Source organism: Azospirillum brasilense (assembly GCF_003349955.1).
Lineage (GTDB): Bacteria > Pseudomonadota > Alphaproteobacteria > Azospirillales > Azospirillaceae > Azospirillum > Azospirillum brasilense_B.
Genome location: NZ_QLKQ01000028.1, coordinates 1 through 55,562 on the forward strand (window position 1 = coordinate 1; position 55,562 = coordinate 55,562).

General features: G+C 68.4%; 56 protein-coding genes (1 of these 56 running past the window's edge). 17 read left to right on the forward strand and 39 right to left on the reverse strand.

Annotated features, from left to right (window positions below; translation table 11 throughout):
- Positions 1–500: 500 nt before the first annotated feature.
- The 4 genes from DXK32_RS14110 to DXK32_RS14125 all read left to right on the forward strand — a co-directional run bounded on the left by DXK32_RS14110 (position 501) and on the right by DXK32_RS14125 (position 7,473).
- Positions 501–4,460: a Pls/PosA family non-ribosomal peptide synthetase gene (locus DXK32_RS14110; RefSeq protein ID WP_247877143.1), complete on the forward strand. Its 3,960-nt coding sequence runs from the start codon at positions 501–503 to the stop codon at positions 4,458–4,460.
- 238 nt (positions 4,461–4,698) lie between these two features.
- Entirely contained in the window at positions 4,699–6,333 is a 1,635-nt protein-coding gene (locus tag DXK32_RS14115; RefSeq protein ID WP_114859089.1) for a fumarate hydratase, read from the forward strand.
- A gap of 77 nt (positions 6,334–6,410) precedes the next feature.
- Positions 6,411–6,761 carry a hypothetical protein gene (locus DXK32_RS14120; protein ID WP_114859090.1) on the forward strand — a complete coding sequence of 117 codons (351 nt, stop codon included), beginning with the start codon at positions 6,411–6,413 and terminating at the stop codon, positions 6,759–6,761.
- A 22-nt stretch (positions 6,762–6,783) separates the two neighbouring features.
- Positions 6,784–7,473 (forward strand): RluA family pseudouridine synthase, encoded by a 690-nt coding sequence (locus DXK32_RS14125; RefSeq protein ID WP_114859091.1) that lies wholly within the window; start codon positions 6,784–6,786, stop codon positions 7,471–7,473.
- Between the two features lie 10 nt (positions 7,474–7,483).
- Here the strand turns inward: DXK32_RS14125 and DXK32_RS14130 are convergent, their stop codons facing one another.
- Both DXK32_RS14130 and DXK32_RS32165 read right to left on the reverse strand, forming a co-directional pair.
- Positions 7,484–7,924 (reverse strand): DUF4383 domain-containing protein, encoded by a 441-nt coding sequence (locus DXK32_RS14130; RefSeq protein WP_114859092.1) that lies wholly within the window; start codon positions 7,922–7,924, stop codon positions 7,484–7,486.
- Positions 7,925–8,009: 85 nt separating this feature from the next.
- A complete protein-coding gene (locus DXK32_RS32165; protein ID WP_162801182.1) occupies positions 8,010–8,294 on the reverse strand; it encodes a 4Fe-4S dicluster domain-containing protein in 285 nt (94 codons plus the stop codon).
- 157 nt (positions 8,295–8,451) lie between these two features.
- Between DXK32_RS32165 and DXK32_RS14140 the strand changes: the two genes are divergently transcribed.
- A complete protein-coding gene (locus tag DXK32_RS14140) occupies positions 8,452–9,915 on the forward strand; it encodes an ATP-binding protein (protein ID WP_114859094.1) in 1,464 nt (487 codons plus the stop codon).
- Here DXK32_RS14140 and DXK32_RS14145 read toward each other — a convergent pair.
- From DXK32_RS14145 to DXK32_RS14155, 3 genes are all read right to left on the reverse strand, one after another.
- The gene (locus DXK32_RS14145; RefSeq protein ID WP_114859095.1) at positions 9,892–10,536 is read right to left on the reverse strand and encodes a response regulator transcription factor; all 645 of its coding nucleotides are present in this window, start codon (positions 10,534–10,536) and stop codon (positions 9,892–9,894) included. The two genes, DXK32_RS14140 and DXK32_RS14145, sit on opposite strands and share 24 nt — an antisense overlap.
- 273 nt (positions 10,537–10,809) lie before the next feature.
- Positions 10,810–11,850 carry an OmpA family protein gene (locus DXK32_RS14150; RefSeq protein ID WP_114859096.1) on the reverse strand — a complete coding sequence of 347 codons (1,041 nt, stop codon included), beginning with the start codon at positions 11,848–11,850 and terminating at the stop codon, positions 10,810–10,812.
- 436 nt (positions 11,851–12,286) lie between these two features.
- Positions 12,287–12,502 carry a hypothetical protein gene (locus DXK32_RS14155; protein WP_205215717.1) on the reverse strand — a complete coding sequence of 72 codons (216 nt, stop codon included), beginning with the start codon at positions 12,500–12,502 and terminating at the stop codon, positions 12,287–12,289.
- A 132-nt stretch (positions 12,503–12,634) separates the two neighbouring features.
- On the opposite strand from DXK32_RS14155, the gene DXK32_RS14160 reads away from it, so the two are divergent.
- Positions 12,635–12,964, forward strand: a complete 330-nt coding sequence (locus DXK32_RS14160; RefSeq protein ID WP_247877144.1) for a hypothetical protein — start codon at positions 12,635–12,637, stop codon at positions 12,962–12,964.
- 100 nt (positions 12,965–13,064) lie between these two features.
- Here DXK32_RS14160 and DXK32_RS14165 read toward each other — a convergent pair whose 3' ends face one another.
- The 7 genes from DXK32_RS14165 to DXK32_RS14195 all read right to left on the reverse strand — a co-directional run bounded on the left by DXK32_RS14165 (position 13,065) and on the right by DXK32_RS14195 (position 19,930).
- The gene (locus DXK32_RS14165) at positions 13,065–14,165 is read right to left on the reverse strand and encodes a branched-chain amino acid ABC transporter substrate-binding protein (RefSeq protein WP_114859098.1); all 1,101 of its coding nucleotides are present in this window, start codon (positions 14,163–14,165) and stop codon (positions 13,065–13,067) included.
- Between the two features lie 173 nt (positions 14,166–14,338).
- The gene (locus DXK32_RS14170) at positions 14,339–14,698 is read right to left on the reverse strand and encodes a DUF6867 family protein (RefSeq protein ID WP_114859099.1); all 360 of its coding nucleotides are present in this window, start codon (positions 14,696–14,698) and stop codon (positions 14,339–14,341) included.
- Positions 14,698–15,408, reverse strand: coding sequence for an ABC transporter ATP-binding protein (locus tag DXK32_RS14175; RefSeq protein WP_014240352.1), 711 nt, complete (start codon positions 15,406–15,408; stop codon positions 14,698–14,700). The genes DXK32_RS14170 and DXK32_RS14175 overlap by 1 nt, the downstream gene beginning before the upstream one ends.
- Positions 15,409–15,411: 3 nt before the next feature.
- Entirely contained in the window at positions 15,412–16,281 is an 870-nt protein-coding gene (locus DXK32_RS14180; protein ID WP_114859100.1) for an ABC transporter ATP-binding protein, read from the reverse strand.
- A 29-nt stretch (positions 16,282–16,310) separates the two neighbouring features.
- Positions 16,311–17,828, reverse strand: a complete 1,518-nt coding sequence (livM, locus tag DXK32_RS14185) for a high-affinity branched-chain amino acid ABC transporter permease LivM (RefSeq protein WP_114859101.1) — start codon at positions 17,826–17,828, stop codon at positions 16,311–16,313.
- A 4-nt stretch (positions 17,829–17,832) separates the two neighbouring features.
- Positions 17,833–18,738 (reverse strand): branched-chain amino acid ABC transporter permease, encoded by a 906-nt coding sequence (locus DXK32_RS14190; RefSeq protein ID WP_109068303.1) that lies wholly within the window; start codon positions 18,736–18,738, stop codon positions 17,833–17,835.
- Between the two features lie 400 nt (positions 18,739–19,138).
- The gene (locus DXK32_RS14195) at positions 19,139–19,930 is read right to left on the reverse strand and encodes a hypothetical protein (RefSeq protein WP_114859102.1); all 792 of its coding nucleotides are present in this window, start codon (positions 19,928–19,930) and stop codon (positions 19,139–19,141) included.
- Positions 19,931–20,185: 255 nt separating this feature from the next.
- Between DXK32_RS14195 and DXK32_RS14200 the strand changes: the two genes are divergently transcribed.
- A complete protein-coding gene (locus DXK32_RS14200) occupies positions 20,186–21,154 on the forward strand; it encodes an ROK family protein (protein WP_114859103.1) in 969 nt (322 codons plus the stop codon).
- On the opposite strand, the gene DXK32_RS14205 is transcribed toward DXK32_RS14200, so the two are convergent.
- The 5 genes from DXK32_RS14205 to DXK32_RS14225 all read right to left on the reverse strand — a co-directional run bounded on the left by DXK32_RS14205 (position 21,126) and on the right by DXK32_RS14225 (position 26,096).
- Complete coding sequence (locus DXK32_RS14205) at positions 21,126–21,509, reverse strand: hypothetical protein (protein ID WP_114859104.1); 384 nt, start codon at positions 21,507–21,509, stop codon at positions 21,126–21,128. The two genes, DXK32_RS14200 and DXK32_RS14205, sit on opposite strands and share 29 nt — an antisense overlap.
- A gap of 155 nt (positions 21,510–21,664) precedes the next feature.
- Positions 21,665–23,350, reverse strand: a complete 1,686-nt coding sequence (locus tag DXK32_RS14210; protein ID WP_114859105.1) for an ArnT family glycosyltransferase — start codon at positions 23,348–23,350, stop codon at positions 21,665–21,667.
- On the reverse strand, positions 23,347–23,670 hold the full coding sequence (locus DXK32_RS14215; protein WP_114859106.1) for a lipid-A-disaccharide synthase N-terminal domain-containing protein: 324 nt from the start codon (positions 23,668–23,670) through the stop codon (positions 23,347–23,349). The genes DXK32_RS14210 and DXK32_RS14215 overlap by 4 nt, the downstream gene beginning before the upstream one ends.
- 30 nt (positions 23,671–23,700) lie before the next feature.
- Positions 23,701–24,459 (reverse strand): glycosyltransferase family 2 protein, encoded by a 759-nt coding sequence (locus DXK32_RS14220; protein WP_114859107.1) that lies wholly within the window; start codon positions 24,457–24,459, stop codon positions 23,701–23,703.
- Positions 24,460–24,563: 104 nt separating this feature from the next.
- Positions 24,564–26,096: a Do family serine endopeptidase gene (locus DXK32_RS14225; protein ID WP_247877145.1), complete on the reverse strand. Its 1,533-nt coding sequence runs from the start codon at positions 26,094–26,096 to the stop codon at positions 24,564–24,566.
- A 1-nt stretch (position 26,097) separates the two neighbouring features.
- Between DXK32_RS14225 and DXK32_RS32170 the strand changes: the two genes are divergently transcribed.
- From DXK32_RS32170 to DXK32_RS14235, 3 genes are all read left to right on the forward strand, one after another.
- Positions 26,098–26,358, forward strand: a complete 261-nt coding sequence (locus DXK32_RS32170) for a hypothetical protein (protein WP_162801181.1) — start codon at positions 26,098–26,100, stop codon at positions 26,356–26,358.
- 300 nt (positions 26,359–26,658) lie between these two features.
- Positions 26,659–27,501, forward strand: a complete 843-nt coding sequence (locus DXK32_RS14230) for a helix-turn-helix domain-containing protein (RefSeq protein ID WP_114859109.1) — start codon at positions 26,659–26,661, stop codon at positions 27,499–27,501.
- 256 nt (positions 27,502–27,757) lie between these two features.
- Complete coding sequence (locus DXK32_RS14235) at positions 27,758–27,982, forward strand: ChaB family protein (RefSeq protein WP_114859110.1); 225 nt, start codon at positions 27,758–27,760, stop codon at positions 27,980–27,982.
- 34 nt (positions 27,983–28,016) lie between these two features.
- On the opposite strand, the gene DXK32_RS32175 is transcribed toward DXK32_RS14235, so the two are convergent.
- Positions 28,017–28,163 (reverse strand): hypothetical protein, encoded by a 147-nt coding sequence (locus DXK32_RS32175; protein WP_162801183.1) that lies wholly within the window; start codon positions 28,161–28,163, stop codon positions 28,017–28,019.
- A 285-nt stretch (positions 28,164–28,448) separates the two neighbouring features.
- Between DXK32_RS32175 and DXK32_RS14240 the strand changes: the two genes are divergently transcribed.
- A complete protein-coding gene (locus DXK32_RS14240) occupies positions 28,449–29,759 on the forward strand; it encodes a pentapeptide repeat-containing protein (RefSeq protein WP_114859111.1) in 1,311 nt (436 codons plus the stop codon).
- A 39-nt stretch (positions 29,760–29,798) separates the two neighbouring features.
- Here the strand turns inward: DXK32_RS14240 and DXK32_RS14245 are convergent, their stop codons facing one another.
- Positions 29,799–30,293: a MarR family winged helix-turn-helix transcriptional regulator gene (locus DXK32_RS14245; protein WP_247877146.1), complete on the reverse strand. Its 495-nt coding sequence runs from the start codon at positions 30,291–30,293 to the stop codon at positions 29,799–29,801.
- A 393-nt stretch (positions 30,294–30,686) separates the two neighbouring features.
- Between DXK32_RS14245 and aguB the strand changes: the two genes are divergently transcribed.
- Positions 30,687–31,583, forward strand: a complete 897-nt coding sequence (aguB, locus tag DXK32_RS14250; RefSeq protein ID WP_114859113.1) for an N-carbamoylputrescine amidase — start codon at positions 30,687–30,689, stop codon at positions 31,581–31,583.
- A gap of 24 nt (positions 31,584–31,607) precedes the next feature.
- On the opposite strand, the gene DXK32_RS14255 is transcribed toward aguB, so the two are convergent.
- Positions 31,608–32,261 carry a putative metalloprotease CJM1_0395 family protein gene (locus DXK32_RS14255; RefSeq protein ID WP_114859114.1) on the reverse strand — a complete coding sequence of 218 codons (654 nt, stop codon included), beginning with the start codon at positions 32,259–32,261 and terminating at the stop codon, positions 31,608–31,610.
- Between the two features lie 182 nt (positions 32,262–32,443).
- Between DXK32_RS14255 and DXK32_RS14260 the strand changes: the two genes are divergently transcribed.
- From DXK32_RS14260 to DXK32_RS14270, 3 genes are all read left to right on the forward strand, one after another.
- Positions 32,444–35,497, forward strand: a complete 3,054-nt coding sequence (locus DXK32_RS14260) for an SLBB domain-containing protein (RefSeq protein WP_247877147.1) — start codon at positions 32,444–32,446, stop codon at positions 35,495–35,497.
- Positions 35,494–36,312 (forward strand): colanic acid biosynthesis glycosyl transferase, encoded by an 819-nt coding sequence (locus tag DXK32_RS14265; protein ID WP_114859116.1) that lies wholly within the window; start codon positions 35,494–35,496, stop codon positions 36,310–36,312. The genes DXK32_RS14260 and DXK32_RS14265 overlap by 4 nt, the downstream gene beginning before the upstream one ends.
- 120 nt (positions 36,313–36,432) lie before the next feature.
- Positions 36,433–36,900 (forward strand): helix-turn-helix domain-containing protein, encoded by a 468-nt coding sequence (locus DXK32_RS14270; RefSeq protein ID WP_114859117.1) that lies wholly within the window; start codon positions 36,433–36,435, stop codon positions 36,898–36,900.
- Between the two features lie 23 nt (positions 36,901–36,923).
- On the opposite strand, the gene DXK32_RS14275 is transcribed toward DXK32_RS14270, so the two are convergent.
- From DXK32_RS14275 to DXK32_RS14295, 5 genes are all read right to left on the reverse strand, one after another.
- Positions 36,924–37,775, reverse strand: a complete 852-nt coding sequence (locus DXK32_RS14275) for a glycosyltransferase family 2 protein (protein WP_114859118.1) — start codon at positions 37,773–37,775, stop codon at positions 36,924–36,926.
- Positions 37,772–38,743, reverse strand: coding sequence for a hypothetical protein (locus DXK32_RS14280; RefSeq protein ID WP_247877148.1), 972 nt, complete (start codon positions 38,741–38,743; stop codon positions 37,772–37,774). Before DXK32_RS14280 ends, DXK32_RS14275 begins: the two co-directional genes overlap by 4 nt.
- Entirely contained in the window at positions 38,736–39,983 is a 1,248-nt protein-coding gene (locus DXK32_RS14285; protein ID WP_247877149.1) for a glycosyltransferase family 4 protein, read from the reverse strand. Before DXK32_RS14285 ends, DXK32_RS14280 begins: the two co-directional genes overlap by 8 nt.
- 49 nt (positions 39,984–40,032) lie before the next feature.
- Positions 40,033–41,235 (reverse strand): hypothetical protein, encoded by a 1,203-nt coding sequence (locus tag DXK32_RS14290; RefSeq protein WP_114859121.1) that lies wholly within the window; start codon positions 41,233–41,235, stop codon positions 40,033–40,035.
- A 101-nt stretch (positions 41,236–41,336) separates the two neighbouring features.
- Positions 41,337–41,807 (reverse strand): DUF3299 domain-containing protein, encoded by a 471-nt coding sequence (locus DXK32_RS14295; RefSeq protein WP_114859122.1) that lies wholly within the window; start codon positions 41,805–41,807, stop codon positions 41,337–41,339.
- Between the two features lie 304 nt (positions 41,808–42,111).
- Between DXK32_RS14295 and DXK32_RS14300 the strand changes: the two genes are divergently transcribed.
- Together DXK32_RS14300 and hutG are read left to right on the forward strand one after the other, a co-directional pair.
- Positions 42,112–42,462 (forward strand): ArsR/SmtB family transcription factor, encoded by a 351-nt coding sequence (locus DXK32_RS14300; protein ID WP_014240322.1) that lies wholly within the window; start codon positions 42,112–42,114, stop codon positions 42,460–42,462.
- Positions 42,463–42,636: 174 nt separating this feature from the next.
- On the forward strand, positions 42,637–43,455 hold the full coding sequence (gene hutG, locus DXK32_RS14305) for an N-formylglutamate deformylase (RefSeq protein WP_114859123.1): 819 nt from the start codon (positions 42,637–42,639) through the stop codon (positions 43,453–43,455).
- 10 nt (positions 43,456–43,465) lie between these two features.
- On the opposite strand, the gene DXK32_RS14310 is transcribed toward hutG, so the two are convergent.
- From DXK32_RS14310 to xdhA, 14 genes are all read right to left on the reverse strand, one after another.
- Positions 43,466–43,876 carry a bacteriohemerythrin gene (locus DXK32_RS14310; RefSeq protein WP_114859124.1) on the reverse strand — a complete coding sequence of 137 codons (411 nt, stop codon included), beginning with the start codon at positions 43,874–43,876 and terminating at the stop codon, positions 43,466–43,468.
- A gap of 361 nt (positions 43,877–44,237) precedes the next feature.
- Complete coding sequence (gene fabI / locus DXK32_RS14315) at positions 44,238–45,023, reverse strand: enoyl-ACP reductase FabI (protein WP_014240318.1); 786 nt, start codon at positions 45,021–45,023, stop codon at positions 44,238–44,240.
- Between the two features lie 287 nt (positions 45,024–45,310).
- Positions 45,311–45,730 (reverse strand): YgaP-like transmembrane domain, encoded by a 420-nt coding sequence (locus DXK32_RS14320; protein WP_114859125.1) that lies wholly within the window; start codon positions 45,728–45,730, stop codon positions 45,311–45,313.
- Positions 45,731–45,758: 28 nt separating this feature from the next.
- On the reverse strand, positions 45,759–46,649 hold the full coding sequence (locus tag DXK32_RS14325; RefSeq protein ID WP_114859126.1) for a PRC-barrel domain-containing protein: 891 nt from the start codon (positions 46,647–46,649) through the stop codon (positions 45,759–45,761).
- A gap of 100 nt (positions 46,650–46,749) precedes the next feature.
- Positions 46,750–47,388 carry an urease accessory protein UreG gene (gene ureG / locus DXK32_RS14330; RefSeq protein WP_014240314.1) on the reverse strand — a complete coding sequence of 213 codons (639 nt, stop codon included), beginning with the start codon at positions 47,386–47,388 and terminating at the stop codon, positions 46,750–46,752.
- Positions 47,385–48,131 (reverse strand): urease accessory protein UreF, encoded by a 747-nt coding sequence (locus DXK32_RS14335; RefSeq protein WP_348981594.1) that lies wholly within the window; start codon positions 48,129–48,131, stop codon positions 47,385–47,387. The genes ureG and DXK32_RS14335 overlap by 4 nt, the downstream gene beginning before the upstream one ends.
- Before the next feature lie 49 nt (positions 48,132–48,180).
- Positions 48,181–48,756 (reverse strand): urease accessory protein UreE, encoded by a 576-nt coding sequence (locus DXK32_RS14340; protein ID WP_114859128.1) that lies wholly within the window; start codon positions 48,754–48,756, stop codon positions 48,181–48,183.
- Positions 48,753–49,604, reverse strand: coding sequence for a glutamate racemase (gene murI / locus DXK32_RS14345; protein WP_114859150.1), 852 nt, complete (start codon positions 49,602–49,604; stop codon positions 48,753–48,755). Before murI ends, DXK32_RS14340 begins: the two co-directional genes overlap by 4 nt.
- 18 nt (positions 49,605–49,622) lie before the next feature.
- The gene (gene ureC / locus DXK32_RS14350; RefSeq protein ID WP_094306278.1) at positions 49,623–51,332 is read right to left on the reverse strand and encodes an urease subunit alpha; all 1,710 of its coding nucleotides are present in this window, start codon (positions 51,330–51,332) and stop codon (positions 49,623–49,625) included.
- 27 nt (positions 51,333–51,359) lie between these two features.
- Complete coding sequence (locus DXK32_RS14355) at positions 51,360–51,665, reverse strand: urease subunit beta (RefSeq protein WP_114859129.1); 306 nt, start codon at positions 51,663–51,665, stop codon at positions 51,360–51,362.
- Between the two features lie 11 nt (positions 51,666–51,676).
- A complete protein-coding gene (locus tag DXK32_RS14360; RefSeq protein WP_014240308.1) occupies positions 51,677–51,979 on the reverse strand; it encodes an urease subunit gamma in 303 nt (100 codons plus the stop codon).
- Between the two features lie 100 nt (positions 51,980–52,079).
- Positions 52,080–52,922: an urease accessory protein UreD gene (locus DXK32_RS14365; protein ID WP_247877150.1), complete on the reverse strand. Its 843-nt coding sequence runs from the start codon at positions 52,920–52,922 to the stop codon at positions 52,080–52,082.
- Complete coding sequence (xdhB, locus tag DXK32_RS14370) at positions 52,915–55,254, reverse strand: xanthine dehydrogenase molybdopterin binding subunit (protein ID WP_114859131.1); 2,340 nt, start codon at positions 55,252–55,254, stop codon at positions 52,915–52,917. The genes DXK32_RS14365 and xdhB overlap by 8 nt, the downstream gene beginning before the upstream one ends.
- On the reverse strand, positions 55,247–55,562 hold the final stretch of the coding sequence (gene xdhA, locus DXK32_RS14375) for a xanthine dehydrogenase small subunit (protein WP_114859132.1). Its footprint extends 1,151 nt past the window's final position; 316 of the gene's 1,467 nt are visible here — the last part of the coding sequence; the start codon falls outside the window, past its right edge — the gene reads right to left on this strand; its stop codon occupies positions 55,247–55,249. Before xdhA ends, xdhB begins: the two co-directional genes overlap by 8 nt.

Genomic DNA, 55,562 nt, shown 5'->3' on the forward strand with positions numbered 1-55,562 from the left:
CCCGTCGGCGCCTCGTTGGCGGCCACCGCGTCGGGAGGCGCTTTATATGCGGGGTGCCCCGAGGGTGGCAAGCACTTTTTTCGACCCGCAGCGATTTTTCTCGCCGCCTACCCCCGACGCACATGACACCCTTTTCATTGGCTGTGCCGCACCGGGAACCGCATAGTCGGGCCAACAGCTGAAGAGACCTCCAGCTTGGGCGCGGCAGTAATCAATGGTTTGTTAACCAAAATCCGGTAAGGTTGCACAACGGCACAAAGTAGCCGCCAGCCGACCGCCGGGACCATCAGACACAGGTCCGACCGCCGCGATTGCGCTGAACCATTTTATAAAGGCTGACAAGCGTGACATTGCTTCGCACGCCGACCTTGGTCGAAGCCCCGGGCGCCGGCCATCGTTCGTCCGAATCTTCGAACGATGCCCTCTCCTCTTCCCCTTCCTCTCTTCCCGTTCCCGGCGTACTGCGGGGCAGCGCGATCCCGGAACTGCTTCGGGATGAATTGCTGTCCGACGTCTTCGCGGCCACCGCGCGGGCCATACCGGAGCGGACCGCCATCCTGTTCGACGGGCGCCGCGTCAGCTACGGCGAGCTGGAAGCCCGGGCGAACCGCGTCGCCAACGCGTTGCGCGCGCGCGGCTATGGTCCGGGGAGCTTCGTCGGCCTGTGGATGACGCGGTCGCTCGACCTGCATGTGGCGCTTCTCGGCATCCTGAAGGCCGGCGCTGCCTACCTGCCCTTCGACGCCGACGCGCCCGCCGAGCGCGTGGCGGTCAGCTTGGCCGATTGTTCCGCGCCGGCCATCCTGGTGGACGCCGTGACGGCATCGAAGGCGGCCGGGCTCGCGGTGCCGGCGCTGCGGCTGGAGGATCTGGCTTCCGATGATGAAAGCGCGCCCGACCTGCGCGCGGACGGCGTCACCCGCGATCATCCGGCCTACGCGATCTACACCTCGGGCTCGACCGGCAAGCCCAAGGGCATTGTCATCAGCCACGCCAACATCTGCCACTATCTGCGCGCCGCCAACAGCGTCTATGGGATCAGCCGAGACGACGTCGCCTTCCAGGGCGCCTCGGTGGCCTTCGATCTGTCGCTGGAGGAGATCTTCGTCCCATACATGGTGGGCGCGACCCTCTGGGTGGCGAGCCGGCAGGTGCTGGACGAGGCCGACCGGTTGGCCGACGTCCTGAACGACGCGGGGATCACGGTGCTGGACACCGTGCCGACCCTGCTCGCCATGCTGCCCAAGGACGTGCCGAGCCTGCGCGTCGTCATCCTGGGCGGCGAGGCCTGCCCGCCAGCGGTGGCCGCGCGCTGGTGCCGTCCGGGGCGGACCATCTTCAACAGCTATGGCCCGACCGAGGCGACCGTCGTCGCCACGGTGGCCGAGGTGCGCCCGGACGAGCCGGTCACCATCGGTCGGCCGATTCCGAACTACAGCTGCTATGTGGTGGACGAGGCGATGGCGCTGGTCGCCCCCGGCACCCAGGGCGAGCTGCTGATCGGCGGGCCGGGCGTTGCCCAGGGCTATCTGGGGCGTCCCGACCTGACCGCCGAGAAGTTCATCCGCAACAGCTTCGCCATCCACGGCAACGACCCGCTGCTCTACCGCTCCGGTGACGCGGTGAGCGTCGATCCGAACGGCAACCTGCTGTTCCATGGCCGCATCGACGATCAGGTGAAGATCCGCGGCTTCCGGCTGGAGCTGGGCGAGATCGAGGCGAAGCTGACCGATATGGCCGGCGTAAGCCAGGCCACCGTGGTGCTGCGCAACGACAACGGGCTGGACCGGCTGGTCGCCTTCCTGGTGCCGCAGGCCGGCGCCACGCTGGACAAGACGGCGCTGCGCGACGGCTTGCGCGCCCAACTGCCGAGCTACATGGTGCCGTCGCATTTCGAGCTGACGGACCGCCTGCCCCGGCTGACGTCCGGCAAGGCCGACCGCAAGGCGCTGCAGGCCACACCACTGACCGACGACACCGGCCCCGGCGAACAGGACGAGCCGCGGACCCCGACGGAAGCCGCCCTCCTGGAGGCCGCCAAGCGCGTCTTCCCCGGCCAGGCGATCCCGCTGGAAGCCGACTTCTTCATGGATCTGGGCGGGCATTCGCTCCTTGCCGCACGGTTCGTGTCGGCGGTGCGGGAGACCCGGCATCTCGACGGGCTGACCTTGCAGGACGTCTACGGCGCCCGCAGCCTCCGCGCCATGGCCGAGCGGTTGGACGCCCGCGCGCCGCGCGGTGGCAACGGCGGCGGAGCCGAACGCAAGGACCGGTCCTTCACGCCGCCCCCCCTGCTCCGCCGCTTCCTCTGTGGTGCGGCGCAGGCGGCGGCCCTGCCCTTCATCCTGGCGCTGATGACGGCGCAGTGGCTCGGCGTCTTCGTCAGCTACATGCTGCTGTCCGGCGAGGACGCCAATTTCCTCCAGGAAATCGTCACGCTGCTCGGCGTCTACATGGTCATCAACGCCGCCACGGTGGTGATCGCCGTCGCAGCCAAGTGGCTGGTCATCGGGCGGACGAAGCCCGGGCGCTACCCGCTGTGGGGCACCTACTATTACCGCTGGTGGCTGGCGCAGCGCTTCATCAGCCTCGTCCATCTGAAGTGGTTCCAGGGCTCGCCGGTCATGCGGGTCCTCCTGCGCGCGCTCGGCGCCAGGGTGGGCGACGAGGCGCTGATCGGCGAGTTCGAGTCCGGGGCCATCGACCTCGTGACCATCGGGGCCGGCGCCTCGATCGGCGGCAAGGTGAAGCTGGCGAACGCCGAGGTGATCGGCAACGAACTGGTCATCGGCGCGGTGGAGATCGGCGCGGACGCCTATGTCGGCACATCCTGCGTCATCGGCATGGACTCGGTGGTCGGACCCGGCACGGAGCTGGCCGACCTGACCGCCCTGCCCGCCGGCGCCCGCACCGGCGCCTATGAGCGCTGGGACGGCTCGCCCGCGCGCCGCGTCGGCAGCGTCGACCGGGCGGAGTTGCCCGCCCCGGCAACCGCCGGACAGCTGCGCCGCGGGGTGAACGCCGCCTTCTACACGGCGATGCTGCTGGCCCTGCCGCCGATCTCTCTGATGCCGATCTTCCCGGCCTTCTACCTGTTCGACAATCTGGACGGGGTTCTGGGGTCCGTGTTCGGCGTCAGCTACCTCTATTACCTGCCGCTGATCGCCTGGCCGACCGCCATGGCGCTGGTCGCGGTGACGGTCTGCATGATCGCCGCCGTGCGCTGGATCGTCCTGCCGCGCGTCGAGGCCGGCACCTACTCGGTGCACAGCGGCTTTTACCTGCGCAAATGGATGGTGGCGCTGTCCACCGAGGTGATGCTGGACACCCTCAGCTCGCTCTACGCCACGGTCTACATGCGGGCGTGGTACCGGCTGATGGGCGCCAAGATCGGCAAGGACGCGGAAATCTCCACCAACCTCGCCGGGCGCTACGACCTCGTCGAGATCGGCGAGAAGTGCTTCATCGCCGACGAGGTGGTGCTGGGCGACGAGGACATCCGCCGCGGCTGGATGTTCCTGAAGCCGGTGAAGACCGAGGCGCGCGTGTTCGTCGGCAACGACGCGGTGGTGCCGGCCGGGGCCAGCATCCCCACCGGCTCGCTGATCGGCATCAAGTCGAAGCCGCCCGCCAACGAGGCGATGTCCGCCGGGGAGACGTGGTTCGGCAGCCCGCCGATCAAGCTGCCGGTGCGCCAGCGCTTCGACGGGGTCGGCGCCAACTGGACCTACGAACCGTCCAAGGCCCGGCGCCTGGGCCGCGCGGTGTTCGAGGCCTTCAGCCTGTCGATGCCGACGATGCTGTTCATCACCTTCGGCACGCTGGCGGTCGAACTGTTCGCCCCGGCCATCCTGGAGCAGCGCTACGGCGCCTTCCTGGCGCAGTTCCTGGGCGTCAGCGTCGCCATCCCGGTGGCGATGGTGGCGGTGGTCATCCTGGTGAAGTGGCTGCTGATGGGACGCTACACGCCGACCGTGAAGCCGATGTGGTCCTGGTGGGCCATGAAGACGGAAGCGGTGGCGGTGCTCTACTGGGGCCTCGCCGGCAAGGTGTTGCTGGACCATCTGCGCGGCACGCCGATGCTGCCCTGGGTGCTGCGCCTGTTCGGCACCAGATTCGGCGAGGGCGTCTTCATGGACACCACCGACATCACGGAGTTCGACTGCGTCTCGGTCGGCGACCACAGCGCGGTGAACGCCCTGTCTGCCCTCCAGACGCACCTCTACGAGGACCGCGTGATGAAGGTCGGCTGCGTGAAGGTCGGTCGCGGCGTCACCATCGGCGCCGGGTCCACGGTGTTGTACGACACCAGCGTCGGCGATTACGCCCATCTCGGCCCGCTGACCCTGGTCATGAAGGGCGAGGAGATCCCGGCGCACACGGAATGGGCCGGCGCCCCGGCGGAGCCGGTGGTCGAAGGCCAGCCCGAGTTGACGGCTCAGTTCAAGAGCGCTGCGTAAGTCATTGTCTGGAATGGTGTGTTGCGGCCCGGCATTCAGCGCTTCGGCGGTGGGGCCGGGCCGCTTCGTTTTCGGGCCCGGACGGCGCCCTTTCCTTAACGCCGCAGGGCGTTCCGTTCCCGTTGTGCGGCGGGCGCAGGGGTGTATAACGGTGCGCGAGCGTGGCCCTGGCCCTTTTGCGCGCTCCAACGCGCCGCATCGGGGCCTGTGACCCAAGAACAGGAAGGAAGCCCCCCGAATGCCCGACGACATCAGCCCCGCCCGCGGCGCCGCGACGCTGTTCCCGCTGGCCAAGGACGACACGACCTACCGCAAGCTGACCTCGGATCACGTCTCGGTCGTCGAGTTCGACGGCGAACAGATCCTGAAGGTCGAGCCGGAGGGTCTGCGCCTGCTGGCCGAGGAGGCCTTCAAGGACATCAACCATCTGCTGCGTCCCGGCCATCTTGGCCAGATCCGCGCGATCCTCGACGATCCGGAAGCCTCGCCGAACGACAAGTTCGTGGCGCTGGACCTGCTGAAGAACGCCAACATCGCCGCCGCCGGCACGCTGCCGATGTGCCAGGACACCGGCACCGCCATCATCATGGGCAAGAAGGGCCGCCGCGTCTTCACCAAGGGCGGCGACGAGGCCGCGCTGTCGGAAGGCGCCCGCGACGCCTACCTGAAGCGCAACCTGCGTTACAGCCAGCTCGCCCCGATCTCCATGTATGAGGAGAAGAACACCCGCAACAACCTGCCGGGCCAGGTCGAGATCTACGCGGAGGGCGAGGACGCCTACAAGTTCCTGTTCATGGCCAAGGGCGGCGGGTCGGCCAACAAGACCTTCCTGCATCAGGCCACCCCGTCGGTGCTGGCGCCGGACCGGCTGCTGAAGTTCCTCGAGGACAAGATCCGCTACCTCGGCACCTCGGCCTGCCCGCCCTACCACCTCGCCATCGTCATCGGCGGCCTGTCGGCGGAGCAGAATTTGAAGACGGTGAAGCTGGCCTCGGCCCGCTACCTCGACAATCTGCCGACCGAGGGCGGCGAGGACGCGCACGCCTTCCGCGACCTCGCCATGGAAGCCGAGGTGCACAAGCTGACCCAGACCATGGGCATCGGTGCCCAGTTCGGCGGCAAGTACTTCTGCCACGACGTCCGCGTCATCCGCCTGCCGCGCCACGGCGCCTCCATGCCGATCGGCATCGGTGTGTCCTGCTCGGCCGACCGTCAGGCGGTGGGCAAGATCACCAAGGACGGCATCTTCCTGGAGCAGCTGGAGACCGATCCGGCCAAGTATCTGCCGGAAATCACCGACGGCGATCTGGCCGGCGAGGTGGTCAAGATCGACCTCAACCAGCCGATGAGCGAAATCCTCGCCACGCTGAAGCGGTATCCGATCCGCACCCGCCTGTCGCTGACCGGCCCGCTGATCGTCGCCCGCGACCTTGCCCACTCCAAGCTGCGCGCGCGGCTGGATGCCGGCGAGCCGCTGCCAGACTATTTCAAGAACCACCCCATCTACTACGCCGGCCCGGCCAAGACGCCGGAAGGCTATGCCTCGGGCTCCTTCGGCCCGACGACCGCCGGGCGCATGGACAGCTTCGTCGAGCAGTTCCAGGCGGCGGGCGGCTCGATGGTCATGCTGGCCAAGGGCAACCGCAGCCCGGAGGTGACCGCGGCCTGCAAGGCGCATGGCGGCTTCTATCTGGGCTCCATCGGCGGCGCCGCGGCCCGTCTCGCCCAGGACTGCATCAAGAAGGTGGAGTGCATCGAGTATCCGGAACTCGGCATGGAAGCCATCTGGCGCATCGAGGTCGAGGACTTCCCGGCCTTCATCATCGTCGATGACAAGGGCAACGACTTCTTCAAGGAGTTGAAGCTGGCGTAACCCGCGCCTTTTCCCTCCCCTGCGATAGCGGGGGAGGGTCAGGGTGGGGGCAAGTGCCTGCCATTCGAGGACCCGCCATGCCCGACGACTTGACCGCCAAGATCGCCGATGCCCAGCGCCGCGCCCTGTTCGCCGCGGAGGTGATCGTCAACCGCCGCCTGCACGATTTCTCGATGCGCCACCAGACGCACTACGCCAACGACGTGGCGGAGGAGCGCAAGGCCATCGAGAAGGAAATCCGCGCGATCCGCCGCCGTGTCCCAGCCGCTCCACCGGTGACCGACGCTCTGGTGGCCGAGGTTGCGGGTGATGCCCACCCTCCGGAAACGGTCCGAACGGTGCTGCTCGCCCTGGCCGCGATCCGGCCCGATGTGCTGACAACGGTTGACGAAGCCGCTTTCAACCCCGAAGAGGATGAGGAAGACTGACCGACTCGTCCGTTAAGGCATCATGACACCCGAACAAATCCAGGCCCGCGTTCTCTACCGCGACGGGCTGATGCTCATCATCGACAAGCCCGCCGGTCTGCCCGTCCACGCCGGTCCGGGCGGCGGCCCGAACTTGGAGCGCCATTTCGACGCCCTGCGCTTCGGCTTTCCGAAGCCGCCGGGGCTCGCCCACCGGCTCGACCGCGACACCTCCGGCTGCCTGATCCTCGGGCGGCATCCGAAGGCCCTGCGCAAGCTTGGCAAGCTGTTCCAGGATGGCAAGGTCGACAAGACCTATTGGGCGGTGGTCGCCGGCACACCGCCGGAGGAACAGGGGCGCATCGAACTGCCGTTGAAGAAGGTCACCAACAAGACCGGAGGCTGGCGGATCGTCGTGGCCGACGACGGGCAGAGCGCCGTCACCGACTACCGTGTCCTGGGCCGCGGCGACGGCATGACGTGGCTGGAACTGAAGCCCCACACCGGGCGCACGCACCAGATCCGCGTGCACTGCGCCACGGCGCTGGGCTGCCCTCTGCTCGGCGATCCGCAATATGGCGGGCCGGAGGGGCACCCGCTGCACCTGCAGTCGCGGGCCATCTCCCTGCCCCTCTACCCCTCCCGCGAGGCGGTCGGCGCTGTGGCGCCGGTTCCACCCCACATGCGCGCGGCGCTGGCCGCCTGCGGATTTCCCGGAGACGACCCGGCCTAATGGCCGGGCGTTACGCCCGCCACTCGGCGCGCTTCTCCGTGCCGACTTCCGTCTCATGCACCATGAAGCCGACATAGCCGGCCACGATGGCGAGGACGGCGTGCAGCCAGATGTCGTTGCCGTGCAGCGGCACCAGCCCGAACAGCGTGTTCAGACCCGGGATGAAACCGAGGACGGTCAGCACAGCGTAGGCCACCGCCACGCTGCGCAGATAGCTGCGCGAGGCGAGGCGACTGGAGAAGTAAGCGAAGAAGCCCCACAGGCCGAACAGCAGATGCACGATGTTGTGCAGCAGATTCACCGGGAACAGCCCGAGCAGATAGCCGTGGAAGGACTCGACGGCGAGGACCACGCCGTCCGGGGGCGGGGACAGGAAGGTCGGAATGAAGCCCAATATGCCGATGGCCGTAAAGGCCGCGGCGTAGACCAGCGTTACGTTGCGCCACCACATGTGTTTCTCCGTTGGCAGACCGGGGGTGAATCCGCCTTACCAACAGAGGGTTTAGAAGCAGCGTTCCCAGATTATGCCGGCAATCTCAGGCGGCCGCCTCCATTGTGACCGCCTTGACCGGACACACGCCCGCGCAATCGCCGCAGCCCGTGCAGTTTCCCTCCTCGATGATCGGCAGCCAGCGCCCGCGCCCCAGCGGACGAAAGCGGATCGCAGCGTGGTCGCAATGGTCGCCGCACATCCGGCAATCGGTCCCGGTGTAGGACAGGCACGCCGCACCGATGCGCGCCACCATGGCTTGGGACGCCTCGGACGGAACGGGCTCGGACCGGAGGCGTCCCCGGAACAGATCCGCGCGACTGATCGCCATGATGGCCGCCCTCCCCTTCCTTATCCGTCGCCCAGAGTTTGCTGCATTCGTTTGCTGCATTCGCGAATGCCGGGCATCGGCGATGGCGGTACACTGACCGTTCGTGCACCACCCGGCCTTGATCGTCGTCAAGGTCCGCACCGGAAGGACGGACGGCATGGTCCCCATCGGCAACACCACGGCGCGCTGGATGACGCTTCGCTACGGGCTGGCGCTCGGGGTGATCGCGCTGTGCACGCTGGCCGGCTTCGTCATGACCGAACGGGTCATCGACCAGCACGCCGACATGCTGGAGGTGGTGAACATCTCCGGCCGTCAGCGCATGCTGTCCCAGCGCACGGCCCTGCTGGCGGAGCAGCTCCGCAACGCCCCGACCGACGCCGAGCGGATCGCCCTGACCGCGCGCCTCGCCGAGGCGACCGACATGTTCGAGCGTGCCCACCGGCGCCTGACCGGCGCCGACGAGGGGCCGGCCATGGGCAAGGACGTGCGGCGCCTCTATTTCGATGGGCCGGAACCGCTGAACGATCTGGTTCTCCGCCACATCGCCGCGCTCCGCGCGGTGATCGCCGCCGGCCCCGCCGGCCTGACCCCCGGCATGCCCGAGGCCGACCTCGTCACCCATCAGGCGCTCGGCCCGTTGCTGGCCGGGCTGGAGAACATGGTGGCGCGCTACCAGGAAGCGGGCGAGCGCGGCTTCGCCACCCTGCACAATCTGGGGTTCGCCGCCCTGATCGTGACACTTCTGACCCTGTGCGCCGAGGTGCTGGTGATCTTCCGCCCGATGGTCCGGCAGGTGCAGCGGCAGTTCGCCGACATCACCCGCATGACCCAGGCGCTGGAGCAGACCAACGTCACGCTGGAGGCCCAGGTGCGCGCCCGCACCGCCGAGCTGCACACCGCGAAGGTGGCGGCGGAACAGGCCCATCTGGCGAAGTCGCGCTTCCTCGCCCACGCCGGGCACGACCTGAAGCAGCCCCTTCAGGCCATCAACATGTTCACCGGCATGCTGGAACGGCAGCTCGACAAGCCCCGCGCCCTGGCGCTGGTGAAGGACCTGCGTCTGGCCCAGCGCTCCATGCACGATCTGCTGAACGCCATCCTGGACATCTCGAAGCTGGAATCCGGCGTGGTCGAACCGAAGCCCGCCGACATCGCCCTGTCCGCCCTGTTCGACCAGCTCGAGGCGGAGTTCACCGGGATCGCCGAGGACAAGGGGCTGCGGCTGCGCGTCGTTCCGACGGACCTCGCCGTGCGGACCGACCCGTTTCTGCTGGAGCGCATTCTGCGCAACCTGCTGACCAACGCGGTGCGCTACACCGAGCAGGGCGGCGTTCTGATGGGATGCCGGCGCCGCGACGGCACGGTGTGGATCGAGGTCTACGACACCGGCCGCGGCATCGCCGAGGCCGACCGCCGCCGCATTTTCGAGGAGTTTGTGCAGCTCGACCGGCCCGACCGCGACCGCAGCGAGGGAATCGGGCTGGGGCTGGCCATCGTCGACCGGCTGGCCCGGCTGCTCGGCCATCCGCTGGAGCTTCGATCGGTCGAAGGGCGCGGAACGGTGTTCGCCGTGGGGGTTCCCCTGGTCCGCAGCCTACACGAGACGGTCGCGGCCTGATTCCTTGACCAGCAGGACCGCCTGGGTCCGGCTGCCCACACCCAGCGCCTTCAGCACGCCGGTGACGTGGGTCTTGACGGTGGAGAGGTTCAGGCCCAGCCGCTCCCCGATCTCCTGGTTCGACAGGCCCTGGGCCAGCAGGTCGAGAACCTCGAGCTGGCGGCGGGTCATCCCGTCGAAGACGCTCGGCTCATGCGGCTTGGCGGCGGCCGGCGCCTGGGCGAGTCCCGGCATGCCGAGCACCGGCGGCACATAGGACCCGCCGGCCATGACCAGTCGCAGGATGTTTACGACCAGCACGTCGTCGGTGGATTTCGGGATGAAGGCCCGCACCCCCCGCGACAGCACGGCGCGCATCTCGTCCGGCGAGTCGATCATCGAGAAGACGACGACCGGCACCGGCGCCACCCGCTTCACGACCGCCTCGACGTCATCCAGGCCGCCAAGGCCCGGCATGCGCAGGTCCATGATGACGAGGTCGTAGGTCCCCTGGTCCAGCAACTGGGTCAACTGACCGAAGCTGGTCGCCGCGGCCACCTTGGCCTGTTCATCCAGTTCCCCGACCAGATGGGTCAGGCCGCTGCGAACGATGGAGTGATCGTCGGCGATCAATACCTGCATGACAACCCTGCTTCGGCGAAGGCGGCTGGAGGGGATGACCCGATGGGACAGGGTCCGCTGGGACCGGGCCGGCCTCGGTTGTCTCAAACCAAAGTGCGGCTTCCGGTATGAACCTCATACGCCGACCGGAGGTTTCATGCCACAATTGATGCATGTTTCCGCAATGCCGCGCGTGTTTCTGCCGCAGATGCGAAAAGGGCGCCGCGATGGCGACGCCCCTTTCCTGTCCTGATCGTGCCGACCGGCCCCGAACGGGACCGCCAGCCCGCCGGATCACTGCACGCGGATGAGGATCTGCGCGCGGCGGTTCGACGGCTCGCGAACGTTCGCACCGGTGTTCACCAGGAGCTGGGTCTCGCCCTTGCCCTCGACGGTGATCTGGTTGGCGGCGACGCCCTTGCCGACCAGCGCGTTCTTCACCGCGTCGGCGCGGCGCAGCGAGAGCCGCTGGTTGTAGGCCGGCGAGCCCGAGGTGTCGGTGTGGCCGACCACATGGATGCTGACGGCGCGCACGCGACCGGCCGACGCGGCGGCATCGCCGATGATCTTGTCGGACGCCGTGGTGATGTTGGCCTTGTCCCAGTCGAAGAACACCAGATACTCCGACTGCGGCTGCGCCTGGACCGGAGCCGCCGGAGCGACGGGGGCTGCGGCCGGAGCCGCCGCCGGGGCGCCGAAGGTGTAGCGCAGGCCGGCCAGGATGGTGTGGTTCTGGTACTCGCCCTTCACGGTGGAGCTGGCGAGGCCGGCGGGGCCACCCAGATCGAACTTCGGATCCAGAGTCGCGAAGTAGCGGTAGTCCAGCGTCAGGGCCAGATTTTGGTTCAGGGCGTAGGACACGCCGGCGATGCCCTGGTAGGCGAAGACCCAGTCGCGGTCATCGAAGCCGCCGAGATCCAGACGGACCTGGGCGATACCGGCGCCGACGCCGATGTAGGGCGTGAAGGCGGTACCGGTGTTGATGTCGTACAGCACGTTGCCCATGAAGGCGAGCGAGCTGGCCTTGCCGCCCAGACCGTTCACCGCCGCGTTGGAGCTGTCGGTGCTGTCGATCGAATTGCGCCAGCGCCACGCGAACTCCAGTTCGGCGCGCGGGCCGGCGGCGGTGGCGTAGCCGGCGGAGATGTCGCCGATGCCGCCCAGCTTGAAGCTGGTGCTGGCGTCCGTCGGGGTGTTTTCGAAGCGCAGATCGGCGTCGCGCGTCCAGTTCACGCCGGCGCCGGCGCCGACGTAAAAGCCCTCGGTCGCGGCCATGGCGGCGGTCGGCAGCATCGCCGCGAGCGCCGTTCCGAGCAGAATCCCACGCAGAGTCATTTTCTTCTTTCCTTTGTGCACGGCGTTGCCGGGGCTGTCGAAGCGAACCGTTCGAAGGGCGGGTGTCTGGCGACGCCAACCTTCATCGTGGGCCTTCATCGGGCGAGCCCGCCGCATTCCGTCGGCGGTTGAAACGTCATGACCCCGAAATAACAGCAACCCCCGACCGTCACAAGTCCCCCAAGAAAGGATGCACAGAGATGTTGCATTTCTGCATTACCCGAACGTTCGTCGTGCCCTTCCTATTCATTTGATATCGAAGCAAAGGAATGTCGAATTCTTCTTAAGGCTATTGGATAGGAAGCATGACTTTCGGACTGGGTTTGTGCCTAGGCCCAGCAATCCGGACGCACGGAAACACCCCGCCTTTCGCAGGAGCAGGTGTTTCCGCAGCCTTGTTGCTCAAGATTGCGCGCGGCCTATGCCGGCGCTCGGGTCAATCCTGCGGTTCGGCGACCATCTCGAACTGGGAGGGATCGAGCAGGGCGGACACCGCCAGGGTTTTCAGGGTCTTGTGGTCGTCGGACCGCTGCAGTTGGGCATGCTGGGTGCCCAGCCCATCCTTGCGGATGGCGATCACCTGCCAGAGTCCACCGCCCGGCCCCAACTTGCGGAACATCTGACCCTCGACGACTTCGCGCTTTCTGCGCATATCCGATCTCCAAAACCCAAAACGTCAAACCCGCGAAAGCTGCGGATACGGCAGACCATACAAACACCAAACCAACCCCGCTTGGCGAGTGTCCGCTGCGCGCCCCACGCATACCGGAACCGGGATGTAGCGGTGCTGCAACAACCGCCTTCGCATCTGCCGTCTTCGCACCTGCGGAACAATCCGCCGGCCAGCCGTGTTGATGCCGTCATGAAAATCGATCACGACGTGCTCCTGTTCGCGACCCGCCTCGTGGAAGAACTGGGCGAGTCCGCCATCCGCATCAGCCGCGTCCGCCTTGTCGAACTCACGGCTGCGAACAACCTGCGCGCCGCCGCCTTCTGGCGCGACGTGATGAACACCTCGGAGAGGCTTCTGGCGGAGCGCTCCCCGTCTTTGGCGCCTCCCCCCACATCGCCGCCGATGGCGTCTCCGATGACTCCTTCGACCGCCGCGCTCTGATCCTCTCGGCGGACACCACGTCAAGCGAAAGGCCCGGCGGTTTCCCGCCGGGCCTTTGCACGAAATCGTTTCCCGAAGGAGAACGGATCGTACGACCGCTTTACTTGACCTGGGCGTACTGGCCGTTGTTCCAGCGGTACCAGACATAGGCCGGGGTGGTCACGTCGCCCTTGGCGTCGAAGCCGATCTTGCCGATCACCGTGCTGTAGTTGCCCTTGCGGAGAACCTCTGCGACCTTGGCGGCGTCGGTGGAGTTGGCCTGCTTGACCGCGTCCGCCCAGATCTGCAGGGCGGCGTAGGTGTAGAGGGTGTAGCCCTCCGGCTCATAGCCGGCCTTGCGGAACTTCTCCACGGCGTCCTTGGCTTCCGGCATCTCGCGCGGGTCCGGGCCGAAGGTCATCATGGTGTTCTCGCCGGCCGGACCGGTGATCGCCCAGTACTCGTTGGTCACCAGAGCGTCGCCCGAGACGATCGGGGCGTTCAGGCCCTGGTCCTTCATCTGGCGGGCCAGCAGCCCGGCCTCGGTGTGGTAGCCGCCGACATAGACGACGTCGACCGCTTCCTGCTTCAGCTTGGACACCAGAGCCGAGTAGTCCTTCTCACCGGCCGTGTAGGCCTCGTAGATCTTCTCCTTCTGGCCGCCGGCGTTCAGCGCCTTCTGCGTCTCGTCGGCCAGCCCCTTACCGTAGGCCGACTTGTCGTGCAGGATGGCGACGTTCTTGCCCTTGTAGTTGTCCAGCAGATACTTGCCGGCGATCTGGCCCTGCTGGTCGTCGCGGCCGCAAACGCGGAAGACGTTCTTCAGGTTCTGCTCGGTCAGCTTCGGGTTGGTCGAGGCCGGGGAGATCTGCAGGACGCCTTCCTCGGCGTAGACCTGCGAGGCCGGGATCGAGGAGCCCGAGCAGAAGTGGCCGGCGACGAACTTCACGCCCGCCTTGGCGAGCTGGTTCGCCACGGCGACGGCCTGCTTCGGGTCGCAGGCGTCGTCGCCCACTTCCAGCTTCAGCTTCTGGCCCAGGACACCGCCGGCGGCGTTGATGTCGGCGACCGCCTGCTCGATGCCCTTCTTCATCTGCTCGCCGAAGGTGGCGTACTGGCCGGTGATCGGGCCGGCGGTCGCCACCGCGATGTCGGCCTTCGCCACCGAGGCGGTCATAGCGGTCGCCGCAACCGCAACGAGGAGGGAAAGCTTGTAGTTCATAGTTTCGTTGGCTCCCTGTTATGAGTCGTACGCCGGCCCCGCGGGGGCCTTTTCACCGGTCCCCCAAGGGCTGGGGGAGCCGGTGCCGACAAGGTTCCACTATAGTCCGATCATCGCCAAGTGCGACAGTTTCACCCACGTCCTGGTCTCGATCGGAGCCATGGAATTCGCAATCACTGGGCGAGCGTTCCACCGACGCGTTCGCGCCAGTTGAAGGGTCCGGAACGCTCATACAGCCAAGGATACTGGGACACCATCCGGCGCGCCATCGAAATGCGGTACGTGGTCAGGGTGATCGCGCCGATCACCAGGGTGTGCACCACGAATCCGTACACCGACAGGAGCTGGCCGCCGAACAGTCCCCAGACGAGAAAGCGGTCGCCCAGCCCCAGCAGGATCGAATAGGCGATGGCGCTCGACAGCGGCTTCCAGCCTTCGGCCAAGGTCTGACCGGTCAAAACGCCGCAGCCGCCGAACACCAGGACCGTCAGGCCCAGGAACACCGGCAGAGAGGACCCGAGAACTCCGTCCATCAGTGACCTCCCTCCAGATAGGCCGAGCGAACTTCCTCGTTCGCCAGCAGTTCCGCGCCGGTCCCCGACATGGTGACCTTGCCGTTGACCATCACATAACCGCGGTGGGCGAGCTTCAGCGCGTGGAAGGCGTTCTGCTCGACCATGAACACGGTCATCTTCTGTTCGCGGTTGATGTCCTTCACCGCCTGGAAGATCTGCTTCACCACCAGCGGCGCGAGGCCCAGCGACGGCTCGTCGAGGAGCAGCAACCGCGGCTGGCTCATCAGCGCGCGGCCGATGGCCAGCATCTGCTGCTCGCCGCCCGACATGGTGCCGGCGCGTTGGCTGATGCGCTCCTTCAGGCGCGGGAACAGGGTCAGGACCCGTTCCAGCTCGTTGGCGAAGCTGCCCGGCTTGGCGGTGATGGAGCCCATCTGCAGGTTCTCCAGCACGCTCATGCGCGGGAAGATCCGGCGGCCTTCCGGCGACTGGGCGATGCCCAGGCGGACCAGCTCGTAGGTGGGCATCTGCGTGATGTCCTGCCCTTCGAAGGTAATCCGGCCCATGCGGGCGCGCGGACTGCCGCAGATGGTCATGAGAAGCGTGGACTTGCCGGCGCCGTTGGCGCCGATCAGCGAGACGATCTCGCCGGCCCCGATCTCGATATCGACCCCCTTCAGCGCCTCGATGGCGCCGTAGAAGGTGTGGACGCCCGATACCTTCAGCATGGCTCAGGCCCCCTCCTCGGCTCGCTTGGCGACCTCCGGCAGGTCGGCCTTGATCTCCGGCGGCAGTTCCTCGTCCTCATCCTCGCCCAGATAGGCGCGGATGACCGCCGGGTCGTTCTTCACGAAGGCCGGATCGCCGTCGGAAATCTTCCGCCCGTAATCCAGCACCACAACATGGTCGGAAATGCTCATCACCACGCTCATGTCATGCTCGATCAGCAGGACGCCGATCTTGTGCTCGTCGCGGATGTAGGTGAGCAGGTCGGCCAGTTCGCCGGACTCGCGGGGGTTGAGCCCCGCCGCCGGCTCGTCCAGGCAGAGCATCACCGGCTCGGTGCACATGGCGCGGGCGATCTCCAGCCGGCGCTGGGCGCCGTAGGGGAGATTGCCGGCTTCCCAATCCGCGAACTCCAGAAGGCGGACGCGATCCAGCCAATACTTGGCCAGATCGACCGCCTCCCGCTCCGTCCGGGTGTAGGACGGCAGGCCGAGCAGGCCGGCGATGGAGAAGCCCGAGGCGCGGATCAGCTTGTTGTGCTGGGCAACGATCAGGTTCTCCAGGACGCTCATGCCGCCGAACAGGCGGATGTTCTGGAAGGTGCGGGCGACGCTGGCCTGCTGCGAGATGCGGTAGCCCGGCATCCGCTCCAGCAGGAATTCCTTGCCGTCGGCGTGGCGCAGCGTCAGCCGGCCCACCGTGGGGGTGTAGAAGCCGGTGATGCAGTTGAACAGCGTGGTCTTGCCGGCGCCGTTCGGGCCGATGATCGCGGTGATCTCGCCATTGTTGGCCGAAAAGGAGACGTCGTTGACCGCCACCAGGCCGCCGAAGCGCATGGTGAGGTGCTCGACCGTCAGCAGGGGCGTGGTGGTCATGGAACGACCCGTCTTCACTGTGGCTTCCATCACTTCGCGCTCCCCCCGGCGATGCCCTGGCCGCCGGCGGCGGCGGTGCCCGCTGCGGGGCCGCCGGCTCCGCCCTTGGGACGGCCGTGCAGGAGGATGGTCGGGTCGCGGTGGGCCAGCAGGCCGCGCGGACGCCACAGCATGATCAGCACCATGCCCATGCCGAACGTCAGCATGCGGTAGTCGGCCAGTTCACGGAAGGCTTCCGGCAGGCCGATGACCAGAAGGGTCGCCACGACGACACCGATCTGGCTGCCCATGCCGCCCAGCACCACGATGGCGAGGATGATCGCCGATTCGATGAAGGTGAAGCTCTCCGGGCTGATGAAGCCCTGGCGGGTGGCGAAGAAGGAGCCGGCGAAGCCGCCGAACATCGCCGCGATGGCGAAGGCCGCCAGCTTCATGTTCGTGCGGTTGATGCCCAGCGAGGCGCAGGCGATGTCGTCCTCGCGCAGCGCTTCCCAGGCGCGGCCCAGCGGCAGCTTGCGGACGCGCATGGTGAACAGGTTCACCACCAGGGCCAGCACCAGGATCAGGTAATAGAGGAAGATGATCCGGTGCAGCGGGCTGAACTCGAGGCCGAACATCTCGTGGAAGGCCGCCGTGCCCTCCGCCGGGGTCCGCGTGAAGTCGGCGATCCCGAAGAAGCTCGGGCGCGGAATGCCGGAGATGCCGTTGGGGCCGCCGGTGAACTGGTACCAGTTGATCAGGATGATGCGGATGATCTCGCCGAAGCCCAGCGTCACGATGGCGAAATAGTCGCCGCGCAGGCGCAGGACCGGGAAGCCCAGCAGAACGCCCGACATCGCCGCCAGGAAGCCGGCCAGTGGCAGGCAGACCCAGAAGCTGAAGCCGAAGTAATGGGCCAGCAGCGCGTAGGAGTAGGCGCCCACCGCGTAGAAGGCCACATAGCCGAGGTCGAGCAGGCCGGCGAGGCCGACCACGATGTTCAGCCCCCAGCCCAGCATGATGTAGGTCAGCAGCAGGATGCCGATGTCCAGCAACTGGCGGTCGGCCAGCGGCGTGAACGGGAAGGCCAGCGCGATGACGACGGCGATTGGACCGAGCCAGCGCGAGGCGTGCTGCACCTGCGCGGCGATGTGGTCCATCCGCTTGTCGCGCTCCGCCTGCGACAGCTTGGAGCGGCCGGTGCGGATCGCCAGGATGGCGCGGATGGCGATGACGGCACCCCCGCCGATCAGGATGACCCGCAGGGCCTCCGTCGGCATGGCGATGAAGAAGCCCGCCGCGGTGGCGGCGGCGGCCAGCACCAGGACGGTGACGGCGTGGCCCTCGCGGATCAGGCAGAGGCCGAGCCGGCCGAGGAAGACCAGACCGACGGCGGCGGCCACCTCGTTCCAGCGGGTCTCCAGCCCAAGCCCGGTGGGACGGTCCACCGTGCGCAGGCCGACCAGCGGGATCGTCAGGAGAAGGGCGACGAAGGCGGTCATCGCCGCCTCCTTCAGGATCGCGGGCCAGGCGATGGCCCGCGGCGAAGACATGGAAATCGCGGTCATGGCCTCACACCTTCTCGATTTCCGGACGGCCCAGCAGGCCGGTCGGACGGAAGATCAGGACGAGTACGAGAATCGTGAAGGTCGCCACGTCCTTCCATTCGCTGCCCATGTAACCCGACCAGAAGGCTTCGATCAGGCCGATGACCACGCCGCCCAGCATCGCGCCCGGCAGCGAGCCGATGCCGCCGAGCACCGCGGCGGTGAAGGCCTTAACCCCGGCCAGGAAGCCGATGTAGAAGTCGATCACACCGTAGATCAGCAAAACCATCATGCCCGCCACGGCCGCCAGGGCGGCGCCCATGACGAAGGTCAGCGAGATGACGCGGTCGACGTTGACGCCGAGCAGGCCCGCCATCTTCTTGTCCTGCTCGCAGGCGCGCTGGGCGCGGCCGAGCGAGGTCCGGGTGATGAGCTGGGTGAAGCCGTACATCAGCGCGATGGTGATGACGATCGTCGCCAGACGCACGTAGCTGACCGACACCGCTCCGTCCATCATGGTCAGGTTGCCCGGAAGGATCGGCTGCAGCGGCTTGCTGCGGGCGCCCTGCAGGATCTGCACGTAGTTCTGCAGGAAGATCGACATGCCGATCGCCGAGATCAGCGGCGCCAGGCGCGGCGAGCTGCGCAACGGGCGATAGGCGATGCGCTCCACCGTCCATCCGTAGACGGCGGTGAACAGCATCGATGCCACCAGCATGACGAGTAGGGCCAGGGGCACCCAGGTGATCCCCAGGCTGCCGATGGCCAGGAAGGTGATGAGGGCCACGAAGGCGCCGATCATGTAGATCTCGCCGTGGGCGAAGTTGATCATGCCGATGATGCCGTACACCATCGTGTACCCGATCGCGATGAGGCCGTAGATGGCGCCCAGCGACAGGCCGTTGATCAACTGCTGAAGGAAGTATTCCATTGTCTTACCTCGCCTCGGCGCGATGCGCAGGCTTCGGCGAGCGAGACAAGCGCGCTCGTACACCAGTCACGTGAAGTGCCACTCCCCGAATTGGCTTACCCGTGCTTTAGAGCGCGGGGCCAAGATTGTTGTGTGAGCGGAACGTTAGCCCAGCGGCTCTCAACAGAGCAAGAGGGCAAACCCGCACTCTATCTGCGGTAATACCAATTTTCCGAGAATTTGCAATATCGATTCATGTCAGTTCCGTGAACTTTGCGCTTGCTTTCTACCATAGCGAATGCACCGCATAAAAAAACCCTCTTCACTGTGGTGAAGAGGGTTTCGCAACAACTGTGCCAATGCTGCGATGCGTGATGCCGGTCCGTCTATGACCTCCGGCATCACCATCGATACTGGCCGGTCAGCGCTTGGCGGAAACGACCTGCGCCTTCGCCGGCTCCTTGGGCTTTCCGGGGGCCTTGGCCGTCGCCTTGCCGGTCGCTTTCGAGGCGGCGGCGGCGCTGCCGCTGCGCGAGGCCGGGGCCTGGGCGACGTCGTAGTTCACGTCCGGGTTGCTGACGACCTGCACGTCGCACAGCGGCTTTGACGACAAATGCATCAGGCCGGCGCTTTTTTCATCGCCGGTCAGGACGCGGATGTCGTCCGCCGTCAAGTCCATGGCCGCCTTGGAGCGGTCCACGAAGTTGGCGCAATAGAGCCCGGTGCCGATCACCGCGGCGCGGCGGCTGATTTCGTTCGCCAGTTCCGTGCGGAACATGTCGAACTGCCGCGTCGCGTTGCCGCCGCCCTTCTTGCGGAAGTGGTCGATCATCGACGCTTCCGAGTTGGAGATCAGCGAACGGTTCTTGACGGTGAAGTCCTGGTACAGGTTGAAGGGCTTCTTTTCAGGATTGACCTGCATGCAGGTCAGCCCGACCACCATCATCTCGGTGTGCATGCGGATGGTCTGCTCCGCGGCGTGCTCGGCGCGGCTGTAGCAGGCGCCGGGCTTGGTGGCGGTGCTCTTGGCCGCGGTGCTTTTCGCGGCGGCCGGCTTCGCGGTGGCCTTCGCAGCCGTCTTTTCAGCCGGCTTCGCCGCCTCCTTGGCGGCGGCCGGCAGCGCGGCGCCGGCGAACAGCACGGCAAGGCCGACGGCGGCGGCGCTGCGCAAGGTGAAGGAAGGAATGCGATGGGCGGCGCGCTGGCGATTCATCGTTGGTCCGGCTCCGGTGGCCCTGATTGACGGGCGGAATCCGACGGATCACGCCCTCTCCTTCGCTGGTTCTACAAGATCCCGACAGACGGTCAACCCATATCGCCCCGGCGAAGACCATTTGTCCCAACCTGTGGCCTGACCGTCGTCGGAAGGCCCGGCGGTTGCTTGGCTTGCGGGGTGCCGGTCTTTCCCAGTATTGCAACAGCACCGGCGTCCGTCTGTGACGCGGGCCACAGATCAGGGCATTTTCCCATGAAAAGCACCGGCGGCCCCCTCCCGGCCATCCGCATCGGCATCGACCTCGGCGGCACGAAGACGGAGGGGATCGCGCTCGGCACGGCCGGCGAGGAGCGTGCCCGAATCCGCGTCCCCACCCCGCGCGGCGATTACGATGCGACGGTGCGGACCGTCGCCGATCTCGTGGCGCGGCTGGAACGCGCGACGGGGGCGGCGGACGCCACCGTCGGGATCGGCATCCCCGGCGCCATCTCCCCGGCGACCGGGCTGGTGAAGAACGCCAACTCGACCTGGTTGATCGGCAAGCCCTTCGATCGTGACCTGGCCACGGCGCTCAGCCGGCCGGTGCGGGTCGAGAACGACGCCAACTGTCTGGCCGTGTCGGAGGCGACGGACGGCGCCGGGGCCGGCTGCGGCGTCGTCTTCGCGGCGATCCTCGGCACCGGCTGCGGGGCGGGAATCGTCGTGGACGGCCGTCCTCTGGGCGGCCGCAACGCCATCGGCGGCGAGTGGGGGCACAACCCCCTGCCCTGGCCCACCGACGCGGAGCGGCCCGGTCCGGCCTGCTACTGCGGCAAGTCCGGCTGCCTGGAAACCTTCGTGTCCGGCCCCGCGGTCGCCGCCGACCACCGCCAAGTCACCGGTGTGGAACTGACCGCTGAGGCCATCGCCACACAGGCGAAGCGTGGAGACAGCACGGCCCGAGCCACCCTCGACCGGCTGGTCGACCGGCTCGGGCGCGGGCTGGCGGGCATCGTCAATGTCCTGGACCCGGACGTGATCGTGCTGGGCGGCGGGCTGTCCAACCTGGACTTCCTTTACGACGCCCTCCCCCCGGCCATCGCCCGCTGGGCCTTCACGGACCGTCTGGACACGCCGGTCCGCCGCGCCGTCCACGGCGATTCGAGCGGGGTCCGCGGGGCCGCTTGGCTGTGGCGGCCCGAGGAAGCCACGGTCAACGCTCGAAATTGTACTCCGGATTGAGCGTCACCTCGCGCGGGGTGCCCGGCACGTTGTCGCCACCACCGCCACGCCGCGCCGCCGCGGCGGCGCCACGCCCGTCGCGAACCGGCGGCGTCAGCGAATTGGTCCGGGAGTAGGAAGGGGCGGCGCGGGCCGGATCGGTGCCGTAACCGCGCGAACCGGCGCGGAACTGCTCGCCGTTGCCCATGGCGCCCCAGTGGGACGGCCGCGGTCCGGGAATCGGCTGGGCCTCCTCCATGCGGCGCATGTAGGGACCGGTCGGGACCATCTCCTCATAGACCCAGGAGGGGTATTCCTGCCTTTGCGCTTCGGCGGGCGCGGCAAAGGCCAGCACCGCGAGGGTCGCTACAGTCATCGTTCGAAGCATGACACGGCGGCCTTCCATCCTTTTGCGTGTGGAAGACCGATTCCGCCGGATGCGGCCGCGCATGTCCAGGGAGGAGGCGGGTTACTCAGCCCGCAGCTTCCATCCGGCACCCTCTATCAGGAGGACACCCCATTCCGGTTCGTTCAGGGCCGCGCCGCGCCGTAAAGCGTCAGGGTCAGCCGTTTTCCGGTGTTGTAGTTGAAGCCGGTGAAGCGGCCGAGCGGCACCGCCTCCACCCCCTTCTGGGCGGCGTGGAACTCCGCCTCCTCGCGGTCGGTCACCAGGGCCAGCCCGCAGGACGGGTTCTCCGCCAGATGGGCGGCGGCGCCCGTCCCATGGGTCAGGAGCGTGTCGGTGCCCAGCAGGAAGACGAGGCTCGGTTCCGAATAGCCGGCGGAGGCGACCACGCTGTCGGTGCAGGGACGCACCGCCGCGACCGTCCGCGCCGCCTGACGGCTGATCCACACGCCGTCGATCCCCGGCAGGACCGCGCCGTAGGTGCCAGCGTACAGCACCGCCGCCGCCGCCACCGCCGCCGCGAAACCCTGCGTTTCCCGGCGCTGGGCGAACAGGCGCACGGCCAGCGCGTACAGCACGAGAACCACCGGCAGCATGGCGACCGCCACCGGATCGACGCGTCCCTCCACCAGATAGGGAATCACCGCGACCGCAATGGTCAGCGCGCCGAATCCGACAGCCCCGAGAACGGTGGCGACCGAGAACAGGCCCCAGCGCGGCGCGTCGGCGCGGCGCAGAAAATGCTCACGCGCCGCGGCGGCGGTGAGGATGGCGATGGCCGGGAAGACCGGCAGCGTGTAATGCAGCAGCTTGGTCGGCACCGCCTCGAACACCAGCCAGCTCGGGATGATCCAGGCGCCGCAGAAGCGCACGGCGTCCGCCACCGGCCCGCCGCCCTTGCGGTGACGCCACGCCCAGGGAACGGCCAGCAGCGCCAGGAAGGACCAGGGCGCGAAGGTCACCCAGAAGGTGCCCAGATAGTAGCCGGGCGGCAAGCCCTTCGCTTCCTGCCCGCTGACCACCTTGCCCATCATGTCGTGGCCGACCGACTCGGCGAAGAAGGCGCCCTTGGTCTTCACCGTGATGGCGATCAGCCAGGGCGCCGCGATGGCCACCACGATGGCGAGGCCGACCAGCGGGCGCAGCCGCTTCAGCCAGCCGGCCCGGCGGTCCAGCAGCGCCAGAACCAGCGCCGTGGTGCCGGACACCAGGAGGACGATGGGCCCCTTGATGAGGATGCCGACACCCGCGGCGATCCAGAAGGCGAGCGGCGCCGCCCAGCCGGACCGCTCCGCATGGCGGTTCAGATAGAGGCTGGCCAGGGCCGCCTGCCCGATCACGATGGTGGACAGCAGAACCGCGTCGGTCTTCGCCATGCGCGCCTCGACGCCCAGCACGACGCAGGAGGCCATCATCAGCCCGGCGAGGAAGCCGACCGTCCCGCCGAACATCCTTGCCCCGGTCCAGGCCGTCGCAAGCACCGCCAGAACCGCCCCGAGCAGCGAGGGAATGCGGAAGGTCCAGATCTCCTTCGGCACTCCGCCCGGCCCTTCGACCAGCCGGGTCGCCGCGGTCTGCAGCCAGTAGATGCCCACCGGCTTCTTGTGGCGCGCCTCGTCCTGGAAGCGGATGTCCACATAGTCGCCGCTTTCCAGCATCTGGTGGGACGCCTGGGCGAAGCGCGCCTCGTCGCGGTCGAAGGGCGGCAGATCGAAGAAGCCGGGCAGGAACAGCAGGACGCTGATCACCGCCAGCGCCAGATAGGCCAGGACCGGCAGGCGGCCGCCAGCGGCGTTGGGCACCGCGCTCACGGCGTGCCCGCCGCGCCGCCGTTCCGGCGGTTGTTCAAGACGAAATAGAGGTTCCGGAAATAGATGATGAGGCCCAGCCCCTGCCCGAACATGAACACCGGATCACCCCGCTGGATCGAATAGGCCAACAAAAGAACCCCGCCGCCGATGGAGAAATACCAGAAGAGGTCCGGCACGATGCTGCGCCGGGCGCGCTCGCTGGCGATCCATTGGACGACAAAGCGCATCATGAAGAGCGCCTGCGCAAAAAAGCCGACGCCGACCCAGATCAGGTCGGCGGTGCTTTGACTTTGGTACCAGGCGATGGCGCGTTCGAGCATCGGGCGGGACCGGTCGGGATGGGGAAGGGTTCAGCGGTCTTCGACCGCCGCAGACAGCGCGGTGCGCCGCTTCAGCCAGTAGACGCCCAGCAGATCGACCACGCCGATCAGCCCGCGGCGCCAGTTGTTGTATTTGGACACGCCGCGTTCCCGCGGGCGGTGGTTGACCGGCACGTAGGCCACCGGATGGCCGTGCGACCGGAACAGGGCGGGAAGGAAGCGGTGCATCGCCCCGAAGAAGGGCAGATCGAGAAAGGCGTCGCGGCGGAACAGCTTCAGGCCGCAGCCGCTGTCGGTGCAGCCGTCCTGGAGGAAGGATTGCCGCACCGCGTTCGCGAAGCGCGAGGCCAGACGCTTGGACAGCGTGTCCTGCCGCTTCTTGCGCAGCCCGCCGACCAGCACGGGCGCGTCCGGCCCGCCCTTGGCGGCCAGGGCGAACAGGGCCGGAATGTCGGCGGGGTCGTTCTGGCCGTCGCCGTCGAGGGTGGCGATCCACTCCCCGCGCGCCGCCTTGACCCCAGTTCGAACGGCCGCGCTCTGCCCGGACCGCTGGACATGGCGGATCAGCCGCAGACGGCCCGCGGCGACCACCGGGGCGAGGCGCGTCAGCGTGTCGTCGCTGGACCCGTCGTCCACATAGATCACCTCGAAGGCGCGGCCCAGCACATCGGCGGGAGACAGTGCGCGCTCGATCTCTTCGAGAAGGGGAAGGACGTTTTCGGCCTCGTTGAAGACCGGAACCACGACCGACAGCCGCACGGGCGGACGGCCCTCGGAATCTACGCTCACTGGATTAATCCCATTCGCCAAGTGGCGGGCAAATTACTCCCGCCGCCCGGCAAACGGTAGAGGAAAAGGTTGGGACAGTCCCAGGGGACAGTCCCAGGCCGCCCTCAGCCCTTGCGGTCTTCGATGGGCATCGGCACGTAGCGCAGGTCGCCGTCGCGGCTGAGGAGCATCAGCACGGTCTTGCGGCCCTGGCTGCGCGCGTCGTCGACCAGACGGTTGAGATCCTCCGGCGTCTTCACCGGCTCCTGCCCGGCCTCCACGATGACGTCGCCGGCCTCGATGCCGCGCTCGCTGGCGGCGCTGGCGTCGCCGACCTCGGTCACCACCACGCCCTCGACGTCGGGGTTGATGGAGAAGCTGTCGCGCAGCCCGGGGGTCAGTTGCGACAGGGTCAGGCCGAGGACCTGTTTGCTGTCGATCGTCGTCTCCGGGCGCGGCGCACCGCTCGATCCGGACAGGGCGACCTGCTCCTGCGGCTCCAGCTCGCCGACCGTCACGGTCAGGGTTTCGGCCCTGCCCTCGCGCACCAGTTCCAACGGCACGGCGGAGCCGATCTTCGTCGCCGCGACGACGCGCGGCAGTTCGCGCATCTGCTCGATGGACTCGCCGTTGAAACGGGTGATGACGTCGCCCTGCCGGACACCGCCCTTCCCCGCCGGCCCCTCCGGCGACACGCTGGTCACCAGGGCGCCCGCCGGCTCCTGCATGCCCAGGCTTTCGGCGATGTCGGGGGTCACGCTCTGCACCTGGACGCCCAGCCAGCCGCGGCGCACCTGCCCATGGTCGCGCAACTGCTCGATGACCGGACGGGCGATGGAGGACGGGATGGCGAAGCCGATGCCCACCGACCCGCCGGTCGGCGAATAGATCGCCGTGTTGATGCCGATCACCTCGCCGTTGAGGTTGTAGAGCGGACCGCCGGAATTGCCGCGGTTGATCGAGGCGTCGGTCTGCAGATAGTCGTCGTACGGCCCTTGCTGGATGTCGCGTTGCCGCGCCGACAGGATTCCCGCGGTCACCGACCCGCCCAGGCCGAAGGGATTGCCGATGGCGACCACCCAGTCGCCGACCCGCAGCGCCTCGCTGTCGCCCCAGGGGGCGGCGACCAACGGCTTCTTGCTGTCGACCTTCAGAACGGCGAGGTCGGTCGGCCCGTCCACGCCGACAAGCTTCGCCGGCAGTTTCGTGCCGTCGTGCAGGGTGACGGAAATCTCCGACGCTTCGGACACCACATGGCTGTTGGTGACCACGAAGCCCGCCGGGTCGATGATGAAGCCGGAACCCAATGCCGCGGTCGGACGCGGCGCCTGCTGCTGTTGCGGTTGGCCGCGCTGCCGGTCGCGGAACTCGCGGAAGAACTCCTCGAAAGGCGAACCCGGCGGAAATCCCGGAAGCTCCGGTCCACGCGGCCCCGCCTGCGGACCGCCCTGCGGGGGCGCCTGCGTCGTGGATATGAAAACCACCGCGTCCAGCTGCTTCTCCGCGAGATCGGCAAAGGTCGGCGGCGCGTTGGGCGGCAGGACGGACGCCAGCGGGGGCGCAGCCGGGGCCTGGGCCGGGGCGGCGGTTCCGCCCCCGTCCTGCGCGAAGGCCGGTGCCGAAAATGCCAGGATGGCGGCGACAAGGCCCGCGGACACGGTGGGCACCGCCGAGCGCGATGCAGATCCGCTCGTCAATCCGGTCTTCAATCCGGCTGGGCGCCGGACCGGGCCGGACCGGGGCCGGAATCGATCGATGGAATGCGGCATGAAGAAACTCCGCCTGTCGGACAGCGCGCGCCATGAAAAGGGGCGCTTCATGTCAACAGAACGCTCCGCAACGCATTCCGGCCCGCCGCGGATTTTCAAACCTCTTTGCAACCGTCCCCGGCACGACCGATTCGTGAAATACAGTTTTTAAAATACTCGTCCGCGGATGTTCCTATGCGGTTCGCGGGATCAGCACCGCAAGGCAATCCGGCCTTCGGACTAAAGCTCCGGCAACCCGCCTAAGCGCAATTTTTCCATGCGGCGCAAAGTTCTTCTGGCATTTTCCCAGCAAGTTCCCGATATTCATCGGTACCGACAACATCGCACGCAAAAACGGCTCCTGACGTGATGCCCGTGCACGCGCCCGCGTGCCGCTGCGTCAGAAGGCGCGCGATACGGCCCAAGCAGCGTACGCATGACTCAAAATTCACTTTGGCAACCGAGCGACATAATGAACGCAGAAACCGGGTCCGAACCGGAGGCTCCGAAGAAGCGCGGACGAATCCCCCAGTCGGCGTGGCCGCAGATTCTTGAGCGTTACCGTTCCGGCGCTACCCTGTCGGCAATCGCGCGTGAATTCGAATGCACGCCGAGCGCCATTTCCTACATCATCCGCAAGGCCGAAGCGGCCGGCGAGGCGGCCGGCGAGAAGGACGTGCCGGCCGAAGAGGGCACCGCGAGCGATGCCGCCGCGGAAGCGCCGGCCGGCGACGCCATGGCCGAGGAGCCGCCCGCTCCGGTTGCCGCTCCGGAAGCACCGGCACCGGTGAAGCCCGCGCGCCGCCCCGCCGCCCCGGCTGCGGCCCCGGCCGCCCAGACGGCGGTTCCGGCGGCTGCATCGGCCGCCGCCCCGGCTGCGGCTGCGCAGTCCACGCCGGCGCAGCCGTCCGCTCCGGCTCAGACCGAGACCCTGCGCCTCAACCGTCCGGAGCCGCAGCCGGCTGCCCAGCCGGCCCCGGTTCAGCCGGCCCCCGTCCAGTCGACGGCGGCCCCGGCCCAAACCGCTCCGCAGCCCGCTTCCGCCGACGGAAGCCGCCCGGCCGGCACCAATCCCCCGCCGGTCGATGCCGTCGAGGCCCGGCTGCGCGACACCGCACGCGGTTGCCTGAACGCCTACCGCGGCTGGCGCCAGCAACCGGGCGAAGCGTCGATCCAGACGCTGTCGGAAGCGGTGCACGAACTGCGCAAGGCCCTGGCCCGCATCGAGATCGACATGTCGGCCAGCCGCCGCGAAGAGCAGGCGATCCGGCCAATTCCGATCCCGGCGCACCGCACCGCGCGCCGCACGCCGTAAGGCAGGCCATCAGAACGGGTCGTCGCAACGCTGCTCGGGTTACGAAAAAGCCCTTCCCCACAATTTGGGGATGGGCTTTTTTTATGCCCGGATCGTTGGTTTTGGACCTTTGGCCATCGTTGACTTCAGACCTTTGGTCTAGGCCGTTCGCCGACACCGCCTACCTCCAACGCCGCAGGAAAAAACCCTACGGACTCAAGTGGAATGGCGGGTATACTGGAGGCAACCAAGCAAACATAAGCCGGAGGAACGCCCGATGACCTTCCGCCGAAACACCGAATTGCCCGAATCGGTGAAGCGATGCCTGCCGCCGCACGCACAGGACATCTACCGGTCGGCCTTCAACCACACTTGGCAAGCGTGCCGGTCGCCGGAGGCCCGCCAGGCCCTGCAGCGTGAGCGGCTGGCCCACAAGGTCGCCTGGGCCGCGGTCCGGCGGCGTTACGAACCGGACGGCGGCGGCTGGCGCCCCAAGCATTGAAGCGCCGACAGCGCGATGGGCGCGCTTTGCGCGCCTACCGCTCCTCGGACGGCAGACGTCCCCGGACGATGCAGCGGATGTTTTCTGCCACGCTCGCGGGGTGATCCCCGGCCCGTTCGGCATCCTGTTCGTCATGGGCGGCCACCACGTCGCGGATCATGCCGAGCACCGTCTCGCCCATCCAGGACGGAGACGTGACAGCCGTTTCCACCAGCAGGCCCGCCGGGGCAACCGCAGGCTCGGCGCTTCCAGCTCAAGCCGATCAATGTCGGCATCGACCTTGATCACCCGTGTGGCCTTGCCGACGTCCCGCTCCGCGGCGGGCCGATCCGACGTCGCATTGCGACCGGCAACGGAACGGCATGTTAACAAATAAACCAGAATATCTTATGACACTGCCAAAGCGCTGGAGTAACCGCGCCCACCTCCCCTAGCGCCGGGAACGGGCCGATCGTCGGACGGTGTCATGACGCCACATGAGTTGGTCGCCGTGCTGGAAAAGCACGAGCGTTGGCTGAAGAACCGGTCGGGCGGCACCCGCGCCAACCTGACCATGACCAACCTGGAGGGATCGAATCTCGCCGGGGTGGAGCTGACGCAAGGCAAGCTGTCGGGGGCCAACATGGCCCATTGCGACCTGTCCAACGCGAATCTCAGCCACGCCGACCTGTTCGCCGCCCACCTGACCAAGGCCGACCTGACCGGCTGCAACTTCTACCGGGCCGATCTGCGCGGCGCCCGCCTGCGCGGCGCCAAGCTGAAGCGCGCCATCCTGAAGGAGGCCGATCTGCGCGGCGGCGCGCTGCTGTATGGCGGAAACGGGGCGAACGGCAGCAAGGGACTCGACTTCGTGCGCTCCGACCTGTCGGGCAGCGACCTGGACGACGCGCTGATGTCGAACGCCAACCTGTCCGGCGCCGACCTGACCGACGTGTCGATGAACGGTGCGGATTGCGAAGGCGCGCTGATGGCCGGGGCCACGCTGATGCGCTCGACCATGAAGAACTGCAACCTCGCCCGTGCCGACCTGCGCGGCTGCAACCTGTCCGGCGTCAACCTCCAGGGCGCCACCCTGCGCGACGCCAACCTGAACGGCGCGGTGCTGGCTGGCGCCAACCTGCGCAACGCCGACCTCCAGGGCGCCAAGATGGAGGGGACGGACCTTGCCGGGGCGGACACGACGGGCGCCAACATGGCGCGTTCCGCCGAGAATTTCTCGATCCAGATCCAGGAAGCGCTGCACAATCATTACACCTGGATCAACACCAACGGCGCCATGGGGACGCGCGCCGACCTCAGCGGGGCGGACCTGTCGCACATCGACCTTCACGGCGTGAATCTGTCCGGCGCCAATCTGCGCGGGGTACGGCTGGTCGGCGCCAAAATGCGCGATTCCCTGCTCATCATGTGCGACATCTCCGCCGCCGACCTCACCGGCAGCGATTTCAGCGGCGCCATCCTCGACGGGGCGACGCTTCGCGGCACCAATCTCTCGGGGGCCCGGTTCGACGGGGCGGGCATCGGCTGGGTCGATATAAAGGGTCCGGACGGCCGGCCGACCGGCCGCCTGTGGGCGGCGAATCTGACCGGCAGCAATTTCACCGGCGCCTCCTGCATCCGCACCAACATGCGTGGGGCGAACCTGGCCGGCTGCGACTTCTCCAACGCCGACCTGACCGGCGCCATTCTCAGCGACGCGAACATCCGCGACGCGCGCTTCCCCGGCGCCAACCTGACCGGCGCCAGCCTGCCGCCGCCACCCGATCTGGACGATTGAGCGGAACGGCCGGTCAAGGGACGACAAGCGCGGCGTCCGTCATCCCAGGTCATCGTCCCCGCCAATGGGCGGCAGAGTGCCGAGATTGGCCGACACGCGGCGCAGCACGCTGACGGCCAGCGCCAGTTCGTCCGGGGAAATGCCTTGAGCGGCGGCCTCCTCGATCTCCTCGGCGCAGGGCAGGATGTCGGCCCGCAACGCCTTCCCCTTCGGTGTCAGGTAGATGTTCACCTTGCGCCGGTCGTGGGGATTGCGCACCCGCTGAACGAGATCGCACCGCTCCAGATTGTTCAGGGCGGTCACGGTGGTGGGCTCCATCATGCCGACCCTTTGGCTCAGTTCACGCTGGGTCAGCCCGTCCTCCTCCCACAGGGCCCGAAGGAAATACCACTGCCCCATGCTGACGCCATGATCGGCGATGCGGAGTTGCAGGGCGCGCGCGATGGCACGGTGCGCCTCGCGCACGGCCCGCGGCAGGGTCGCCCCGGACTGGGAAAGCCCTTCGGCATCCTCCCTGTGCGGTTCGGCGACCATTGGTTCCTGTCTCTTGAAACGCCCAACCATGACGACAATCTCTCGGCAGACGTCCGTCAGGTCGTGGTGCGGCGCAGCGGACAAAATCAACTTGCCCGATCATATCCACTCTCGGAAAAATCGCAAAGGGATTGAGGATATAAATTTCCAGCGCATGAAATAATATATCACGTAACCAAAGCGCGACTCTTGACGGGCAGATTTTCATATTTACGCGTATGATCTTGACGTTGCGCGCCCGTGCGCCGCAACGACTGCGTCAAGAGCGCTGCCCCTCTCTGAAACAAGGGCGCGTTTGAAAGGTTTGTGACAGGGCGGAGATGGGGTTGCGCGCCCGGCCATCCGCCCGTTAACACGGCACAGCACCACGCAAGAGCACAGGAGCATCATCCCATGCGCCCCAGCACCGGACGCACCGTCACCGTCGCGGCGACCCAGATGGCCTGCGGCTGGGACCGCGACGCCAATGTGAACGGCGTCGAACGCCTCGTGCGCGACGCGGCGGCGCGCGGCGCCCAGATCATCCTGCCTCAGGAACTGTTTGAAACGCCCTATTTCTGCAAGGACCAGAAGCAGGATCTCTTCGCCCTCGCCCAGCCGCTTGAGGATCACCCGGTGATCGCGCGGATGAGCGCGCTCGCCCGCGAACTGTCGGTGGTCATCCCCACCAGCTTCTTCGAGCGGGCACGGAACGCCTATTACAATTCATTGGCGATGATCGACGCGGACGGCACCGTGCTGGGCGTCTACCGCAAGTCCCACATCCCGGACGGCCCCGGCTACCAGGAAAAATACTACTTCAACCCCGGCGACACCGGCTTCCAGGTGTACAAGACCCGCTACGCCGCCATCGGCTGCGCGATCTGCTGGGACCAGTGGTTTCCGGAATCGGCCCGCGCCATGGCTCTGAAGGGTGCGGAAATCCTGTTCTATCCCACCGCCATCGGGTCCGAGCCCCAAGACGGTTCGCTGGACAGCCAAGCCCATTGGACGCGCGTCATGCAGGGCCATGCCGGGGCCAACCTGATGCCGCTGGTCGCTTCGAACCGCATCGGCCGGGAAGAGGGGGACACCTGCGGAATCACCTTCTACGGGTCGTCCTTCATCGCCGGGCCGACCGGGGAACTGGTCGCGCAGGCCGACCGGGAGAGCGAGACGGTCCTGACCGCCAGCTTCGACCTCGACCGCATCGCCGCCCAGCGGGCGTCCTGGGGCATCTTCCGCGACCGCCGGCCGGAGCTTTACGGCCCGTTGCTGACCCTCGACGGCGAGTCCCCCGTCCGCCGCTGATCCCCGCAACCGGACCGTCCGTCGTCAGACCATGATGCCGGCGCCTCCGATGCGCTGGCCGATGCCGGAGGCCGACGCGTAAGCCGCCGCGCCGCGCGCCGCCAGCGCCGGCGCGGCCGTGTTTGTCGCCATCGCGGCTTCGTCGCCGCCGTCCTGCCGGTCGGACGAACCGCCGTTCTGTGCACCCGATCCAGAATCCGTCCGCCGCAACTGCTGCTGCGCCTGCATCTTGGCGGCGTCGGCCTGCTGGGCGACGCGCAGATCCTGCGCGGACGGGTCGGACGGGGCCAGGGCCGCCGCCTTGACCGTGTCCATCTTGCGGACGGTGGCTTCGGGGTCGCTCTCCGCGCCGGCATCCACCTGCACTTCGCCGGCGGTCGCATAGTTCTTGCCGTCCGGCCCGCGGGTGAAGGTGAAGGTGGCGCCACCCGCGTGGGGACCGCCGGCCGCCTGATGCGCCGCCTCGTGCTGGCGGACGCTGGCGTCGATGCGCTTGAGTTCCTGGACCTGCCGCTGCTGATCGTCGGTCAGCGTGGCCGGCTGGCCGGCGATGGTGCGCCCCGTGCCGCTTCGAGCGGTGTCCTGAGCGCCGTCCTGGTCGCTCCGGTCACGCGCCGGCTGGCCGGGCCGCAGGAGCGGCACGCCATAAACGCCACTGGACGATACACCGGCAACCATGGGCTCGCGGCTCCTGCGCGCACCACGCGATGCCCCGCAGTCTACACGCCATGGGCCGGCGCGGCAACGCAGCTTGGCCGTTGCCTTTTCACGAACACGCACGCAATAGTATTCATAACACCCGGAGTGAACGACCTGAATGGTGCCGTTTTGCGGCACCACCACAATCCATGTGTGACTCCTTGCGCAGAACACTCGCTCTTCTGGTGCTGTTGGCGACGATCGTCGGGGGGCTCGCCGCCTCGGCCGCGGAACCGCCCCCTCCGGCGCTCCACGGCCGTGCATTCGCGCTGCCACCCCAAACGAAGCCCGCCGAAGGACAGCCCCCGCCCCCGGAAGCCCTGTCCGCGATCGAGGCCGCCTACAGCGAACGGGCGGGGGCTGTCCTTCGGCAGTTCGGTTACGACCAGTTCGGTGCGGAACCGCCGCGGCGGGACGGATCGGGCGGCGTGCAGGCGGACTACACGCTGGGACCGGGCGACGAACTTCTGGTGACCCTGCGCGGCCAGAAATCCTCCAGCAAGCGCCACGTCATCGACGCGGCGGGGCTGCTCACCGCCGATGACGTTCGGCCCGTCGTGGCCCAGGGTCTGACCCTGGCGGACTTGCGCGCCCAGCTGGCGAGCGCCGTGACCGCCTCCTTTCCCGACACCGAGGTCTATGTCTCGGTGACCGAGATCCGGCGGATCGGCGTGCTGGTGACCGGCGCCGTGACGCGTCCGGGCCGACAGGAGGTGGGTGCCTTCGCCACGCTGATCGACGCCCTGACGGCGGCGGGCGGCGTCACCCGCGACGGATCCCTGCGCCGCATCCGCCTGTTCCGCGCCCAGGCCGCCGGAGACGTCCCATCCGCAGGGTTTCCCGTCGACCTGTACGACCTGTTCATGACCGGGGACGGCGGGAGTGCCGGCGTCCGCCTGCGCGACGGCGACCGCATCTTCGTGCCGCCGCTCGGCCCCACCGTGGCGCTGGCCGGTCCGTTGAAACGCCCCGGCGTCTATGAGCTTCCGACCGGTCAGGACCGCCTGCCGGCCGCCGCCGCGAAGGAGATGGCCGGTGGCCTGCTGCGGCCCGGTGCGCATCGGGCGCTCCGCTACGCCATCGGGCCCAACGGCGAGGAGCAGACCGAGGAGCTGTCGGACAGCGACGCAACCCCGTTGGGCGACGGCGATCTGCTGCTGCTGGCGCCGCGTCGCGAGGATCGGCGCGGCGACCTGCGGCTGGACGGCCATGTGCTGCGTCCCGGCCCACGGGCGCTGGAGCGCACCCCGACCATGACGGCCCTGGTCACGGCGGCGGATCTGGGGCCCGCGCCCTACCTTCCCTTCGCGGTGCTGGCCTCGGCCCGTCCCGGTGGCCGTTCGCGCGTTCTGCGGGCGGTCGATCTGGGGGCCGTCCTCAACGGCCGCGACCGCCGCCCCCTCGCCGAGGGCGACGTTCTTTACGTTCTGGGCGCGGACGACGTCGACTTCCTGACCTCCGAACCGGTGCTGGAGCTGCTGCGCGGCGCTCGCGAGCCGGCCCCGGACGCGTGCCGCGGGCTGGTGGTGCTGGCCCGCGCGCTGACGGCGCAGCCGGACGGGCCGCTCGCCAGCGGCCCCCAGGCACGGGCGGCAGCGGGACTCACCGGCGGTCGGACGCCCTGCCCGCCTCTGTTCGACGCCGTTCCGGACCTGCTTGTCTTCGCGCTGGAGCATTCCTCCCTGCTGATGGGCGGCGTCCCCCGTCCCGGCTTCTATCCCTCCGCCGGGCGGGAAAGCGTGACCGAACTGGCCCTGGCGGCCGGGGGAGCGGAATCCGGCGCTTACGACGCCCCCTTTACCGGAGGCGGGCCGCAGCGCCGCCGGGGAGCGGCGGGCGGAATTCTGGAACCGGACACCCCCGTCTATGAACTGACCGGTCACGCCCGCCGCCCCGGCGTCCGCCCCCTGGCCGGGGGCGCCACGCTGCGCGACGCGCTGACCGGCGGCGATGCCCTGATGCGGGACGTCTACCCCTTGCTGGGCGTCGTCGAGCGCTTCGACCGCCGCGCCCTGGCCCTTCGTCTGCTTCCGTTCTCACCGCAGGAGGTGAGTTCCGGACAGGCAAACCGCAAGCTCGCCGACGGTGATCGGGTGTGGCTGCTCTCCAACGCCGAGGTCCGCTCGCTGACCAGCCTTTCCGACAAGGATGGCACTCCCCGGACGCCGCCAACGGACACCGAACCCGCCGACGCCCGCCCCCCGCTCCCCGAAGGCGTCGCGGCGCTGGTGCGGGAACGCGGCGTGCAGGTGCGGGGCGCCGTGCGCATCCCCGGCACCTATCCCGTGGCGGAGACGGCAACCGTCGAGGCCCTGCTGGCAACCGCCGGCGGCCCCACCGCGACCGCCGATCCCTCAAGCCTGGAGATCACCACCGCCGCCGGCCAGCGCCGCCGCTTGGACCTGCGCGACGGAGCGTCGGCCCGGATGGCGCTGCATCCGGGGGACAGCCTGCGCATCAACCCGGCGCCGCAGGCGCTGGAGGCGCGGGCCGTCACCATCTCCGGCGCGGTGCGCCGCCCCGGCAGTTACGACGTGGCGCGCGGCGAGACGCTCTCGTCCCTGATCGACCGGGCCGGTGGCTTGACGGAAGAAGCCTATCCCGCCGGGACCAGCTTCCTGCGCGACAGCGAGCGCAAGCGCGAACGCGCCTGGTTCGATCAGCAGGCCCGCGACCTGGAGCGCTGGATGGTGCAGGAGGTCGAGAAAGGCGAGGCCGCGCGCTCGGACGTGGTCGGGCTGGCCCGACAGCTCGCGACCCAACTGCGCGGTGCCGAACCGCTGGGCCGCATCGTGGTCGAGGCCGACCCCCAGGTGTTGCGCCAACGGCCCGAGCTGGACGTGCTTCTGGAGCCGGACGACCGCGTCCTCATCCCAAAACGCCCTTTGACGGTCATCGTGACCGGCGAGGTTCTGCACCCGACGGCCGCGCAGTTCGTCAGCGGCAAGACCGCCGAAGCCTATCTTCGGGAGGCGGGAGGAGCGACCCGCAACGCCGACGACGCCCGCATCTTCCTGGTTCTGCCGGACGGACGGGCCCAGCCGCTCTCCCTGTCCTCCTGGAACCACACGATCACGGCGATCCCGCCCGGCTCGTCCATCGTCGTGCCGCGCGACCCGAAACCCTTCGATCTGATGGAGTTCTCGAAGAACATCGGGACCATCCTCGGCCAACTCGCCATCTCGGCGGCGGCCATCGCGGTGATCTCCGAATGACGGACGCGGCGGTGCGGGTCCGGCTGGCCGTGGTCACGGTGGTCCGCGACGACCGGAGCGGTCTGCTCGCCACCCGTGCCAGCCTGCGTGCGCAGACCATGCCGGCCTATGATTGGTTCGTGGCCGATGGAGGCTCCAGCGACGGGACGGCGCGCTGGCTGGCCCGCCACGGGACGGAAGCGGCCTGGTGGCGCTCATCCCCCGACCTGGGCCTGTACGACGCCATGAACGTCGCCCTGGACGCCATCGCCGCGAGCTCGCGCTACCACAGCCATGTTCTCTTTCTCAACGCCGGCGACCGTCTGGCCGACGAGCGGGTTCTGGAGCGGCTTCTTCCAATCCTGTCCGACCATCCGGACACCGGACTGTTCTACGGGGACGCGTTGGAGGAACAGCCCGGCGGACGGCTGATGATCAAACGGGCACGGTCGCACCGCCACGCCCTGCTGGGCATGTTCACGCACCACCAAGCCATGGTCTATCGTTTGGCGGGTCTGTCCGATGTGCGATTCGATCTGCGTCACGGGCTGGCCGCCGATTATGCGTTCACCCTGATGGTCCTGGGGCGAGGGGTCCCGGCGCGCCGCTTGCCACTTTCAGTATGCATTTTCGCCCCCGGCGGACGGTCCCAGCAGGACCCCGCGCGCGGCCGCCGGGAGCAGGCGGTCATCCGTCGCGAGTTGCTTGGGCTGGGCTGGACGGCCAACGCAACATTATGGGCATTACAATGGCTTGCCCTTACCCTGCGCCAGACAATTCCATGGCTTTACGCGAAATATCGTTTCTCACCAAATGAACGATCATTTCTTTCATAAGCTTTGACGACTGTTTCACGCATCTAGCTATTGATGCGCACGAAAAGTTGCATAGAATTTACTTTCTGACCTAACCAATTTCCCTGGTGGCGTGCGCCACCTCCATACTGAGGGTCTATTATGAGTGCCACGAAATCCAAGCTATCACCCGCTCACACGCTGTCACGCCGTGGCGAGGGGCCCAATCCGATCGACATCCATGTCGGCGCCCGGCTGCGCCTGCGCCGGACCCTCCTCGGCTTGAGCCAGGAGAAACTCGGCGAGGCCGTCGGCATCACCTTTCAGCAGCTCCAGAAGTACGAGCGGGGCTCCAACCGCATCAGCGCCAGCCGCCTGTTCAACCTGTCGCAGGTTCTGGGCGTCCCGGTCAGCTACTTCTTCGAAGACATGCCGTCGCCGGAGCACATCGCCACCCCGTCACCCGACGTTCCGCCGTCCGAGACGGAGGAGTTCGAGTCGATGGCCCGCCGCGAGACTCTGGAGCTGGTGCGGGCCTACTACCGCATCGAAGACGCCTCCGTGCGCAAGCGCACCTTCGACCTGCTCAAGGCTCTGGGCGGCGAGCGCGCCCTGGACGAGGCGGTGTAAGGCACGGCACCGCCATCCGGCCCTCAGTCGTTGGTGGACGCGGGAAGCCCGGCCCGCCGTCTCGCGTCCGCGATCTTGACACCGATCTGCCAGTAGTAGAAGGACCGGGCCAGCGCGTGCTGGAGCCCCGGACCGCCGTCCAGAAAGCCCAGCCGCAAAACATACCCATACAGAAAAGCCAGGAGCGGGCGGGCTGGCAACCGGTTGAAGCCACTCTTCAGCCATCGCCGCGCCCCGATTTCCAGCCCGATCAGTTCCCTCATCCGCCCATCCGAACGCAACGCCGCTTCCCAGTCGGCGTAGCGGGCGTGCCGTTCGAACCAGGCGGCGACCGGCTTGTCGTCGGCGTGATCCAGGCTGTGCCGCAGCCGCCCGACGGTGCCGGCGATCACCGGCTGGTAATGCCCCTCCACCTCCCACATGGTGGCGACATCCAGATCGGGCGCCGGCGGAAAGCGGGCCTTGCGGCGGTCGAACAGGGCGAGTTTCCGGTTGCCCGCGCCGTAGCGCAAACGCCGGCCGAGAAACACCGGACGGCCGTCGATGAAATAGCCGGCGTGCCGCGGCCCCGTCGCCATCAGCGTGGCGATCTCCTCCACGAGAGCACCGCCGAGCCGCTCATCCGCATCGACGAACAGCACCCAATCCTGACCGAACGGCAATTGGTCCAGGCACCATTGCTTCTTCTTCGGATACCGCCCGTCCCATTGGAAGGGCACCACCCGCGCGCCCGCCGCCGCCGCAATGGCCGGGGTGCCGTCGGTGCTTCCGCTGTCCACCACGAAGCGTTCGGCGAACCGGTCGAGCGCGGACAGGCAGTGGGGAAGATTGACCGCCTCGTTGCGGGTCATCACCACGACCGACACGGGGATCATGGCCTTCCCTCCCCTCCGGCCCGCCACAGGCGCCGAAGGCTGGCAACCATCGCCCCGGCCACCAGCCCGGCCAGCGCCGCCATCGGCACCACCGTCAGCGGGTTCGGCCAGTCCGGGCGCTGCGCGGCGGCGGGAGGTTCGATGGCGTCCGCCGCCAGGGGCAGATCGACCTCGATCATCATCGCGATGCGCTCCTGCTCCGACAGCAGGTCGGCCAGGGCGCGGCGGTGCTCGGCCACGGTGATTCCGGCCAGACGGGCGCGGGCGTGGGCGATCTGCGCGGCGCTGCGGCGGGACGCCTCCGCCCGCAGATGGGCGTCGGTCGCCTGGGCGGCGGCGGACAGAAGCCGCAAGGCCATGGCGCGGTCGGCGTGGCGCAGCCGCAGCCGCCGCATCGGCCCGCTGCCCACCATGTCGACGGTCAGCCGCTCCCGCAGCGCGCTCGCCACGCGTTCGGCGTCGGGCTCCACCCAGTCCGACCGGCCGACCAGCGCGAGGAACAGCCGCTTGGCGGAGGCCGTGGGTCCGGGCGCGGGGCGCCAGGCTCCCGCCTCCTCGTCCCAGCGGTCGGGGAACAGGCCGCGCAACAGCAGCGGATCGGCCATCATCCGCTCCGCCACCGGAATGGAGGTGAAAAGCTGGAGGTAGCGCGCGAAATCCGAAAGGATCTCGTCCCCCGGACCGGGTTCCGACGCGGCAGCGGCGGTCTCACGGCCGGTCAGAACGGGCAGCCGCGCCCCCATGGCCGCCGCACCGACGCGCGCGGTCGGCCCGATCACCATCACGGCGGTGTATTGCGGCACCACCAGTCGCAAGGCGGTCACCGACACCACCACGCCCAGCGCCGCTCCGACGAGCAGGATCGGGCCCCCCTCGCGCATCGTCCACGCGAAGCGGCGCAGCCGTCGCCCCGACTTCGCGGCTCCAGCCTCCGATGGAGAGCGGCGCAACGGCATGCCGTCAGGCATGGGGCAGACTCCGCTCCGGCAGAACGGCCTCACCACGCCGCTTCGCCCGGCGCAGCCCGTCCGCCAGCGCCGCGAAGCGCCGCGCCGCCGCCGTGGCGTCCCAAGCCGCGGCGACGGACAGCGCCCGCCTTCCCTGGGCAGCGCACAGGACCGGATCCTGCTCGTAGCGCCGGATTGCGGCGGCCAGCCCCGTCGCATCGTCCGGTGCCAGCCTTTGCCCGCAGCCCTCCAGCATGGCCGCCGCATCGCTGCCCGCCGGCCCGAGGAACAGGCAGGGCCGACCGGCCGCCAGGACACCGGCCACCTTGCTGGGCACCAGCAGCCCCTCGGCCCGCGGGTCCATGGTCGCCAGATGCAGATCGGCCGCCGACAGGCTTTCGGCCAGCCGGTCCGGCGGCTGGAGCGGCAGCAACTGCACGTTCGTCAGCCCGCGCCGCTCCACCGCCTCCGCCATGGCCCCTCGCCGCCGCCCCTCCCCGATCAGCAGAATCGCCACGGCGGGGTCGCTGCGCGCCAGCAGGGCCGCCGCGTCCAGCACGGCGTCCATCGGGTGGGCCAGCCCCATGTTCCCTGAATAGGCCACGGTGAAACGATCGCCCAGCCCATGCACCTGCCGGAACGGGTTGTCGGCTCGCGGAATCGGCCGGATGCGCGGATCGGGCCAGTTCGGCAGAACGGTGATGCGCTCGGCCGGCACACCCGCCGCCGCCAGCCGTCCGGCCATGCAGCGCCCGATGGCCACAACCGCGTCCTGACGGCACAGCGCCTGGACGCTGGTCCGCTCGACCATCCGCATCAGCGGTTCCGGGAAGCGGACACCCAGCACCGGCAGCAGGGCCGGAAACACGTCCTGGCTCCAATGAAGGGAGGCCGCCGCATGGCGGGCGGCGATCAGCGGCCCGGCGCACCCCAGAAGCGGCGGGTCGGTCATGGTCACCACGACGTCGTGCCGCGGCAGGCGCAGCGCGCGCTGGACCAGCCGCACCGCGGCAGCCAGATAGCCGCGGGTGGTCAGCTTCGCGTCTCCCGCCGATTCCCCCGACTCCGGCGCGCGCCGCTCACCGGTGCGGCGCACGGTGACGCCGGGCGGCGCGTCGCTGGGGCCGTCGCCGTCCGCGACGACGGTGACGCGCCAGCCCATCGCCGCCATCCGCTGCGCCAGATCGGACAGACAACGCCCGGTCGCCCCCTTGTCCGGAGGAAACACGCGGTTTAGGAACAGAATGGACGGCGATTCCACGGAAGAATGACCACGGAAATAATTAAACACGCATAAGTATGCATTTCCGTCAGCCCGTCGGCAATCGCTTCCCGCGCTCCGCCCCTAGGACGGCCAGGGTGAGCAGGAGACCGGTGTCGAGGTACTTGAAACTCGTATGCGCCAGGAGGGCCATCAGGAGCGGCGCCACCACCGCCCATCCAAGCGCGGGATCGGATCGGAGAAACGCCAGCACACGCGGAGCCAGCCCGCCGAGATAGGCGACAAGGGCGCACAAACCGACCACCCCCGCCTTGGCGATGGCATAGGTCGCCAGCGTGTGGGTGTAGGACACGCGCCAGCCGCCGACCGCAGGGTTGGCAAGGAGCGCTCCCCACCCCTGCCCGAACAGGAAGGCGGTCGGCGAGGACAAGGCCTGCCCGAGCGCGGCCTCCGCCTCTTCCCACCGGGTGTTGGCGCCGGCCAGCCGGGTTTTCTCGGCCGCCTGCCCCAGGGCGCCGAACAGCGTCTCCGGGAACAGCGCCACCGACAGCAGCGCCGCCACCCCCACGCCCAACGCCGCCAGGGGCGCCCGGCGCAACCACCACAGCCCCAGGGCGGCGAAGGCCATGGCGGCAAGCCCGAGCGCCATCCGGTGCACCGCTCCGGCCAGCGCCGCCAGACACAGAAAGCCGCCCAGAATCGCCGCCACGCCGACGGCACCCCACAACCAACGGCCGCGCGCCAGCATCCCGACTCCGAAGGCCGGCAGCGCGATGGCGGCGAACAGGACCGACGGAGCGTTCAGCAGATAGACGCCGCCATCCGCCATCGCCCGGACGCCGATGGCGCCAAACCCCCAGTCCGCCTGCTTCCACCAACGCAGCGCGAAGCCGACCCCGGCCAGCGCCATCCCCGCGGCCAGCAGCGCCACCGCCCGGTCGGGGACGGCGCGCAGCATCGGCACCAGCAACACGGGAAGGAACAGATAAAGCAGCGGCACCACGTCGCGCATCATGTCGTCCGGCGCCCAATCCAGCCACACGCCGCGCATCAGCGGGCACCACAGCAGCACCGCCAAGGCCAGCACCGCGGGCATCTCCCAGGGCGGCGAGTCGCGTTCCAGCAAGGCGTAGCCCGTCGCCACGGACAGAGGGCGGAACAACCCGACACCCAGCACCAGCAACGCCCCGATGGATGCCTCGGCCACGCGGATGCGCCCCGGTGCTGGAGCGCTCAGCAGGCCATAGAGAATGAGCGCCAGGAACACCCCGGCGGCCCGCCACTGTGCCAATTCCCTTCGGGCCACACGCCCCCGCCATTGCTCCGACTCGAACAGGCGGCAGCATTTCATGCCACAACAGAAAAAGGAACGACCGATCCGACCCGCAACGATCAGGCGTAGCGCAACTCCGCCCGGTCGAGACGGTAGAACAAACCTTCCAGGGGATTCAGCCGCAACGTGCCGGTCATCAGCACCGGGGCCTGCGACTCACGCACCGGGATCTGGCTGTGAACATGCAGCATGGTGGAAGGGCTGGGCCGGTGGCAGGCCGGGCAGGAAATGGGATTGGCGGCGAGGATGAAGCGGTTGTGGGCCGACGAATCGCTCAGCGGCACCATGAAGCCGCGGACCGTCACCAGCGTGCCCTCCAGCGCCCTGACACGGGTCGGGAAGACCGGATTGGCCGCCGGACCTTCCATGCGGACCTGCACCAGATCCCGCCACAGGGCCGTGGTGTCGTCCAGCGGCAGATGGAACGGCCCGGCGGGATGCGTGGGTTCGCTGGCGTTGGTCGCCCAGATCGCCCAGCCGGCCACCGGGGCCAGCGCGAGCGGCAACAGTATCTGTCGGCGCGACGTCATGGCTTCCTCCCCCTCGATCCTGACCGTTTCGGTCGTTCGTTCGACCGTTCATTCGATCGTTGAAGGCGTCCTGCGCGGCCTTGCCCCAGACCGTCGTGCTTGTGGCCGAATTGTTCCCGAGCCTTCGCCCAAGGTCAACAGGCGAGCGATAGGCCATACGGAAGAGGCCGCCGCCAATCGACTTCAGGCTCCGTTTCGCCGACCTATGGGATTGACGCGGCTTCCGGCCTATACTTTGTAAAGGCGGCAACCACCGATAATAACCTCAACCCATAAAAACCTTACGATCGGGAATCAACGCGGCATGCAAAAAGGGTCAGCACCGAAGGACAAGCCGGCGCATCTCCGCCTGTCCGAAGACCAGACCACCGAACTGGCCGACATGTTCCGCCTGATGAGCGACCCCAGCCGGCTGCGCATCATCCTGGCCTGCCTGGATACCTCGACCTCGGTCGGCGACATGGCGGCGGCGCTGGGCCTGTCACCGTCGCTGGTCAGCCATCACCTCCGCCTGCTGCGGGCGGGACGGCTGATCCAGGCGGAACGGCGCGGCAACCGCGTCTTCTACCTGATCACCGACGAGCACATCCGGCGTGTCCTGTCGGACATGGTCGACCACGTGGCCGAGGAAAGCGAAGGCGACCTGGAGGCGTAAGGCGGTTGCGGCGGCCCCGGCCGCCACAACCCGTTGAAGCCTTTATAACAAATACGCAATAGGATTTGACCGCCATGCCGGTTGCGCCGCATAGTTCCGTTCATGCTGCGGCGCATCAAACCGTTGTTGCACGAATGGCTTGATGAATCGGGCCAGCAAACAAAGGGTGTTGGCATGGAGACGTTCCGCTTCCAGCCGGGGGAAACCCCCGTCCTGCTCAGCATCCCGCATGTGGGCACCGTGGTGCCGCCGGACATCGCGGCCACGATGACCGACGCCGCGCTGGCGGTGCCGGATACTGACTGGCATCTCGACCGGCTCTATCACTTCGCCCCGGCGCTGGGTATCGGCTTTCTGCGGCCCACCCTGTCGCGCTACGTGGTCGATCTGAACCGCGATCCCGACAGCGCCCCTCCCGGCGCCGGCAACACCGAACTCTGCCCCCTCACCACCTTCGATCACCAGCCGGTCTACCAGCCGGGGCAGGAACCGGACGCGGCGGAGGTGCGGCGGCGGGTCGGCGCCTATTGGCGTCCCTATCACGAACAGCTCAACGGCGAGCTTCAGGCGCTGAAAGACCGCTTCGGCGTCGCGGTGCTGTTCGACGCCCATTCCATCCGGTCGCGCGTGCCGCGCTTCTTCGACGGGCAGATTCAGGACTTCAGCCTTGGCACGGCGGAAGGGTCCAGCGCCTCGCCGGCGCTGGTCGGCCGGGTGATGAACGTGCTCACCGCGACCGGGCGTTTCTCCTCCGTGCAGAACGGGCGCTTCAAGGGCGGCTTCATCACCCGCCGTTACGGCAACCCCGCCGACAACATCCACTCCATCCAGCTCGAACTGTCGCAGCTCACCTACATGGACGAGGAGGCCCCCTTCGGCTTCCGCGAGGAGTCGGCGCGTCAGGTGCGCCCGACGCTGGAGCGGCTGCTGAGCCTCGTCGTCGAGTGGGCGTGGGAAAACGCCGCCGGCCGGCGACGCAGCGCCTTCCTGTGACGCCCCGCCCTCAGACCCAGACGCCCCGCACATAGGGTGTCAGCTGCGTGTCCTGCATGATGATGTGGTGGACCAGCCAGTTCGCCGTGAAGGTGTAGATCCGCTCGGCGTTCTGATGCGTCGGGTCCCGCGTGAAGACCCCGGACAGCTCGCTCAGAGTCCGCACCGCCTCGTGATGCTGGCGGACATGCTCCTCGAACTTCGGGTAATGCACGGCCTGCATGATCTTTTCTTCGCGGGCGAAGTGCTGCTGGGTGTATTCCAGCAGTTTCATGAGGATCTTGGCGACGCGCACGGGCATGAAGCTGCGCGCGTTCAGAGCGGCATCCAGTTCGTTCAAATACTCGATCAGGTGCTTGTGATCTTCATCGATGGACGGCTGGCCGACGCTGAGCTGCCGCCTCCACGTAATGACACCCATGAACCCTCCGCACCCTGTCTTCCGCGGCCACCGGGCATTCCGCCGAAAGCCACCGCATTGAAGGGAAGCGCGCCGTAGCTTGCGCAACTGAAGATGAAGGTGCGCAATCCGTCAAGGAACCGTAAATACCAGACGCCGCGACCCCTGTTACCGCCGGCTCCACAACCGGCGGCCTTTGCCTGCATTATGGGCGCATTTTCTACAAAACGAACGCATACGATCGTCACATGGCATTTTGCCGCACCAAGACAAAGACGCGAAAAGGCAGGGGAAACGTCATGTTTCCGCCTGCCTTCACATCGACTTTACGAAGATGAGGCGACGATCGGCCGCCCCAACCTATCGGAAAACGGCTGCTCGGTCAGCCGACGATCGAATAGCCGCAATCCACATAGGTGGTGCTGCCGGTGATGCCCTTGGCGCCATCGGTCGCCAGGAAGGCGGTGGTGTAGCCGACCTCCTCGATGGTGACCAGACGCTGCTCCGGCGCGCGTTCCGCAGCCTTCTCCATCAGCTCGTCAAAATGGGCGATGCCGGAGGCGGCGCGGGTCTTGATCGGGCCGGGGGAGATGGCGTGGACGCGGATGCCCTTCGGGCCCAATTCCGCCGCCAGATAGCGCACGCTGGCCTCCAGCGCGGCCTTGACCGGTCCCATGACGCCGTAATTGTCGATCACGCGGTTGGCGCCGAAATAGGACATGGTGAACAGCGAGCCGCCGTCCTTCATCAGCGGCTCCGCGTAGCGGGCCATGCGGATGAAGGAATGGCAGGACACGTCCATCGCCATCTGGAAGCCCTCGCGCGAGCAATCGACCACGCGGCCGTGCAGATCGTCCTTCGGAGCGAAGGCGATGGAGTGCAGCGCGAAGTCCAGCTTGCCCCACTTCTGCTCGATCTTCTCGAAGATGGCCTTCAGCTCACCCTCGCCGGTGACGTCGACCGGCTCGAAGATCTCCGCTTCGAGCTGCTGGGCCAGCGGCTCGACGAAGCGCTTTGCCTTGTCGTTGAGGTAGCTGACCGCGAGATCCGCGCCCAGCGCGCGGAAGGCGCGGGCGCAGCCCCACGCGATCGACTGATCGTTGGCGATGCCGAGCACGAGGCCCTTCTTGCCTTCAAGAGTGGCGGCGGCGGGGATGATCGTGGTCATAAGCTGGCTTTCCCGGATTGCAAGGTGGCCGGATTCAAGTGCGCCAGAGCGGATCACTCGAATTGTGCAACGCACCATAATGCAATCGAAGGTCATAGGCAACTTGTTAAAGTCGCAATATACCCGACATTATCGCTTTGTTTATCCGTAACACAGCCTTCACACAGCGAAGACGCGAAGTCCGCAGCGGTAATCCATACATCTTTCTTTCGTATTCATGACGAGGACCGCAACAAAAACAAAGGCCCCACCTTTCGGAGGGGCCTTTTCCACAGGACCGGAGACGATCAAACCGCGCCGGGCGTGAAGGACGGCGGATCGCTGGCCGGAAAGGACTCCATCGACGCCTCGTCCACCTTCTCCTTCTCGTCGGCGTCGTCATAGATGTCGCCGGGATGACGGGAGTAGCGATGGACGCCCCGCTCCACATCCTCGGCGGGGGTGTCCGCCCCGTGATGGCCGCCGAAGTCCTCCATCATCGCCTTGGCTGGGCAATAGCCGGTCAGCCCACGGGCGACCAGGGCGCCGCCGGCCAGCGCCAGCGCCGCCCCACCGACGGTCGGACGGCGCAGCCCGAGCACGGCAAGAAGCCCGCCGCCGACCAGCGATACCAACCGTTCGGTGTGCCCGACGTTGATCATGCGTTCGAGATCGTCCGGCAGGGCCGCGTCGCGGCTGCCCATGCCCTTTTGGCTCGTCATCGCCATCGCTGCTCTCCTCGATCTTTTTCTGTTTTCACTGCGGAGGGGTGGGCGGCGTGGAGCCGCCCTGGCCCGGGGCCGGCGCGGCGCCGGTCGAACCGGACGAGCCCGGCTGCGCCGTCCCGTCGGGCTTGCGGGCCGTCGTATCCGCCAGCGTGCGGGCCTGCGACAGCTCGCGGTTCAGCCGGTCCACCTCCTGGGACAGACGCTGCACCTCCGACTGGAGCTGCGGCGAGCCCGCGGCACCGCCCTCCGGCATACCAACCGCGGCGAGGGCCGCACCGTCGCGCATCCAATAAGGCTGGACCCCGTAATAGGTGTGCAGCGCCACCGCCCATTGCCGGTCCGACATGTCCGGACGGTTGGAGCTGGTGAACTGCGGCGCTGCGGTGAGCCGGTCCTTGGTCACGTTCAGGACATAGCCGTCGCCGGCCTTCCCCTCTCCCCCTTGCGCCGGCTGGATCAATGCCCAGGGAACCGGGAAGTTGCGCTCGCCCAACCCGAGGAAGCCGCCGGCCTCGACCACGGCGTAGGCGACGCGCCCGGTGTTCGGGTCGACCACGAGTTCGGAAATGGAGCCCATCTCCTCGCCGCTGGCGTTGTGCAGCTTGGCCTTCGACAGGTCGTTGGCGGCGACCACGCGCGGGTGTTCGACCGAGCGCAGCAACGCGTCGGCCTCGCCCAGGATGGTCTGGCAGGCGGGCTCGCCGCCCCGCTGCCCGGCGCGCTCGGCCGTCTGGCGCAAGGCACGGAGCTGGCCAAGCTCCTGCGGGCTGATGGACGCAGGGGACTGGTTGCCGGCCGCCTCCAGCGCGCCGATGCGCTGGCCCAGCCGGTTCACCCCCTCCGGGCAGGTCTCGGCGAGCGCCGGCCAAGGCCCGAGCGCCCCCGCGATCATGGCGGCGCTGAGGAGCAGGCGTTTCATGGTGGGTGCCTCCGGCTTGGTTTCCGTGCGTGTGGTTCTCACGCGGGGAAAACAGCACGGCCAAGACGGAGGTTCCGCAAATGCTACTTCCGCGAAGTGATCAGCCCGGAAGCGGCAACCCGCCCCGCTGAACGATGAAGGACTGGACCGCGTCCACCCCCTGCCCCGTCTTGATGTTGGTGAAGACGAAGGGACGGTCGCCACGCATCTTCTTCGCGTCGCGGTCCATCACCTCCAGGCTGGCGCCGACCAGCGGGGCGAGGTCGATCTTGTTGATGACCAGCAGGTCCGACCGGGTGATGCCCGGCCCGCCCTTGCGCGGGATCTTGTCGCCCGCCGACACGTCGATGACGTAGATGGTCAGGTCGGCCAGTTCCGGCGAGAAGGTGGCCGCCAGATTGTCGCCGCCCGATTCCACGAAGATCAGGTCGAGGTTCGGGAACTTGCGGTTCATCTCGTCGACGGCGGCGAGGTTGATCGAGGCGTCCTCGCGGATCGCCGTGTGCGGGCAGCCGCCGGTCTCCACCCCCATGATCCGGTCCGGCTTCAGCGCGCCGGAGCGGGTGAGGAATTCGGCATCCTCCTTGGTGTAGATGTCGTTGGTGATCGCCGCGACCTCCCAATCGTCGCGCATGCGCTTGCACAGTGCGTCGGTCAGCGCCGTCTTGCCGGAGCCGACCGGCCCGCCGATGCCCACGCGCAGGGGGCCACCATGGCTCTTGGAAATCGGGGCGGTCATGAGCGGAACAACCTCGTGTATTGGGTTTCGTGGATCATGGAGGTCCAATCGACGGCCATGGCGCGGCTGCCCAGATCGTCGAGCGGGGCGGCCAGCGCGGCCTCCGCCGCAGAGTGCACCACGGAATCGAGCGCCGCCAGGGCCTTCTGCCCGTCCGTCTGCCCCAGCGGCACCAGCCTCACCCCGGCGGAGACGAGGTTGGCGGCGAAAGCGTGCAGATAGGCCGACAGGGCGGGTCCCTCCGGCACGCCGATCAGCGCGGCGGCCAGCGCCACGGCGACGGCATAAGCGACTGGCCGGCCGGTGCCGGCGATGACCCGGTCCCAGCGCTCCATCTCCTGCAACGGCCAGGCGGCGCGCACGGCGATGAGGAAGGCCTGCCCCTGCGCGCGGCTCTCCAGCGCGGTTTCGGAGGAGGCGCGCATGGCGTCGGCGCGCTCGACCGCCCAGGCGAAGCCCTCCTCGTCACCCGCCAGCACGGCGCGGTGGGCGGCAACGAAGAGCATGCCGTCGGTGCGCCCGGCGCCATGGCGCAGGATGCCGTCCATCCAGCACGCCAGCGTGTCGCGGTCGCGGACGAGGCCCTGCTCCACCGCCGCCTCGATGCCGTGGCTGTAGGAGAAGCCGCCGACCGGAAAGGACGGCGACAGCCAGGCGAGGAGCTTGGTGACATGGGTTGCCGAGACGGGCCCCCACCCCGACCCTCCCCCGCTGCGCGGGAGAGGGTGCCTATCCTCGCCCAAGTCCCCTCCCTCGCGAAGCGGGGGAGGGTTAGGGAGGGGGCAAGCGCCCTCAGTCATGCGAATGCCCGTGGGAATGGGAGTGCCCATGAGAATGGGAATGGCTATGGGAATGCGAATGACCATGATCGTGGTCGTGATCATGCCCATGAGCGTGCCCATGCGAGTGGCCATGCCCCTGTCCCGAGTAGGCCCCGCCCTCCGGCGCGAAGGGCGCGTGGATGGCCGCGACGCTGGCCCCCAGCCCTTTCAGCATGTCCTCAATCACATGGTCGCGGCGCAGGCGGATCGTCTCGCCGACGATCTGCACCGGCAGGTGGCGGTTGCCGAGGTGCCAGGCGATGCGGGCGAAGCCCTCCGTCCCGCCGCCGCAGCGCACCTCCATCAGATCCTCGTCGGCGGCGACCACGCGCAGGTAGGCGCCGTCACCCAGTTCCAGCCCGTCGCCATGGTCGAGCGCGACCGCGCGCGGCAGGTCCAGCAGGAAGTCGGCTCCCGCATCGTCCGTCATCACCATGCGCCGCCGATGGCGGTCGTCGAAGGCGAGGGTCACCGTGCCGGCCTCACGCTCGGCCGGCCAATGGCCGCGGGCGTGGACTCGGGTGGCGCGGCGGAGCGTGTCGGTCATGGAGAAAGCCGTTCGAAGGGTGTGGGCCGGCCGAAGAAACGTCCCGCGAGGGCGCCGACCGGTTCCGCCGCTCCCGTGGTGAAGAAACGAAGGGCGCCCGCCGCCTCGCCGGCAATGGGGGCGTATTCGGGGTGGCGCTCCAGGTAGTTGTCCAGCGAGCGGGCGACCAGACTGGGCTGGCACAGCACCTCCACCCCCGGCGGCAGCGCCTCCGCGAACAGTTGCGCCACCAGCGGGTAATGGGTGCAGCCGAGCACCGCCGCGTCCAGCGGTTGGCCGCCGAGTTGCGCCAGCAGCGCCCGCACATAGCCGCGCACCGCCGGAGCCAGCTCCGCGTCCCCCGCCCCCCGCTCGATCAGCGGGACGAGGTCCGGGCAGGCCTGCTGCACCACCCGCACGTCGGGCGCCCGCTTGCCGATCTCGCGCGGAAAGGAGCCCGACGCGACGGTGGCCGGGGTGGCGAAGACGCCGACCGTCCGCGGCTCCGGACGCCAGTCGGCGGCGGGGCCGTCCTGCATCCAGGGCACGCGGGTGATCGCCTCGACCATCGGCACCAGGACGCCCAGCACGTTGCGGCCCGGATGGGCCACCGGCAGCCACGTCCGCTGCATCCGCCGCAGCGCCACCGCCGCCGCCGTGTTGCAGGCGAGCACGACCAGCCCGCAGCCCTGGGCGAACAGCCGCTCCACCCCCTGGACCGTCAGGCGGTAGATGTCCTCCTCGCTGCGCGGGCCATAGGGAGCGGCGGCGTGGTCGCCGAGATAGACGAAGGGACGCCCGGGAGCGGCGGCCACCAGCGCGCGCAGCACCGTCAGACCGCCGTGCCCGGAATCGAAGACACCAATCACGAACCCGTCACCCCACACTCAGAACAGGAAGTACCGCTGCGCCATGGGCAGCACGTCCGCCGGCTCGCAGGTCAGGAGCTGGCCGTCGGCGCGCACCTCGTAGGTTTCCGGATCGACCTCGATGTGGGGTGTGGAATCGTTGTGGATCATCTGCTTCTTGCCGATGGCCCGCACCCCCGTCACCGCCACCAGCTCGCGCCGCAGGCCGAGCGAGCGCAGCGCCTCGTTCTCCAGCGACAGTTTGCTGACGAAGGTCAGGGAGCTGGCCTGCATCGCGCGGCCGTAGGCGCCGAACATCGGGCGGTAATGCACCGGCTGCGGCGTCGGGATGGAGGCGTTGGGGTCGCCCATCAGCGCCGCCGCGATGGTCCCGGCCTTCAGCACCATGTCCGGCTTCACGCCGAAGAAGGCCGGCGACCAGACCACCAGATCGGCCAGCTTGCCGACCTCGACCGAACCGACGACGTGGGCGATGCCGTGCGACAGGGCCGGGTTGATGGTGTATTTGGCGACGTAGCGCTTGACGCGGAAATTGTCGTTCTCGCCCGTCTCCTCGGCCAGACGCCCGCGCTGGACCTTCATCTTGTGCGCGGTCTGCCAGGTGCGGATGATCACCTCGCCGACCCGGCCCATGGCCTGGCTGTCCGAACTCAGCATCGAGAAGACGCCGAGGTCGTGGAGGATGTCCTCCGCCGCGATGGTCTCGCGCCGGATGCGGCTTTCGGCGAAGGCCACATCCTCCGGGATGCGGGGCGACAGGTGGTGGCAGACCATGAGCATGTCGAGATGCTCGTCCACCGTGTTCACCGTGAAGGGCCGCGTCGGGTTGGTCGAGCTGGGCAGCACGTTGGGCAGGCCCGCCACCTTGATGATGTCCGGCGCGTGGCCGCCGCCCGCCCCCTCGGTGTGGAAGGCGTGGATATTGCGGCCCTTGAAGGCGGCGATGGTGTTCTCCACGAAGCCCGACTCGTTCAGCGTGTCGGTGTGGATGGCCACCTGGATGTCCGTCTCCTCGGCCACCGTCAGGCAGGTGTCGATGGCCGCCGGGGTGGTGCCCCAATCCTCGTGCAGCTTCATGCCGCAGGCGCCCGCCGCGATCTGCTCCAGCAGCGCGTCGGGACGGCTGGCGTTGCCCTTGCCGAAGAAGCCCAGGTTGATCGGCAGCCCTTCCGCCGCCTGGAGCATCCGGGCCATGTGCCACGGCCCCGGCGTGCAGGTGGTGGCCGACGTGCCGGCCGCCGGGCCGGTGCCGCCGCCCAGCATGGTGGTGACGCCGCTGTTCAGCGCCTCGTCCACCTGCTGCGGGCAGATGAAGTGGATGTGGGCGTCGATGCCGCCGGCGGTGACGATCTTGCCCTCGCCCGCGATGACCTCGGTCCCTGGCCCGACGACGATGGTCACGCCCGGCTGGACGTCCGGGTTGCCGGCCTTGCCGATGCCGGCGATGCGCCCGCCGATGATGCCGATGTCGGCCTTGACGATGCCCCAGTGGTCGATGATCAGCGCGTTGGTGATGACGGTGTCCACCGCGCCGCCCTGGCGCGAGGTCTGGGCCTGCCCCATGCCGTCGCGGATCACCTTGCCGCCGCCGAACTTGACCTCCTCGCCATAGACGGTGTGGTCCTTCTCGACCTCCACGATCAGGTCGGTGTCGGCCAGCCGGACACGGTCGCCCACGGTGGGGCCGTAGAGAGCCGCGTATTCGGCCCGGTCGATGCGATGCGCCATTGTCTGATGCCCCTCCGCTGGCGCCTTTTACAGGCTGCCGTTGACCTTGCCGTTGAAGCCGATGACCACGCGGTTGCCGGCGTAGGCGACCAGCCGCACGCGCCGCGTCTGCCCCGGCTCGAAGCGCACTGCCGTCCCGGCGGGGATGTCCAGCCGGAAGCCGCGCGCCTGTTCGCGGTCGAAGGTCAGCGCCCCGTTCGTCTCGGCGAAGTGGTAGTGCGAGCCGACCTGGATCGGGCGGTCGCCGGCGTTGGCGACGTCCAGCTCCACCGTGTCACGGCCGGCGTTGAGTTCGATCTCGCCCGCGGCGGGGATGATTTCACCGGGTTTCATCGCAGGCCCCCTTAGCGAATCGGCTGGTGGACGGTGACGAGCTTGGTGCCGTCGGGGAAGGTGGCCTCGACCTGGATCTCGTGGATCATCTCCGGGATGCCGTCCATCACCTGATCGCGGGTGATCACCGTCGCGCCGTCGCGCATCAGCTCGGCCACGGTGCGCCCGTCTCGCGCGCCCTCCACCACGTAATCGGTGATGAGGGCCACCGCCTCGGGATGGTTCAGCTTCACGCCACGCTCCAGCCGGCGGCGCGCCACCATGGCGGCCATGGCCACGAGAAGCTTGTCCTTCTCGCGCGGTGTCAGGTTCATGGGGCTGTCTCTCCGCCTTCCCATTGGGTTGGCGGGATTATGCCACGTTGCTGCGGTGCGCCAATCCCGTTTTGACGGACGCGCTGCGCTTTCGCGCCGGTCAGACCTCCCACAGCCGCGGCAAGCGCGTCGGCAGGCCAGCCGCCGCCGCGCGCAGGTGCGACCACAGCGCCGCATAGGCGCCGCGCACCGACCGCGCCTCGCCGCCCAGAATGCGGACGACCAGCAGCCCGTCGAAGGCCGTCGCCCCCACACGCACGCCCTCCAGCCCCTCCGCCGCCTCGCGCAACGCCTCCAGCCGGCTCCCTGCGTCGGGGGCGGCGTAGAGCAGCGTGGCGCAGGCCCCGGCCCCGCCGAAGCCCGCCGGGTGGGCCAGCGTCTCAGCAAGGTCGCCGTCCATGTGCAGAGCATCCGCCCAGGCAAGGCGGCCGTCGCGCACCACCTCCCAAGCGTCGCGGACGAGGCCGCGGGTGACCGTCTCGCCGAAGGCGGCGCGCCCGAACACCAGCATCTCCCCGGCGATCAGGCGGGCGTCACCCTCCAGCTCCAGCCGGGTCAGGCGGCGCAGGCGGGAGCCCTCGAAGACGATGGCCTCCTGCGGCATCCATTCCAGCCAGCCGCCGGCCTCCACGGTCACGCGGGTGTCGATGCGGCAGTCCGGTCCGGCGGAGCGGTAGACCTTCTCCGCCGCCTGGGTCGTCACCAGCGCCGCCGCCCCCGGCCCCGCCGACAGGGCGACGTCCAGCCGGTCGCCGCCGACCAGCCCGCCCGAGGTGGTGACCAGCACGGCGATGGACAGGTCCCCCGCCCGCGGGTCGGGCAGCAGCACCCGCAGCGGGTCGTGGTGGTAGAGCGTGGCGAGGCGCGTGGCCCCATGGCGATGCTCGAACCGCACCGTCGCCGCGCCGTGGACGGCGACCTTCTTCATCAACGCGTCAGCCACCAGCGGAACCCATTCTTGTCTTCACATCCTCGACCGCCAGCAGCACCCGTTCCGGGGTCGCGGGCGCGTCGAGGCGCACGGGCAGCCGGTGGGCGCCCACCGCCGCGACGGCGTCCTTCAGCGCCAGCCACGCCGAGATGCCGAGCATCAGCGGCGGCTCCCCGATCGCCTTGGAGCGGAACACCGTGTCCTCCCGGTTGGGGCGGTCCATGTAGAGCGCCACCCGGAAATCCTCCGGCAGCGAGCGCGAGGTCGGGATCTTGTAGGTGCTGGGCGCGTGGGTGCGCAAGCGTCCCTCGCCGTCCCACCACAGCTCCTCCGACGTCACCCAGCCCAGCCCCTGGACGAAGGCGCCCTCCACCTGCCCGAGGTCGATGGCCGGGTTGATGCTGCCGGAACAGTCGTGCAGCACGTCGGCGCGGGGGAAGCTGTACTCGCCGGTCAGCGTGTCGATCAACGCCTCGGTCACCGCGACGCCGCAGGAGAAGTAGAAGAAGGGCCGCCCCTCGCACTTCTCGCGGTCCCACCAGATCTTCGGCGTGGCGTAATGGCCGGTGGAGGACAGCGACACCCGGTTCAGCCAGGCGAGCTTCGCCACCTCCGCGAAGGTCATGGCGTGGTTGCCGGCGAAGACGGCGTTGTCGCGGAACTCCACCTTGTCCGGCGTGGTGTGGCAGTGCTCGGCGAGGAACGCCACCAGACGGTCGCGGATCGTCCCCACGGCGATGCGCACCGCCATGCCGTTCAGGTCGGTGCCAGCCGACGCGGCGGTGGGCGGCGCGTTCGGCACCTTGTCGGTGGCGCTGGCGGTGACCCGCACCCGCTCCACGTCGATCTGGAATTCCTGGGCGGCGATCTGGGCCATCTTGGTGTGGATGCCCTGCCCCATCTCCGTCCCGCCGTGATTCACCTGGACGGAGCCGTCGGTGTAGACATGGACCAGCGCCGCCGCCTGGTTCAGGTGCTTGACGGTGAAGGAGATGCCGAACTTCACCGGCGTCACCGCCAACCCCTTCTTCAGCACCGGGCTGCGGGCGTTGAAGGCGTCGATCTCCGCGCGCCGGCGGCGGTAGTCGCCGTCCCGCTCGATCCGCTCCATCAGCTCGGCCAGGATCTCCGGCTCCTCGACCGGCATCCCGTAATGGGTGGTGTCGCGGCCCGGCCCGCCGTAGAGGTTGGCGCGGCGCACGTCGAGCGGGTCCTTGCCGAGGGAGCGGGCGATCTCGTCCACCACATGCTCGATGGCGATGACGCCCTGCGGCCCCCCGAAGCCGCGGAAGGCGGTGTTGGACACCGTGTTGGTCTTGCAGCGATGCCCGGTCACCCGCGCCGCCGGCAGATAGTAGGCGTTGTCAGCGTGGAACATCGCGCGGTCGACCACGCCGTTGGACAGGTCCAGCGACACGCCGCAGCGCCCGGCGAGGTCCATCTCCAGACCCTGGATGCGCCCCTCCCCATCAAAGCCGACATCGTAGCGCACAAAGAAGTCGTGGCGCTTACCGGTCATCAGCATGTCGTCGTCGCGGTCCAGGCGGAACTTCACGGGCCGCTTCGTCGCGTTGGCCAGCAGGCCGGCGATGGCGGCGATCTGCGCCGGCTGGCTCTCCTTGCCGCCGAAGCCGCCGCCCATGCGCCGGCACTCCACGGCGATGCCATGCATCGGCCGCCCAAGCACCTGGGCGACGGCGTGCTGGACCTCCGACGGATGCTGGGTCGAGGAATGGACCAGCAGGTCGCCGTCCTCCTTCGGAATGGCGTAGGCGATGTGGCCTTCCAGATAGAAATGGTCCTGCCCGCCGACCTCCAGCGTGCCGGTCAGCCGGTGCGGCGCCCCGGCGACCTCCGCCGCCGCGTCGCCGCGCCGGAAGGTCAGCGGCGGCGCGACGACGCTGCCCTTCTCCAGCGCCGCCTCGGCGGTCAGCACCGCCGGCAGGTCCTCGTAATAGACCTCGACCAGCCGGGCGGCGGCGCGGGCCTGCAACAGCGTTTCCGCCGCCACGGCGACCACCGCCTGCCCGGCATAGGTCACCAACTCGTCGGCCAGGATCGGGTCGCCGCGCTGGACGGCGCCGATGTCGCCGTCCCCCGGAACGTCGGCGTAGGTGAGGACCGCGTGGACGCCCGGCGCCTGCTTCGCCCGCGACAGGTCCATGCCCAGGATGCGCGCGTGCGCCCGCTCGGACAGCCGCACCGCGACGTGCAGCGTGCCGGGCAGTTCCGGGATGTCGTCGGTGTAGGCCGCCGCACCCGTCACATGCTTGCGGGCGCTTTCATGCTCGATGCCCCGGTGGACGCCGCCGCGGATCGGTTGGATGGTGCCGCCGTCAGCCATGCACGGCCTCCAGGGAGGGCATGTCGGCCCCGGTCGTGTGAAGAAGGAAGCGCATCAGCAGGTTCTTCGCCACCAGCGCCCGGTAGCGGTCGCCGGCCCGCATGTCGGTCATCGGGCGGAAGTCCTGGTCGAGCGCCGGCAGGGCCGCCGCCACGGCGTCCGCCATCCAGGGCTGCCCGGCCAGCGCCGCCTCCAGCGCCGGGGCGCGGGCCGGGGTCGCCGCCATGCCGCCGTAACCGGCGCGCAGCTCGGCCACCCGCCCCGCCCCGTCCAGCGTCAGCAGGAAGGCGGCGCAGACGGCGGAGATG

Excerpts from the sequence above, each read along its gene's own strand:
- DXK32_RS14115 (WP_114859089.1), top strand. The coding sequence starts at position 4,699 with ATGCCCGACGACATCAGCCCCGCCCGCGGCGCCGCGACGCTGTTCCCG.
- DXK32_RS14120 (WP_114859090.1), top strand. The coding sequence starts at position 6,411 with ATGCCCGACGACTTGACCGCCAAGATCGCCGATGCCCAGCGCCGCGCC.
- DXK32_RS14125 (WP_114859091.1), top strand. The coding sequence starts at position 6,784 with ATGACACCCGAACAAATCCAGGCCCGCGTTCTCTACCGCGACGGGCTG.
- DXK32_RS14130 (WP_114859092.1), bottom strand. The coding sequence starts at position 7,924 with ATGTGGTGGCGCAACGTAACGCTGGTCTACGCCGCGGCCTTTACGGCC.
- DXK32_RS32165 (WP_162801182.1), bottom strand. The coding sequence starts at position 8,294 with ATGGCGATCAGTCGCGCGGATCTGTTCCGGGGACGCCTCCGGTCCGAG.
- DXK32_RS14140 (WP_114859094.1), top strand. The coding sequence starts at position 8,452 with ATGGTCCCCATCGGCAACACCACGGCGCGCTGGATGACGCTTCGCTAC.
- DXK32_RS14145 (WP_114859095.1), bottom strand. The coding sequence starts at position 10,536 with ATGCAGGTATTGATCGCCGACGATCACTCCATCGTTCGCAGCGGCCTG.
- DXK32_RS14150 (WP_114859096.1), bottom strand. The coding sequence starts at position 11,850 with ATGACTCTGCGTGGGATTCTGCTCGGAACGGCGCTCGCGGCGATGCTG.
- DXK32_RS14155 (WP_205215717.1), bottom strand. The coding sequence starts at position 12,502 with ATGCGCAGAAAGCGCGAAGTCGTCGAGGGTCAGATGTTCCGCAAGTTG.
- DXK32_RS14165 (WP_114859098.1), bottom strand. The coding sequence starts at position 14,165 with ATGAACTACAAGCTTTCCCTCCTCGTTGCGGTTGCGGCGACCGCTATG.
- DXK32_RS14170 (WP_114859099.1), bottom strand. The coding sequence starts at position 14,698 with ATGGACGGAGTTCTCGGGTCCTCTCTGCCGGTGTTCCTGGGCCTGACG.
- DXK32_RS14175 (WP_014240352.1), bottom strand. The coding sequence starts at position 15,408 with ATGCTGAAGGTATCGGGCGTCCACACCTTCTACGGCGCCATCGAGGCG.
- DXK32_RS14180 (WP_114859100.1), bottom strand. The coding sequence starts at position 16,281 with ATGACCACCACGCCCCTGCTGACGGTCGAGCACCTCACCATGCGCTTC.
- livM (WP_114859101.1), bottom strand. The coding sequence starts at position 17,828 with ATGACCGCGATTTCCATGTCTTCGCCGCGGGCCATCGCCTGGCCCGCG.
- DXK32_RS14190 (WP_109068303.1), bottom strand. The coding sequence starts at position 18,738 with ATGGAATACTTCCTTCAGCAGTTGATCAACGGCCTGTCGCTGGGCGCC.
- DXK32_RS14195 (WP_114859102.1), bottom strand. The coding sequence starts at position 19,930 with ATGAATCGCCAGCGCGCCGCCCATCGCATTCCTTCCTTCACCTTGCGC.
- DXK32_RS14200 (WP_114859103.1), top strand. The coding sequence starts at position 20,186 with ATGAAAAGCACCGGCGGCCCCCTCCCGGCCATCCGCATCGGCATCGAC.
- DXK32_RS14205 (WP_114859104.1), bottom strand. The coding sequence starts at position 21,509 with ATGACTGTAGCGACCCTCGCGGTGCTGGCCTTTGCCGCGCCCGCCGAA.
- DXK32_RS14215 (WP_114859106.1), bottom strand. The coding sequence starts at position 23,670 with ATGCTCGAACGCGCCATCGCCTGGTACCAAAGTCAAAGCACCGCCGAC.
- DXK32_RS14230 (WP_114859109.1), top strand. The coding sequence starts at position 26,659 with ATGAACGCAGAAACCGGGTCCGAACCGGAGGCTCCGAAGAAGCGCGGA.
- DXK32_RS14235 (WP_114859110.1), top strand. The coding sequence starts at position 27,758 with ATGACCTTCCGCCGAAACACCGAATTGCCCGAATCGGTGAAGCGATGC.
- DXK32_RS32175 (WP_162801183.1), bottom strand. The coding sequence starts at position 28,163 with ATGGGCGAGACGGTGCTCGGCATGATCCGCGACGTGGTGGCCGCCCAT.
- DXK32_RS14240 (WP_114859111.1), top strand. The coding sequence starts at position 28,449 with ATGACGCCACATGAGTTGGTCGCCGTGCTGGAAAAGCACGAGCGTTGG.
- DXK32_RS14245 (WP_247877146.1), bottom strand. The coding sequence starts at position 30,293 with ATGGTCGCCGAACCGCACAGGGAGGATGCCGAAGGGCTTTCCCAGTCC.
- aguB (WP_114859113.1), top strand. The coding sequence starts at position 30,687 with ATGCGCCCCAGCACCGGACGCACCGTCACCGTCGCGGCGACCCAGATG.
- DXK32_RS14255 (WP_114859114.1), bottom strand. The coding sequence starts at position 32,261 with ATGGTTGCCGGTGTATCGTCCAGTGGCGTTTATGGCGTGCCGCTCCTG.
- DXK32_RS14265 (WP_114859116.1), top strand. The coding sequence starts at position 35,494 with ATGACGGACGCGGCGGTGCGGGTCCGGCTGGCCGTGGTCACGGTGGTC.
- DXK32_RS14270 (WP_114859117.1), top strand. The coding sequence starts at position 36,433 with ATGAGTGCCACGAAATCCAAGCTATCACCCGCTCACACGCTGTCACGC.
- DXK32_RS14275 (WP_114859118.1), bottom strand. The coding sequence starts at position 37,775 with ATGATCCCCGTGTCGGTCGTGGTGATGACCCGCAACGAGGCGGTCAAT.
- DXK32_RS14280 (WP_247877148.1), bottom strand. The coding sequence starts at position 38,743 with ATGCCTGACGGCATGCCGTTGCGCCGCTCTCCATCGGAGGCTGGAGCC.
- DXK32_RS14295 (WP_114859122.1), bottom strand. The coding sequence starts at position 41,807 with ATGACGTCGCGCCGACAGATACTGTTGCCGCTCGCGCTGGCCCCGGTG.
- DXK32_RS14300 (WP_014240322.1), top strand. The coding sequence starts at position 42,112 with ATGCAAAAAGGGTCAGCACCGAAGGACAAGCCGGCGCATCTCCGCCTG.
- hutG (WP_114859123.1), top strand. The coding sequence starts at position 42,637 with ATGGAGACGTTCCGCTTCCAGCCGGGGGAAACCCCCGTCCTGCTCAGC.
- DXK32_RS14310 (WP_114859124.1), bottom strand. The coding sequence starts at position 43,876 with ATGGGTGTCATTACGTGGAGGCGGCAGCTCAGCGTCGGCCAGCCGTCC.
- fabI (WP_014240318.1), bottom strand. The coding sequence starts at position 45,023 with ATGACCACGATCATCCCCGCCGCCGCCACTCTTGAAGGCAAGAAGGGC.
- DXK32_RS14320 (WP_114859125.1), bottom strand. The coding sequence starts at position 45,730 with ATGGCGATGACGAGCCAAAAGGGCATGGGCAGCCGCGACGCGGCCCTG.
- DXK32_RS14325 (WP_114859126.1), bottom strand. The coding sequence starts at position 46,649 with ATGAAACGCCTGCTCCTCAGCGCCGCCATGATCGCGGGGGCGCTCGGG.
- ureG (WP_014240314.1), bottom strand. The coding sequence starts at position 47,388 with ATGACCGCCCCGATTTCCAAGAGCCATGGTGGCCCCCTGCGCGTGGGC.
- DXK32_RS14340 (WP_114859128.1), bottom strand. The coding sequence starts at position 48,756 with ATGACCGACACGCTCCGCCGCGCCACCCGAGTCCACGCCCGCGGCCAT.
- ureC (WP_094306278.1), bottom strand. The coding sequence starts at position 51,332 with ATGGCGCATCGCATCGACCGGGCCGAATACGCGGCTCTCTACGGCCCC.
- DXK32_RS14355 (WP_114859129.1), bottom strand. The coding sequence starts at position 51,665 with ATGAAACCCGGTGAAATCATCCCCGCCGCGGGCGAGATCGAACTCAAC.
- DXK32_RS14360 (WP_014240308.1), bottom strand. The coding sequence starts at position 51,979 with ATGAACCTGACACCGCGCGAGAAGGACAAGCTTCTCGTGGCCATGGCC.
- xdhB (WP_114859131.1), bottom strand. The coding sequence starts at position 55,254 with ATGGCTGACGGCGGCACCATCCAACCGATCCGCGGCGGCGTCCACCGG.